Source organism: Nostoc sp. (assembly GCF_036919895.1).
GTDB lineage: Bacteria > Cyanobacteriota > Cyanobacteriia > Cyanobacteriales > Nostocaceae > Nostoc.
Window position 1 is genome coordinate 115,344 of sequence record NZ_JBALBW010000049.1, and the last position, 41,116, is coordinate 156,459.

General features: G+C 41.4%; 39 protein-coding genes (1 of these 39 running past the window's edge). 21 read left to right on the forward strand and 18 right to left on the reverse strand.

The genetic code is table 11. The annotated features are described in order from the left end of the window. From V7K55_RS08890 to V7K55_RS08905, 4 genes are all read right to left on the reverse strand, one after another. Positions 1-2,822, reverse strand: the 5' portion of a protein-coding gene (locus V7K55_RS08890; protein ID WP_334830254.1) for an nSTAND1 domain-containing NTPase. The gene continues 2,311 nt to the left of window position 1, outside the view; 2,822 of the gene's 5,133 nt are visible here — the first part of the coding sequence; the start codon lies at positions 2,820-2,822; its stop codon lies off the left edge, out of view. Then, positions 2,792-4,129 (reverse strand): P-loop NTPase fold protein, encoded by a 1,338-nt coding sequence (locus V7K55_RS08895; RefSeq protein ID WP_334830256.1) that lies wholly within the window; start codon positions 4,127-4,129, stop codon positions 2,792-2,794. The genes V7K55_RS08890 and V7K55_RS08895 overlap by 31 nt, the downstream gene beginning before the upstream one ends. A 520-nt stretch (positions 4,130-4,649) precedes the next feature. Then, positions 4,650-5,507 (reverse strand): SDR family NAD(P)-dependent oxidoreductase, encoded by an 858-nt coding sequence (locus tag V7K55_RS08900; RefSeq protein WP_334830258.1) that lies wholly within the window; start codon positions 5,505-5,507, stop codon positions 4,650-4,652. 71 nt (positions 5,508-5,578) lie between these two features. After that, positions 5,579-5,809, reverse strand: a complete 231-nt coding sequence (locus V7K55_RS08905) for a hypothetical protein (RefSeq protein WP_334830260.1) — start codon at positions 5,807-5,809, stop codon at positions 5,579-5,581. A 496-nt stretch (positions 5,810-6,305) separates the two neighbouring features. Between V7K55_RS08905 and tatC the strand changes: the two genes are divergently transcribed. After that, positions 6,306-7,100, forward strand: coding sequence for a twin-arginine translocase subunit TatC (tatC, locus tag V7K55_RS08910; protein ID WP_334830262.1), 795 nt, complete (start codon positions 6,306-6,308; stop codon positions 7,098-7,100). Positions 7,101-7,152: 52 nt separating this feature from the next. Continuing rightward, the gene (locus V7K55_RS08915; protein ID WP_334830264.1) at positions 7,153-7,485 is read left to right on the forward strand and encodes a tRNA-binding protein; all 333 of its coding nucleotides are present in this window, start codon (positions 7,153-7,155) and stop codon (positions 7,483-7,485) included. 76 nt (positions 7,486-7,561) lie between these two features. Here V7K55_RS08915 and V7K55_RS08920 read toward each other — a convergent pair whose 3' ends face one another. Further along, positions 7,562-7,870 (reverse strand): DUF3067 family protein, encoded by a 309-nt coding sequence (locus V7K55_RS08920; RefSeq protein WP_334830266.1) that lies wholly within the window; start codon positions 7,868-7,870, stop codon positions 7,562-7,564. A gap of 228 nt (positions 7,871-8,098) precedes the next feature. Between V7K55_RS08920 and petC the strand changes: the two genes are divergently transcribed. From petC to V7K55_RS08945, 5 genes are all read left to right on the forward strand, one after another. Next, positions 8,099-8,638, forward strand: a complete 540-nt coding sequence (gene petC / locus V7K55_RS08925; RefSeq protein ID WP_334830268.1) for a cytochrome b6-f complex iron-sulfur subunit — start codon at positions 8,099-8,101, stop codon at positions 8,636-8,638. A 107-nt stretch (positions 8,639-8,745) separates the two neighbouring features. After that, positions 8,746-9,747: a cytochrome f gene (petA, locus tag V7K55_RS08930; protein ID WP_334830270.1), complete on the forward strand. Its 1,002-nt coding sequence runs from the start codon at positions 8,746-8,748 to the stop codon at positions 9,745-9,747. Between the two features lie 292 nt (positions 9,748-10,039). Continuing rightward, positions 10,040-10,360: a hypothetical protein gene (locus V7K55_RS08935; protein ID WP_334830272.1), complete on the forward strand. Its 321-nt coding sequence runs from the start codon at positions 10,040-10,042 to the stop codon at positions 10,358-10,360. Then, complete coding sequence (locus tag V7K55_RS08940; RefSeq protein WP_334830274.1) at positions 10,360-10,815, forward strand: type II toxin-antitoxin system YhaV family toxin; 456 nt, start codon at positions 10,360-10,362, stop codon at positions 10,813-10,815. Before V7K55_RS08935 ends, V7K55_RS08940 begins: the two co-directional genes overlap by 1 nt. Before the next feature lie 209 nt (positions 10,816-11,024). Further along, entirely contained in the window at positions 11,025-11,711 is a 687-nt protein-coding gene (locus tag V7K55_RS08945) for an SAM-dependent methyltransferase (protein ID WP_334830276.1), read from the forward strand. A 348-nt stretch (positions 11,712-12,059) separates the two neighbouring features. Here V7K55_RS08945 and V7K55_RS08950 read toward each other — a convergent pair whose 3' ends face one another. From V7K55_RS08950 to V7K55_RS08960, 3 genes are all read right to left on the reverse strand, one after another. Continuing rightward, on the reverse strand, positions 12,060-13,649 hold the full coding sequence (locus V7K55_RS08950) for a glycoside hydrolase family 57 protein (protein ID WP_334830278.1): 1,590 nt from the start codon (positions 13,647-13,649) through the stop codon (positions 12,060-12,062). 416 nt (positions 13,650-14,065) lie between these two features. After that, on the reverse strand, positions 14,066-15,391 hold the full coding sequence (locus V7K55_RS08955; protein ID WP_334830280.1) for an O-antigen ligase family protein: 1,326 nt from the start codon (positions 15,389-15,391) through the stop codon (positions 14,066-14,068). Further along, the gene (locus tag V7K55_RS08960) at positions 15,373-16,215 is read right to left on the reverse strand and encodes a hypothetical protein (protein WP_334830282.1); all 843 of its coding nucleotides are present in this window, start codon (positions 16,213-16,215) and stop codon (positions 15,373-15,375) included. The genes V7K55_RS08955 and V7K55_RS08960 overlap by 19 nt, the downstream gene beginning before the upstream one ends. A 131-nt stretch (positions 16,216-16,346) precedes the next feature. Between V7K55_RS08960 and V7K55_RS08965 the strand changes: the two genes are divergently transcribed. The 7 genes from V7K55_RS08965 (at position 16,347) to V7K55_RS08995 (ending at position 24,559) form a co-directional block, all read left to right on the forward strand. Further along, positions 16,347-17,435, forward strand: a complete 1,089-nt coding sequence (locus V7K55_RS08965) for an NAD(P)/FAD-dependent oxidoreductase (protein WP_334830284.1) — start codon at positions 16,347-16,349, stop codon at positions 17,433-17,435. Between the two features lie 495 nt (positions 17,436-17,930). Further along, positions 17,931-18,308 (forward strand): hypothetical protein, encoded by a 378-nt coding sequence (locus V7K55_RS08970; protein ID WP_334830286.1) that lies wholly within the window; start codon positions 17,931-17,933, stop codon positions 18,306-18,308. A 136-nt stretch (positions 18,309-18,444) separates the two neighbouring features. Continuing rightward, entirely contained in the window at positions 18,445-19,347 is a 903-nt protein-coding gene (locus V7K55_RS08975) for an SIMPL domain-containing protein (protein WP_334830288.1), read from the forward strand. A gap of 675 nt (positions 19,348-20,022) precedes the next feature. Next, positions 20,023-20,271 carry a hypothetical protein gene (locus V7K55_RS08980; RefSeq protein ID WP_334830290.1) on the forward strand — a complete coding sequence of 83 codons (249 nt, stop codon included), beginning with the start codon at positions 20,023-20,025 and terminating at the stop codon, positions 20,269-20,271. Positions 20,272-20,576: 305 nt separating this feature from the next. Next, the gene (locus V7K55_RS08985; protein ID WP_334830292.1) at positions 20,577-21,497 is read left to right on the forward strand and encodes a bestrophin family protein; all 921 of its coding nucleotides are present in this window, start codon (positions 20,577-20,579) and stop codon (positions 21,495-21,497) included. 121 nt (positions 21,498-21,618) lie between these two features. Then, positions 21,619-22,455, forward strand: a complete 837-nt coding sequence (locus V7K55_RS08990) for an alpha/beta fold hydrolase (protein ID WP_334830344.1) — start codon at positions 21,619-21,621, stop codon at positions 22,453-22,455. Positions 22,456-22,633: 178 nt separating this feature from the next. Continuing rightward, positions 22,634-24,559: a serine/threonine protein kinase gene (locus V7K55_RS08995; protein ID WP_334830295.1), complete on the forward strand. Its 1,926-nt coding sequence runs from the start codon at positions 22,634-22,636 to the stop codon at positions 24,557-24,559. Positions 24,560-24,790: 231 nt separating this feature from the next. Here the strand turns inward: V7K55_RS08995 and V7K55_RS09000 are convergent, their stop codons facing one another. From V7K55_RS09000 to V7K55_RS09020, 5 genes are all read right to left on the reverse strand, one after another. Continuing rightward, the gene (locus V7K55_RS09000) at positions 24,791-25,579 is read right to left on the reverse strand and encodes an ABC transporter permease (protein ID WP_334830297.1); all 789 of its coding nucleotides are present in this window, start codon (positions 25,577-25,579) and stop codon (positions 24,791-24,793) included. A gap of 46 nt (positions 25,580-25,625) precedes the next feature. Then, positions 25,626-26,606, reverse strand: coding sequence for an ABC transporter ATP-binding protein (locus V7K55_RS09005; RefSeq protein ID WP_334830300.1), 981 nt, complete (start codon positions 26,604-26,606; stop codon positions 25,626-25,628). Positions 26,607-26,789: 183 nt separating this feature from the next. Next, a complete protein-coding gene (locus V7K55_RS09010) occupies positions 26,790-28,436 on the reverse strand; it encodes an ABC1 kinase family protein (protein WP_334830301.1) in 1,647 nt (548 codons plus the stop codon). Positions 28,437-28,466: 30 nt separating this feature from the next. Continuing rightward, the gene (yidD, locus tag V7K55_RS09015; RefSeq protein WP_334830303.1) at positions 28,467-28,763 is read right to left on the reverse strand and encodes a membrane protein insertion efficiency factor YidD; all 297 of its coding nucleotides are present in this window, start codon (positions 28,761-28,763) and stop codon (positions 28,467-28,469) included. Positions 28,764-28,841: 78 nt separating this feature from the next. After that, positions 28,842-30,008: a mannose-1-phosphate guanylyltransferase gene (locus tag V7K55_RS09020; protein WP_334830305.1), complete on the reverse strand. Its 1,167-nt coding sequence runs from the start codon at positions 30,006-30,008 to the stop codon at positions 28,842-28,844. A 115-nt stretch (positions 30,009-30,123) separates the two neighbouring features. Between V7K55_RS09020 and V7K55_RS09025 the strand changes: the two genes are divergently transcribed. Both V7K55_RS09025 and V7K55_RS09030 read left to right on the forward strand, forming a co-directional pair. Continuing rightward, the gene (locus V7K55_RS09025) at positions 30,124-31,644 is read left to right on the forward strand and encodes an LCP family protein (RefSeq protein ID WP_334830307.1); all 1,521 of its coding nucleotides are present in this window, start codon (positions 30,124-30,126) and stop codon (positions 31,642-31,644) included. A gap of 78 nt (positions 31,645-31,722) precedes the next feature. Next, positions 31,723-32,229: a pentapeptide repeat-containing protein gene (locus V7K55_RS09030; RefSeq protein WP_012411400.1), complete on the forward strand. Its 507-nt coding sequence runs from the start codon at positions 31,723-31,725 to the stop codon at positions 32,227-32,229. 80 nt (positions 32,230-32,309) lie between these two features. Here V7K55_RS09030 and V7K55_RS09035 read toward each other — a convergent pair whose 3' ends face one another. After that, a complete protein-coding gene (locus V7K55_RS09035) occupies positions 32,310-32,807 on the reverse strand; it encodes a hypothetical protein (RefSeq protein ID WP_334830309.1) in 498 nt (165 codons plus the stop codon). A gap of 217 nt (positions 32,808-33,024) precedes the next feature. Further along, on the reverse strand, positions 33,025-36,042 hold the full coding sequence (locus V7K55_RS09040; RefSeq protein WP_334830311.1) for a GAF domain-containing protein: 3,018 nt from the start codon (positions 36,040-36,042) through the stop codon (positions 33,025-33,027). Positions 36,043-36,447: 405 nt separating this feature from the next. Between V7K55_RS09040 and murJ the strand changes: the two genes are divergently transcribed. The 3 genes from murJ to V7K55_RS09055 all read left to right on the forward strand — a co-directional run bounded on the left by murJ (position 36,448) and on the right by V7K55_RS09055 (position 39,180). Next, on the forward strand, positions 36,448-38,052 hold the full coding sequence (gene murJ, locus V7K55_RS09045) for a murein biosynthesis integral membrane protein MurJ (RefSeq protein WP_334830313.1): 1,605 nt from the start codon (positions 36,448-36,450) through the stop codon (positions 38,050-38,052). A gap of 128 nt (positions 38,053-38,180) precedes the next feature. Beyond that, a complete protein-coding gene (locus V7K55_RS09050; RefSeq protein WP_334830316.1) occupies positions 38,181-38,693 on the forward strand; it encodes an outer membrane beta-barrel protein in 513 nt (170 codons plus the stop codon). A gap of 223 nt (positions 38,694-38,916) precedes the next feature. Further along, positions 38,917-39,180 carry a hypothetical protein gene (locus tag V7K55_RS09055; RefSeq protein WP_334830318.1) on the forward strand — a complete coding sequence of 88 codons (264 nt, stop codon included), beginning with the start codon at positions 38,917-38,919 and terminating at the stop codon, positions 39,178-39,180. Positions 39,181-39,258: 78 nt separating this feature from the next. On the opposite strand, the gene V7K55_RS09060 is transcribed toward V7K55_RS09055, so the two are convergent. The 3 genes from V7K55_RS09060 to V7K55_RS09070 are packed head-to-tail and all read right to left on the reverse strand — an operon-like array spanning position 39,259 to position 39,849. After that, positions 39,259-39,492 carry a hypothetical protein gene (locus tag V7K55_RS09060; RefSeq protein ID WP_334830320.1) on the reverse strand — a complete coding sequence of 78 codons (234 nt, stop codon included), beginning with the start codon at positions 39,490-39,492 and terminating at the stop codon, positions 39,259-39,261. Positions 39,493-39,496: 4 nt separating this feature from the next. Further along, positions 39,497-39,670: a hypothetical protein gene (locus V7K55_RS09065; RefSeq protein ID WP_334830323.1), complete on the reverse strand. Its 174-nt coding sequence runs from the start codon at positions 39,668-39,670 to the stop codon at positions 39,497-39,499. A gap of 53 nt (positions 39,671-39,723) precedes the next feature. Next, complete coding sequence (locus V7K55_RS09070) at positions 39,724-39,849, reverse strand: hypothetical protein (protein ID WP_334830325.1); 126 nt, start codon at positions 39,847-39,849, stop codon at positions 39,724-39,726. Between the two features lie 36 nt (positions 39,850-39,885). On the opposite strand from V7K55_RS09070, the gene V7K55_RS09075 reads away from it, so the two are divergent. Both V7K55_RS09075 and V7K55_RS09080 read left to right on the forward strand, forming a co-directional pair. Beyond that, a complete protein-coding gene (locus V7K55_RS09075; RefSeq protein WP_334830327.1) occupies positions 39,886-40,008 on the forward strand; it encodes a transposase family protein in 123 nt (40 codons plus the stop codon). 209 nt (positions 40,009-40,217) lie between these two features. After that, a complete protein-coding gene (locus V7K55_RS09080; RefSeq protein WP_442949076.1) occupies positions 40,218-41,000 on the forward strand; it encodes an ISAs1 family transposase in 783 nt (260 codons plus the stop codon). The last annotated feature ends 116 nt before the right edge of the window (positions 41,001-41,116 follow it).

Consider the following 41,116-nt stretch of genomic DNA (forward strand, 5'->3'; position numbering starts at 1 on the left):
ATTTCAGCCTTACTTTGTTCTACTTTATAGCGCAACTGATTTAGTTGTACCTGTAAACTCGATTCCTGCTGTTGCAGGTAGCGAATTAAGTCTACTAAATAATCGTGAATCAGTTGATAGCGTTCGGGTACATCAGGGAATAGTACTACCAAACCAGAGCTAACTAAAATATCTAATACTAACTCTAATTTACCAGCATCTTCTAACTCTGCTAACTGTGCCGTCAATTCAGCACGAGTTTTAAACGGTCGGTTGTTACCTTCATCTGTTAATAAATATAAAACGAGTAAGGCGGCTCGTTCATTTTCAGGGCCGCAGTCTTTAATCAGTTCCTTAAGATATCGCTCAATAAGTTTGTTGGGTCTATATGGCTGATATTCTTCTAATGTAGTAATGCGCTCATCTTGAATTTGCGCTCCCACAACTTGCAATTCAATAGGGCGGACTTCGCCAAATTCTGTGGATAAATCTTCGACTAAGGCATCAATTAAAGCAGGTTCTAAATTAAACTGCGATCGCTCGGTCAATTTTCGGATAATTGCTTTGGCATATTCTGGCGAAAAGTTATTCAACTGGTAGCGAATATGCTTGTCGAGAATATTATTATTTATCGCTTCCAGTGCTGAAAGATGTTTAAAGTCTAATAACCGATGTAAATAATCTTCTCGCAAGGAAAGGATAACTTTGACAAAGGGGATATTTAGGCAATCACTAATAAATTTATCAAATTCTTGCTTCTGCTTGCGATCGCTATAACCAAAGAAAAACTCTTCAAACTGGTCAAAAATTAAAACTGTGATCAGATGGTTATCAGCATTTTGTTTGAGTTGTTGTAAAATTGTCCCAATTGCGATGGGTGTGCCAGAGTAAGGCAAAATCTCCGGTTCAATGGCTGCTTCTGGCTTAATATCAGCGTAGATGGCAAGGGATGCGTCACTAGACATCGCCTCACTTAAAGATTTCCCTAATTCCCGCGCCCAATCGGTATAAACTTGCAATACCACAGGTATAGCTATTTGGTCGCCAACGGCTCGATTTTGCAGGGCTGGAACTAAACCCGCCGTCACAGTGGAACTCTTACCCACGCCCGATTGACCGTGAATCACTGTCAGCTTTTGATCGGCGCGGCTAATTCTGCCAATTAAGTTATTAATATCACGTTCCCGACCAGAAGCTGCAATTTCTAAAGCAACGCTACTACTCCCAGAAGGTGCCATCAATGCTGGGTTTGTCGCCTGTCTTTGCGGTTGCAAACGCCCTGCACCAATAAAAGCCCGAAAACCATACTGCTGCTCAACAGAACGCCGTTTTTGGCGAATGTAATAGGCTTCTAAATAGCGACCTTCTTCAAAATATAGCGATCGCAGTTTCCGCAATAAGCGAATATAACGATGGGCATCGTATTGATGAGAACTGTTTTCTAAGGCTGCTGGTAGTTCTTTTGTTGCCTTTTCTAAATATTCACGAGCGATTACTAGTTCACTTAAATTTCGCTGTGCTTTCGCCAACACTAAATAGTAAACTTGCCCCAGCAATAGGGGAAATAAGCAGTTATAAGGGTCATTCTGCTTTTGGGCTTCGGCTAATTTTAGCAGTGATACGTGTGCTAAAATGCTCGCCTGTACCCACCGCGACTGCTGCACAGCGACTTGCGCCAGAAAACCGTAGTCACAAGCTAATTGAATTTGACTACCATAAGTTTGATGCAACTCCAAAGACTTTTGAGCAACTGTCTGCAACTCTTCCCAGTCTTGCAGATATTGCAAAACCTCAGCAAGTTGACCAATAAATCCCGCGACGATATCTAAACGCCCAGCCACCTGCAAGATATTCAAGCATTGCTGAAAATAAGATTTTGCTGTGAGCCAATGGCGACGGCTTTCTGTTTGATTTTGCTCTGCTAAACGGCAATAACACAGCCCAATATAAAACAGCAAAATTCCCTGTCGCAGCAGTAGCGGCGATGGAGGAGATGGAGGTGTAGACGAAGAAAATACTCCCTCATCTCCCTGATCTCCCCCCATTCCCTCATTCTCTTTTTTTGCCAAATTTTGCCAAACTTGAAAGCTTTGCTGAAAATGCCTTAAAGCTGTATTAATGCGATCGCTAATATAATTATCTAGACCAAAAACAAATTCTAAACTAGCGTATAATTCTGGCTCTAAAGTAATACCACGCTCGTGCAACTCTTTGATGGCAAAGTGGAGTTCATAGCTATGTTTCCAGACTTGCTCGACAGTGGAATAATGCTCTATAACTTGAGTGATTTGGTGTTGTCTTGCATCAGTTGCTAACACCGTAGCAAATAAAGAATTAGTTTCCTGTTGCAAAAATTGCAGCAGTGATTGAGTTGTCATCTCAAACCGAATCGGTGTAGCCGCCCAACTAGCAAAATCTGGTGCTAAACGCACTACCTTTTGCAAGACTTCCTCATTTACCCACAAAATCATCGGAAATGGGTGGCGTTTGCGAAATTCATCACGAATATGATTGATTGACCTCAATAAATCATCGATTCCATCTACTGACTCTAAACCCAAAATCATCAACGCCGATGGCGGATTATCCAGAGTTACCAGTTGTAAATGAATACTTGTGTAAAGGCTTCTCGCATTATGTGGCAGAATTACCTTTTGGATTTGGTGTACTCCTGAAGAGAGTTCTTCGAGTCGTTGCAACATAAGCTCTTGCAAAACCCGATAATTGCAGCACACCAAAACTAGGGAAAATTGACCGCTAGAAAGGGCAATTGCTCTCCCCAAACTTCGTAGAGAACGCTCATTAGCTGCTCTTATATCTGCCTGTGGGTGTCGTTCAACCATGATTTAAATTTTTCCGTCTCTGCTAAAACTGGGTTGACGGCAAACCAAGCTCCCTGATGATCGCGGTATTCAAATACAAATAAACTTCGCAATAGGGTGTGGTACTCTATATCACCTCTTACCCGTTGCTGTTGCACCACTTGGAAGATTAGTTCCCACTCATGAGGGTCGATCGCATTAGCTCGGTAATCTCGCTGTCTTTGAATCACCAAATCGACACACTCCCGCTCAAAAGGTGGATCTTGTTCTCGCAGACAGTCAAAGAGTAACCCTAGCAAGTCGCGGACATGACCACCACTAATTAAGCACAAGCGATCTAAGGTTTCCAGACTATCAAATACTTCTGTAATTAAGCCTAACCGATCGCCAGGTAAAATGTCTGGAAAAGCTCTAGCTAGTACCATTTGCCGTAATAATGTTAGCCCTTGAGGAAAAATCTCGCCAGAGCGCAGACGTACAGGGATCATTGGTAAGACTTTTGGTGCGACTCCTCCCCCTAAACGATGTTGAAGTTCGGCGCTATCGTTAGAGAAAGTCAGGGCTAAGGGAATAGTGTAGACTACGTGACAATTTAGTTTGCGTAACTGTTCGCCCCGTTCAATAAATAAATATTCTGGCAGCGATCGCCCCGATGGTAAAGGTCGAATTGCGACTCTATCCAAGTTATCAACAATAACCACCAGACCTTTTTTACCTCTGGTTTTCAGTTGCTTGTTGGCAGGTTCTAGTAATTCTTGATTAATTGACTGTAAAATATTTGCTGTTCGCGGTTCCAGATAATCCCTTAAGCGCCGCCGCAATTGTGGACTTTCTTTTGCTTTAGCTGTAATTTTGCCAATCCCCACAGATAACTCTGCTTCTACCCCAAGTTCAATTGGGGTGTGCAAGAAATCCACAAGTTCTGCAAACAATTTGGTAAAATAACTAGGTTTGAGCCTGATTTTCATGGCTTCTAGGCTTTCACTCACTTGTCCGGCGATCGCCAACAAAATATCAGTCACATCCACATCTGCCATTTCTAAGACATGGGTAGACTCAAAGTAGACTACATGAAATTGCTGTGCTTCTAACTCAGCTTTGAGGCGTAACAACTCCGTTGATTTTCCACAGCCGAGATGTCCTGTAAATAGCTGACAAGTGGGAATATCTGGCGAGATTCGAGCGATCGTCCGCTGCAAAGCTTCGATGATTTTACCACCCCGCACCGCAGCAAAATCGATATAGTACCTGCGATCGCTGGGGTTTCCTATAATTAGAGGTCTGCTCGGATTGCAAGCCTGATAAAATCTTTCTAAATCTAGGAGCATAACTAATCAAGTTCACTCAAGAATGGGGATAGCAAAATTTACTAAATAAATATATTGATTTTAGGGAATTTATGCTTTACTTTCATCTAACTACTAACTAAACTAGCAGCATTTCGGATAATTGTTTATATCCAGGTTAGATGTAGAACATAGTAATGTTGAGATTTTGTTTAAAGTAAGCAGAAATACCCCTATAAGTACAAATAGCCAAAATCTCTAACCTTAAATAAGGTACTCTTATGAATATTAAAAATATCCAACACAAAAAAAGGTACTGTTAGGTACAATTTTGTCGCTCTCTTGAACCCATCATCAGCTTGAGTTATTAACCAGTTTCTGTTAATTTTGTCAAAAAATAATCTACAATCCTTACATAATCAGACTTTTAACAAAAATATTACCTTCAGTTCAGAGTTGATTTTTGACAAAAATCATGATTTTTATCAATAAAATCATGATTTTGTTCACAACAGCCTTTGTATTTAGAGTGACGACCCCTGAAGTATTGACGATCGGGAATCTACAACCCCATTGAGTATAAAATTATCTTGTCATGTAGCCTATCAGGCAAAATATGCTTTAGCACCGCTCCGAGTTTGGCATCTTGTCCAACGAGATAGCGCGTCTTGGGTTGCTTTGCAGTCAGCGCATGAACAACAGTCTGAGCGACAATATCCGCAGAAATTCCCTTAGATGCGAGAACCTGCATTTTCTTGCGGACAATATTCATCGCTTGACCGTAGAGATTTTGTGCCGATTGTGGTAAGTCGTATTGTGCTACTTCAGATTGACTTAAAGACTTTTCCCAAATTGGGGTAGCAATAGAACCAGGTTCAATAATTGAAACCGAGATTCCCCAGGGTCGTAACTCCATCCGCATCACATCAGAGAGTGCTTCCAAGGCAAATTTAGAAGCATTGTAAGCTCCTAGAAACGGTGTAGGACTCCTACCCGCAATGGAACCCATATTGATAATTCGACCCCGACTTTGGCGTAAAAGACCAAGAAATGCTTGTGTCACAGCTAATTGTCCGGTGACATTAACCTGCATCTGGTGTTGAAATTCTGCGATCGCTAATAATTCTAAAGGCCCAGGCACAGCAATTCCCGCATTATTCACCAAACCTAAAATTCCAGTACCACCGACTGCATTTGTTACCCGATCGACTGCAACTGCGATGGATTCAGCGTCAGTAACATCTAAAAAAATCGGAATGAGTCTTGGCGATCCTTTCTGTTTAAGTGTTTGAGCATCAATATCTTGACGCACCCCAGCAAAAACAGAGAAGCCCAACTGGTCTAAAAGCAAAGCACACGCTTGACCAATTCCTGTTGATGCTCCCGTAACCACGACTGTACCTTGATTTGCTACAACCATTAATTTTCTTTTTTTATGATGGGACTGCCGTAATTACATCTACTTATTTCCTACCTGCTACCTCCTTCCGATCAATCTTTGCAAGTACCAAACCGAAGACAATCTTCAGTTTGGTCATCTCTAGCCGATATTTGCCACGGCAATATGCGTGAGTCGGCATTTGGACTGTAAGCAATTAGAGCAGCTATTACGGGAAACTCGTCTTTGACAATTGTCACGTCACTACTATAAGTATTGCCTAACTCAACATTGTATAAATAAACAGGCAATGCCATTAAGGCAATGCAAATTGTCCGGTTCATACCCAACCTCAGCTAAAAATTTCCGATTGCGCTATGTATGTATAGATGCCACCTTGATGAACCGGATTCTTTAAACTGAGTATTATTTATGTTGATGTTGTGTGAATTTACCCAGCGTTACTAGTAGTGTATCAATTTCAAATTGATAGTTAGACAATCTCGCAGTAAGGATTTTAGCCCTTGTTCTTTAAACACCAAAGTGCTTACTACAAACCATCAAAACTAGTTAGACAGACTACTAGCCGCAGAGACGTGATTTATAAATTATCGGTTCCACCCTTTTTTAGGTTAGGCATTGCCTACAAGATGGCTTCCTACTAACTTATGCAGATGCAACCCCAAAAAACAGGACAAAAAACCCACAGCATCCAAAAACATATCTTGGTAGCTGCATTCCCCGGATAAAATAATGAAGAGTGCTGAGTTTAAAATTCTGAGTAAAAAATTTTGCTCATTATTCAGCACTCAGTTACAAATGTTGCCTACTAGCTGACTCATGCCGCCTTCACAAGACGTAGATACTGTAAACGTTCCCAACATCGACCCAGAAGGATATGGCAACTCAGACACAGATCCTCTTGATGAGTTGCCAGGTGAAATCGAAATGTCCCTTTTCGACCACCTAGAAGAGTTGCGACAGCGCATTTTCTATTCGCTGATTGCCGTAGCGGTAGGTATTACTGGCTGTTTCTTTGCCGTTAAGCCAATTGTCCAGCTACTTGAGGTTCCAGCCCAAGGAGTAAAATTTCTCCAACTTGCACCCGGAGAATATTTCTTTGTCTCCATCAAGGTTGCAGCTTACACTGGCTTTGTACTTACTAGTCCTTTCATTCTTTACCAAATTATCCAATTTGTGATTCCAGGATTAACTCGCCGCGAACGCCGTTTACTGGGGCCTGTGGTTTTGGGTTCGAGTGTACTGTTTGGCGCTGGGTTAGTATTTGCCTATTTACTGCTTATCCCCGCAGCTTTGAAGTTTTTCATCAGCTACGGAGCGGATGTAGTCGAACAACTTTGGTCAATTGATAAATATTTTGAATTTGTGCTACTACTGCTATTCAGCACTGGTTTAGCATTTCAAATTCCCATCATCCAATTGTTGCTCGGTAATTTGAATATTGTCTCGTCTGAACAGATGGTTTCTGGTTGGCGTTACGTAATTATGGGAGCAGTGGTTTTAGGAGCCGTTCTGACACCTTCTACTGACCCCCTAACTCAAAGTCTTTTAGCAGGAGCAGTTTTAGGGCTTTATTTCGGCGGTGTTGGACTGGTGAAGCTCACAGGGAAGTAATATAGGTTACAGGGAATAGCTAAAAAGATGTTTATGCTGAGTTTTTGACCAAATGTTTATTAGCTATAGTGATTTTGAAAAAATCGAGATTCATGTTGGCAAAATCATTAAAGTCGAAGAATTTCCTAGAGCAAAAAAACCAGCTTATAAATTGTGGATAGATTTTGGCGATTTGGGCATTAAAAAATCTAGTGCCCAAATAACTAAACTTTATGACCAAGAGAAATTAATCAACAGATTGATATTAGCTGTTACTAACTTTCCACCCCGTCAAATAGCCAATTTCATCTCAGAAGTTTTAGTGTTGGGAGTCGTTTTAGACGATGGAGAAGTTGTATTAATTCAGCCAGATACAGATGTAGCGGTAGGGAAAAGAGTTCTATAGCACATTATGGTATTTTTGGATAAAACTACTGTAAATACTCAGAAATTGAATTTATTAACATTAATTCAAGAGTAGGTCATAATATCCATTCCGAAGAGCGTTCACCCAAATCGAGAGGAATGCTAACAGCTTTACCAAGTCGGGGGCGATCGCGCGTTTGGGTAATAAATGTTTGTACCTGTGTTGACCCACCCAAGGCATGAAGATAATTAGCAATGCCGTCAAGATGCTCTTGGTACTCCACCTCACTCAAGGGAAAAGATGCTTGCTCCAAATATTTCCACATTACTTGCAAAAATATCTTTCCCTGCGCCCGTCGAAGCTGGACATCATAAGAATATCCCCACTTATCAAGCAACATCTGACGTAATTCCTGTCCTGTCATAGCTTTTCTCAATCAGATTTTACATTTAGTTATGATGTTAAGTTCCGTGACTCCAGTATGATAAGGATATAAAGAAATGTAATGCTAACAGAAAAGATGCTTGATATATCTTGGAACAAAGAAGTATGGCATCCTTGTGAGCGCTAGCATTTCGACTTAGACAAGAGTTCCTCAAGTACAGTACTTTTGTCAAAATGCTTAACAAAATACACAAAGAGCGCGTAGATTATGGCTCAATTTTCTGAATCAGCAGACGTGCCCGATATGGGTCGTCGTCAGTTCATGAATCTGCTCACTTTTGGGACTGTCACTGGAGTAGCTCTGGGTGCATTGTATCCCGTTGTCAACTACTTTATTCCACCTGCAACTGGTGGTGCTGGTGGCGGTGTAACAGCAAAAGATGAGCTAGGTAACGATGTTAGCGTTGCAAAATTTCTAGAAAACCGGAATGCAGGCGATCGCAACCTAGTCCAAGGACTTAAGGGAGATCCTACCTATATTGTGGTAGATAGCAAAGAGGCGATCAAAGATTATGGCATTAACGCCATCTGCACCCACTTAGGTTGTGTCGTCCCCTGGAACATTGCTGAGAACAAATTTAAATGTCCTTGTCATGGTTCGCAGTATGACGAAACTGGTAAGGTTGTTCGGGGACCAGCACCGCTATCTTTGGCTTTAGCCCATACCAATGTAAGCGACGACAAAATCGTTTTGACTCCTTGGACTGAAACCGACTTCCGCACCGGTGATGCACCTTGGTGGAGTTAATAATTTTGTCCTTAGTTCTTAGTCATTCGTCCTTTGTTCAGGGCTTAATGACTAATGACTAATGACCAATGACTAATGACTAAATTCAATCGTTGCCCTTACTAGAGATGAGAAATGTTTTCTTAAAAGCGAGGTTAACTCGCAGTGCTAGAGCGATCGTCAAAACATTGCTCATAGCGATCGCTACTGTGACATTTTACTTCACCAGCGATCTAGCCCTTCCCCAATCAGCTGCCGCCTATCCATTTTGGGCACAGCAAACCTATCCCGAAACCCCCCGCGAACCAACCGGGCGGATTGTTTGTGCCAACTGTCACTTAGCAGCCAAGCCAACAGAAGTGGAAGTTCCGCAATCGGTGCTACCTGACACTGTATTTAAAGCTGTAGTGAAAATCCCTTACGATCTGAGCGCCCAGCAAGTTGGCGCTGATGGTTCTAAGGTTGGCTTGAACGTCGGTGCTGTACTGATGCTACCTGAAGGCTTTAAGATTGCTCCCGAAGACCGAATTTCCGAGGAACTTAAAGAAGAAATTGGCGACACAACCTTCCAACCCTACAGCGAAGACAAAGAAAATGTCGTCATCGTCGGTCCTTTACCCGGTGAACAGTATCAGGAAATTATCTTCCCAGTTCTTTCTCCCAACCCCGCAACCGACAAAAACATCCACTTCGGTAAATATTCAGTTCACGTAGGTGCTAATCGGGGACGCGGACAAGTTTATCCTACTGGCGAAAAGAGCAACAACGCTGTTTACAACGCTTCCGCTACTGGCACAATTACCAAGATTGCCAAAGAGGAAGATGGAGATGGTAATGTCAAATATCTAGTTAACATCCAACCTGAATCTGGTGATGTTGTCGTTGATACGGTTCCTGCTGGGCCAGACCTGCTTGTTTCCGAAGGGCAAGCAGTTAAGACTGGTGATGCTTTGACCAGCAACCCCAACGTCGGTGGATTCGGTCAAATAGATGCAGAAATCGTACTGCAAGATTCTTCTAGAGTCAAATGGATGATTGCGTTCACCGCTCTTGTAATGTTGGCTCAAGTTATGCTTGTGCTGAAGAAGAAGCAGGTTGAGAAAGTTCAAGCTGCTGAGATGAATTTCTAAATTCTTTGCTAAATCATTCATTGTAGGACAGGCATCTTGCCTGTCTTTTTTATATACTATGCTTTCAAGTCTGCATATAGGACTCAGAGGTTTATATGCAATTTGCTTTAAAAGTATATCTACTTAATCAAAAATTCTTATATTAACTTCTAGTCTTTTTTTATTGAATCTGTTATAGTTTAGTTGTAAGTTATAACAGTTGTTATAACAAAGCATAACTTCTTAGATCAAATTTGTAGTGTCTAGGTATTCTATTTAAATGCCTAGAATCTTCCTAGTGAGGAATTAGCTCATGGCTGTAAAAAGTTATCCCGTAACTCATGCAAAGGTAGGAAATCAAGATGGGTTTCGCTTACCTCGCGCATTCTCTAAGGATTATCCCCATTTAGCTAATGCTTCAGGTCATATTGAAGTGCTATCTGATAACACGTTCTTAGTTAGATTAGAAACTGATAATGTTGATGAAGCTGATGGAGATGAGGGCATTATGATGAGCCTTTTTCTTGACTTTCTCATGAAGGATGCTATGCAAAACCCTTCTAAACTCGTTCCTTATACTCAAAAAATGAGCGATGAAATGGATGATTTACTGGCTGATGTAGTTATAGATTAATGGCTGCATTTGATTGTAATGGTTGGCAGATTTTTTTCTACCCATTGTTCGTTAAACAATGGGTAGAATTGCGTAATAGGGTTCGTGTTTTAAAAAATGAGTTACCTAAAGAAGAATTTATTACACATTCAGATGTCAAATTCTTAAAAGCATTGAATATTGGCATTAAAGAAAAAATTCCTCAAGACCCTTTTGCTAGTCACTTTGCTTTACAAAAACCTTTGCAAAAGTATAGTCGTCTAAAAAAAATGGGGCTACCTGAACGATATAGATTATTCTTTAGAGCATTTAAAGAACCAAAAATCATTATTATTCTTTGGTTAGGTTATCCTCGGAAAGAAGGCGACAAAAAAGATTGTTATCAAGCTTTTACCAAAAAAATTGAAAATGGCGATTTTCCCGAAAGTATTGATAATTTACTTGCAGAATGTGAGTTAGAAAATGCTGATGATTAAAACTATGCTTGGTAAAACTTGAGTTTTGCTTTCATGAGCAAGGCAATCTCAAAAAAAAATGACATTCAAAATTATTATGTTACGCATGTAGTATTTAATTATATAATTCAGATAATGAGCTACAATTTTTCACTACAAAGTTATGACTTAAATAAGCTCAACTCCATGACTAAATACCCTAGTAGGCTGGCAATTTACGGTAATTATCTGTGAAATTAAATCAGGTTGTCCCTTGGGGTAGAACTCTTGAAGAGTACAAACTGATGTTTGCCTTATCAGATGCAGACCTGAACAAATCAATTCTTGGATGTGGTGATGGGCCTGCCAGTTTCAATGCTGAAATGACAAAACTAGGACATTCAGTTGTGTCTATCGATCCTCTCTATCAGTTTTCTGGTGAACAAATCAAACAAAGAGTTCTAGAAACTTACGAGCCAGTCATAAAGCAGGTTAAACAAAATTCAAACCGCTATATTTGGAAGAACTTTCATGATGCAGATGAACTTGGTTATGCCCGTCTAGCAGCGATGGATAAATTTTTGTTGGACTATGAAGTTGGTAGAACGTCAGGGCGCTACTTACCGCTATCTCTACCAAATCTAGAACTAGCTAACAATCAATTTGGGTTATGTGTGTGTTCCCATTTACTCTTTCTTTACTCTGAGCAGTTATCACTCGATTTTCACATCGCATCTATTCATGAACTTCTGAGAATCTCTCCAGAGGTGAGGATTTTTCCATTGTTAAAACTTGATTGTGAACTATCACCCTATCTTGAGTCAGCGATCCAAACGTTTTCCAGTCAAGGATTTGATGTAAAGGTTCAGCCTGTTACTTACGAATTTCAAAAAGGGGGCAACCAGATGTTGAAGATTATGACGAGGGTTAGCGGATAAATATTAACAGCAGTCAAATCAATCAATGGGCAACAATGCTAGCTAAGATTTGAAGATTATGAACGCCATGCTGCCAAATGTCGCAGTCAGTGAGAAGCTACGGGTCAAATACTTCTAACTCATGAAGAGGAAGCATCTGCACGACTAGCCGCAGAAGAGAAAGCCCAAAGATTAGCTGCGAAACTCCGAGAATTAAATATTGATCCAGATAGCCTTTAAGGTGGGTAAATAACACTCACCCTATTTTTGCTTACTGAAGTTAGACAATAATCTTAAAGCTCTCCGTTAATCTTACGTCTTAGGGTAGGCAATGCCCACCCTACTGCTGTTGATTACTTTTTGTGAAGACTATAGTGGACGGTAGACGCGATAGTTGATTTCGGGGAAGATATTATCCATTAACTCGACTTTTTCTAGCCAACCACTGTCAACTTTGCCGACTTTCACATCTTCGTAGAGCTTATTGAACCTCATCAAGTGCGATCGCGTCCGTCTAATTGCATAGGGTACCATTGTTCCTGTCCGCATAATAAATGCCCAGTCAGAAGATTGTGCTAATAGCAGTTCCCGCGCTGCTTGGTTAAGGGCTTTCCATTGCAATTCATCCTCTGGTTCCAAATCCGAGATTTCAATCATCCGTTCAGCAGCTTTGTGCAAATGCGGATAAATCCATGCATTGGTTTCGTTTAACCAATACTCATGGAAACCCTTGAAACCCCAGCTTGACTGCGAAGGACGACAGACTTGCTGCGTTGGCTGATCTCGCAAATAGTCTGCTAAATGAGTCATTTGATATGTTTTTTGGTCATACCACGACTTGCGGAATAGATAATCGATGAACCAGGGGCCTTCATACCACCAATGTCCAAATAACTCTGCGTCATAAGGCGAAACGATAATTGGCGGACGCTGCATCATACCATAGAGATGCTCAGATTGCCGCTCTCTGTTATACATAAAGTTATCAGCGTGTTCTGCTGCCTTTTCTTTAGCCCAATAAGGATCGTAGAGTGCCTTATCTGATAGACCTAAGCCACGCCCCGTAATTTTATGATACTTAATGCCAGTATTTTTCCGTTGACCATTGGGCATGATGTAGGGCTTAATATACTCATATTCTGCTTCCCAGCCCAAATCTTTATAAAATTCTCGATATTCTGCCGCTCCAGGATAGCCTACCTCAGAAGACCATACCTGTTGGGAAGATTCCTGATCTCGACCAAAGACAGCAACACCAGTTTCTGTATAAATTGGCGCATAAGTGCCAAAGCGCGGACGGGGACGGGCGTAAAGGATGCCATGCCCATCTGTGAGGAAGTAGCGTAACCCAGCATCGGCTAGCATCCGATCTAATCCTTCATAGTAGGCGCATTCCGGCAACCAAATGCCTCTGGGTGCTTGTCCAAAGTTTTGTTCGTAATGCTCACAGGCTACCTGAATTTGCGCCCACACTGCCTCTGGATACATCTTCATCAACGGCAAATAGCCGTGAGTAGCGCCGCAGGTGATGATTTCCAGGTTGTTACTGTCTTGGAACTTCTTAAAAGCTGTCACCAAGTCGCCGTTATAGCTTTCCCATAGCTGACGCGCTTCGCTAAACTCAGTAGCGTAATGTTCGGCTAAATAACGAAGATGTCCGTTATTGACATTATGTTCTGCTTCTAGTTGTATAAGTTGTTCTAGTTGGGCTAAGTGTGCTTCATAGCGTTCTTGAAGCAGAGGATCGCGCAGCATTGACACGAGAGGAGGTGTCATACTCATTGTGATTTTAAAGTCGATACCGTCTCGCTTTAAGCCTTCAAATACTTTCAATAATGGAATGTAGGTTTCTGTGATGGCTTCATAAAGCCATTCTTCCTCCAGCACGTAGTCACTTTCTGGGTGACGAACGAAGGGTAGATGTGCGTGGAGTACAAGCGCGACGTAGCCGATAGACATAGTGATTTTGGGGTGATACTTGTAAGTTGAAGGTTGAGAGGTTTGGCTGAAATTAACAGTATTTTAAGACTTTATGGGGATAGTAAGAAGAGTTTTCAATTGAGTTCAATACAGTGTTTGTAGGGGTACAGCCAATATTGTTATGCCTCCACTACGTGTTTTTGCTGGTAGAGCATGAAAACACTATAGCGGTTCTCAGTTGAGTGAGGTACAAGAACCCCACCCCCAACCCCCTCCCCGCAAGCGATGAGGGGGCTATGATGTACCTGATGTGATTAGGAAACGCTATAACACATTTAACTAGCAAAAGAAATGTGTAAAGCCTAGAAATTCGATGAAAACTTGAGATGAAATAAGAACGAATTAGCTTTTTATGATATTTAGGATTTAAATAGTTGCGATTTTTCATTTCCTAACTAATTTTGATGAGAGGCAAGCTTGTCATATTGGTTATAACGATGTGTTACTCCACAAATGGCGGCAAATATTACCCATGAAAGTGCATTCAAACGAAAATCAAAGAGGGTTACATCTACTGTATTCAATAAAATCCAACCAACAAAAGTCAGAAGATAACTGAAAAATATCAATCTGTCTTCTCTATTTATATGTTTTGACTTTCGTAGTAATTGGACACCTGCGATCAAAATCCAAGCAAGTAAGCCACAAAATAACAAAGTGCTGGGAAAGCCAGTTTCAGCAGATAACATCAAAAAAAAGTTATGGGGATGGCCCAAGGGAATTTGCATTTGGGCTTTGTAGAGTCTACTAAAACTACGTAACCCCCAGCCAGTCAAAGGATGTTCTTGAGCTAAAGACCAGGCAAATCCCCACTGAGTTTTTCGCATTAAAGCGACTGGTCGATCTGGATACATGTCGTCATTTAACCTTGCCCAAAAGAAAGCAGGAACGTACTGACGAAAAAATTGAGCGACTGGCGAGGGAGCAAAAGCTGCCAAAAGCACACTAGAAACGATCGCAGTGACACTACCCACCAGAATACGCCAGCCTTGGTAAAGTGCATAAGCTAAACAGGCAAAAATAGCGATCGCCCAGCCATTACGCGAGTTGGTAAAAATCAAGGCGATGAAATTCATAATCACCGCTACGCTTAGGAAGAGGAAGGGAAGAAATGATTTTTGACTCTTAACTCTTAATTGCTGATAGTTTTCTAGCCACAACCCTACACCAAGGGTGAAAACTATCGCTAGATAAGCAGCGAAGGTATTAGCGTGCAAAAAGAGTGAAGCGATGCGACCTGGCGGATTTCCTCCTGGTCTGATTGTCCAACTCAATACAACCCACACAAACTGGAACTTAAAACTCCAGCCTAAAAATAACTGTCCCAAACCAAGGATTACCACTGGTATGGAACCGATTACTAAAACCCACGCCATTTGCCGCAATTGGGCAAATGTTTGAATTAGAGCGCTATGGGCAACGAAAAGTAAAAAGAATGGTAATAAATTAAATAAGCCGAGGAATGCAGCTGTCTTGTCATCGGCAAACCCAGCACTGACGATTAGTAACACACTCAAAAGGGCAAATCCCCAGTTGATGGGGCGGCGATTAATTTTGTGGGATTGTTTCAGCCAAGTTATTAATGAGACAAAACCGATAGTCACCGCCCCCACCAATGGACTTAATGGGAAGATTAATATTGCCCACAGAGAGTAGTTCCAAGGAGATTGCCAACGAGACTTGAAATAGTCAAAAACTTTGTTCAAGCTGGCTCCCAACATTCCTCACGAGTGAGGCGAATTTGAGCTAAGGCGAAGATAGTAGGGATGATTCGACCATAGTTAGTGGCGATCGCTCTCCACCCTAAATCTGCAAAAAACCAAGTCCACATCATCGGCCCAATCACGGCAAACATCGTGCGGGTTGCCCCATAACGAGCGGCACTAACTGTCATACCCCGTTGCGCCATTTGCATCGCTACATAGCTTTGGAATTGCGTTGTAGCTGCTTCTGTGCCTGTAATTGCCGCTTGTCTAGCTACTTCATAAGTAGCAAAGTGGATGGCAAATTGACGAGCAATTTGCTTAAGTACAAGTGGCTGGAGAAGTGAAGTAACCGCGATCGCACTACCGCCTTTGAAAAGTAACCCCAAGGGGTCAGGCTGCAATAAAAGTGGTAGTGGTTCTTTTAGTTCTGATTGCACAAGGTGACGCTGCACTCGAAGAGTCAATTTTTGTTTTTCCTGTTCAGGTAATTTTTTCCATACCTGTCCTAGCAGATGCAAAAATACTTCTGCTTCTAAATCAATGGTTGGCAGCTGATGAGAATAGCGAATTTTTAGATACTTACATACTTGAACTAAAGCTTGTCGGTAAGTTACCTGGCCTGTACGTCCCCGTAATACCGTTATCCCATCAGCCGCCAAAAAACGAAAGCGTCCTTCTAGTGAATCTAACCAAGCTTTGCGGTCTTGGCTTTGCACTTCGATAGGTTCGGGTGTATGTACATAGTCTAGGGGATTGAACTTACGACTAAATAGAATTGCCGTTAAATCTTGCAATTCTTCTTCGGTCGCTAACTCTAGCGCCGCCCTCATCTCATCCAATTTCCCTTCCTCCCTTCCGTGCAACTTTCTGTACCTTATTCTACTATTAGCTTTCAGCACTCATTAGTAGTAATTTTGTCCTTTGATAATAACCTAATGACTAATAAGCAATGACTAAGGACTATGGACTCATGACTGATATCGTAGTGATTGGTGCCGGAATCGCCGGTTTAGTCTGCGCCCAGCAATTAAGTCAAGCTGGGTATTCGGTGCTAGTGGTGGACAAGTCCCGTGGTTTGGGAGGAAGACTCGCTACCCGCCGCTTGCATGGAACTTGGGCGGATCATGGGGCTTGTTATTTGAAGCCAAAGGGTGAATTATTTAGACATTTTGTGGAGATATTGCGATCGCGCCATATCCTGGAAGTTTGGACAGAGGAGGTTTATGAACTTACCGCAGAGGCTCCTTTATCTGAACCAAAAAACCGCAGTCCGCGATATGTTGCACCTGCGGGAATGAGTGCGATCGCTAAATCCCTCGCCCCAGGTTTAGAAATATTACTGAATCAGCGTGTCATCGCTATTACCCCAACTCCCGAAAATAGTTGGCGCTTGACTCTCGAATCTAGTAACGAAGAATTAACTGCAAAAGCTATTGTCCTTGCCATTCCTGCACCCCAAGCGGTCATGCTGTTAGAACCCTTGGGTGAAAGTGGATTGGATAAAGCCTTTCTTGATAACTTGCGTTCTGTAGAATTTTATCCCTCAATTAGTGCGATCGCTGGATATCCTCCCACATCCCACCCACTCCCTCAGTGGAAGGCGCTAACTTTTGTCGATGATGCTGATTTAGCGTGGATTGGTTTGGACAGTAGCAAGCGTCCTAACCCTCAGCAACCACATTTTGTAGTGCAAAGTAGTGCTGATTTCGCCCAACGTCATCTAGAAATCCAGGATTTACAACCCGTTGCAGAGCTTATGTTGCAACGAGCAGCTGAATCTCTGTCCCTTCCTTGGCTGAATACTCCCGAATGGATGCAAGTACATCGTTGGCGTTATGCCTTTCCTAGCCGTCCTTGGCACGAAGCTTTTTTGTCTGCCAGAACTCCCTTACCTTTAGTTTGCTGTGGTGATTGGTGCGGCGGCAATCTTGCGGAAGGTGCGATGCTTTCTGGATTAGCTGCGGCGGATGAAATTAATCATCAGTTGCATCATCTTCCTTTAGATAATGTGAACTTTCTCAACGTTTTTACCCGATCGTTTCATCAGTCGCTAGACTGATTTTGCACTTTAGCAATTCCTTATTTGTCTGACTTCCTAAATAAACGTGTTTTTAGATGAAACAGCAAAGTTTGCAGCAAACTTAAAATGTGATGAAAATCACCAAAAAAACTTAACTTCATTAAAAACTTGTTCCTAATTCAAGATTTTTATTGCTGTTAATCTTGATCCCCTATATTTTATGCTGCGTTTTATGTAGATTTCTGCCTTCTTAGCAGAAATTTGGAATAATTAGGATTATAAATATATAGTATCGCTAACCTACCAGTACATTGGATGCTGTTTTAATAAGTCATACTGTGAATCAGTATAAACCTTAACTAAAATCAGTAAAACCAAATGTCTGATATTCAATCAAGATAAAAGGCTAGTTTCACTGGATTTTACATTTATCAGTTGAACTACTTTTAACTGATTGTTATGACAACATTGCCATCTAGAAAAGTTGTTTTTTCCACCAATCATTTACTAGATTAAAAAAGGAGTTTAAAAATTATGAATACGGTAGTCAATTTAACACAGCAATCAGTAGTAGGAGAGATTGAAAGCGTTTTGGATACATATCCATATCATCCGTATCAAAAAGCTTTTGCAATTCCTGACTTACGCCAAGAGCTAATTGCTTTTGTCCTCACCCGCATTCCCTCTTTTTATGGCGCTATATCTGATGGAAATACTTCCTTAGCGGAGGCTGAACGAGAAAGTTTGGCTTATTACAAATTGCCTCGCAAACCCTTAGAACAGCAACTGCACCTACAGAATTTGATTCACCAAGGCATTTGTTTAATCGTTCAAGAAAAGTCAGATTGGATTAACCATAATGTTTGTGATACAGTTCAGCCAACTTGTGAAGCCTCTCACTGGTTTGGTTAATAGTTCGCAGTGAATTTTTATTTTTGAGCTAATTCCACAGCGTTTAGTCGTGGGATTAGCTCAATATTTTTGTAAGTATCCTGCTCTTGAGGTGTAAACTTTGACAATTACTAGGTTCAAAGGACATTCCCAGGACATGAGAAACATAACTGCTCTAATATTGGTAAGCTTTACCGTCACTGTCGGGATCGGAGCATTAACGCCCAAAGCCACTAATGCCCAATTATTTTATCCACCAGCAAGCGATCGCCACTCATTAATGGTAATCGGTCAAGGGGTAGTGAGAGTGCGAGCAGATACAGCCGATATTGAATTGGTATTCAGTAGCGAAGATAGTAATGATGATTTAGAAACGAAACCTTCATCTCTACCGCAAACCCGCAACATATCCCCACCCTCCAGGTATGCCTCCGGCACGCCAAGGGCGAACGGCAGTCCCTCTTTGTTGGAACAACAACACCGGGCTGCCTCACCGACTCTACTTTTAAATTACAAAAAAGCAGCAGAATCTTTACCAAGCAAAAAATCCCTAACTAAAGCAACTCTCCAGCCTGTAGTTAATAGCCTAGTTGCCAAAGGGATTCGTGCTGATAAAATTCAAGTGCAAATTAGCCCTAATTCCAGCGAAAACAGCGCCAAAATATTGGTGAGGCTGGAAAAACCCACACGCGATCGCGTCCAGGAAATTGTTGCTACAGCGAACAAGTCTACGAGCCAACTTGAAAATCTTTCCGTTAAGAGTGTGGGCGTTGAGTACGCAGTAAATGACTGTCAAGCATTGCAGAGTTCAGTTTATCAATCAGCTATGAAAGACGCTCAAAGCCGCGCTCAAGCTTTAGCAACTGCTATGGGCGTTAAACTTGATATTCCTTCTGTAGCTGAACCCTTTTACACATTATTTTATTCTTCATGTAGTTCTAAAACTGGAGTTCCTTTACCTTCATTTGCTAGTCTTTTATTATCACCAACTTATAATCCAGATGCCCCAGCAGAAGTAGAAATGAGAAAGGATATTTTTGTGACATATACAACTAAATAAGCATTTATATTAAGTGTGTCGCACTTTGATTTAGTCAAGATTCAGAAGTGCGATCGCTTAACTTCCACACGCTATAGTGTGCGTGTTCATAATTCTTTTATTCATGAGCGATCGCTCCTCTGTAATTAAAAAACTCCAGAACTGTTTGTGACAACTCTGGAGTCAGGAAAGATACGCATTTACCTATACCCAAATTTTCACCTTCAGAGCATCTTACGTCATCAGGGTATACACTCAAATAGAATTAAGGATGTCTGAGGATTAACTGCTTTGTTTACACAACTTTTCTGTTTGAATAGTGCTTACGCACGAATTACGGAATCAGAAAGAGCAGAGGCGCAGAGAAATGAGAGTTTGAAAGATATTTGGTTTAAGTACTATCGAAGTAACGCAAAACAGCCCCAGTAAATCTGAGGCTGCTTCGCGAGAGTTGTTTGGTAGGAGGGGTTACATCAACAAGTGATGCCCTATGTTAAATATAGATAATTCAGTATGCATCCCTATTCAGCCATATTTTAGTAGATCGGGATGATTTGGAAAATTACGATTGCTTTTTCCAAAAAGAAACTCCAGATGCACTTAAGGCATTCTGGAGTAGTAACAGGTTTCTAACATCAATCAATTTTCACCCATGCGATCGCCAGATGTCGTTGGGGTATATACTCAAATGTATTTATGTGTACTCATCCGCAAATTGAACAGCAAATTACCTTCTTTTATACCCATAATCTTCATATATCTACTGAATTCTCCGAACAAATGCTGGGTTTGAAGTTATGGCTTGACCAAGGAACTTGTCGAATTTATACTGTTAGTGGTTCTGGATACTTGGAATTTTGCTGTATGACCATTATCAAGAGCCATGTACCTTTTCTTCTATCGATTTATCAGAGTGAGGCGCGGGATTTATGCAACCACCAATAAATATTTACATTTATTGACAATTCGCTGCGTAGCCGTAGGCATCGCTTTTCACTTTTATATAATTGTTGCTTAATTGCTGACAAAAAACTCTTTGCATTAACCTAATGATAGGTATTTAAACGGACTCGATATTGTATAACAGGATCTAAAATGCAATCATTGTCGCTAGCAGATCGTGTTCTTTACCAAGATTAGTTTTTAAAGTATCCTATTTGCCAATTGTGCTATTTATATAGTTATTATTTTTAAAGTATCGATATTTCATCTATCGATTTATTAAATAAATATTCTATTAGGGTGACTGCATGACAGCCGAAAAAAACACATGGCTACTTACAAAATTGCAATTTAAAGGTTCGGTTATGAAAGCAATCTACAAGCATATTTTATGGTGCGGAGCTTTCGGATTTTTGATTTCTGTCCTTTACCATTTTGAACAGCCTGTATCCCAACCGATTTTAGCAAATGTTATTCCTAGTATTGTTTTAGGTTTATTACTTGTATTTCGGACAAATACTGCTTATGAGAGATTTTGGGAAGGGAGAAAATGCTGGGGATCTTTAGTAAATAATACCCGAAATCTGGCCAGGCAAATTTGGGTATCTATTGACGAAATTTCACCAGAAGATAAAGACAATAAAATTACAGCATTAAATTTATTGGTAGCTTTTGCTGTCACAACTAAATTACATTTGCGGGGAGAAGCAGTCAATAGGGAGTTAGAAGATTTAATGCCATCTAGCAAGTATAGAAAACTGAAGATTATGAATAATCCTCCCATAGAGGTTGCCTTTTGGATCGGAGATTATTTACAGGAGCAGTATCATCGCAATTGTCTTAATAGTCACCAGTTAACATCAATGCAAGAATTATTAAACAATCTTGTAGATAATTTAGGTGCTTGTGAACGGATTTTAAAAACACCTATGCCCTTAGCTTATGCCATTCATCTGAAGCAATTACTGTTACTATATTGTTTCCTGCTACCATTTCAAATAGTGGAAAGTCTGGGTTGGTGGACAGGTTTAATTTCGGCGTTAGTTGGTTTTACAGTATTTGGTATTGAAGCAATCGGCTTGGAGATAGAAAACCCCTTTGGTTATGACCCTAACGACTTACCTCTAGATGCGATTTGCGCCACAATGAAACGCAATATAGACGATTTGACGACTCTGACTCCAAATGCGCGATCGCACCCAGGTAAATTGACTTATGAAAAAAGTTGAGATTGGAAATAATTTACAAGGCTTGGTTATAGCTGTCAAGTCCCATCTCCTGCCGCCCTCCATCTTGTTTCGCAGTACTATATAAGCGCGAAACTATCTCTTCATTGGTGGATGTGCAATGATGCCTGTACGTCAAACTTTATCAAAGCCTGATATCCAACTTTCTTACTTAGAGTGGAATCAAGGTCAAGAACCCTTATTGCTGTTACATGGTTTAGGCGACCATGCTCTAGTGTGGTCTAGTTTAGGAGATTACTTGGCGACAGACTACCACATAATCGCACCAGATATGCGCGGACATGGCGAAAGTACTAAGCCTGAGAGAGATTATACTTTTGAAAGTGCGATCGCAGACCTGGAAACACTTATGGATCGTCTGGGATGGACTTCTGCCCACATTGTAAGTCATTCCTGGACAGGCAAATTAGCCGCTATCTGGGCAAGACAAAACCCAAAGCGTTTGCAGAGTATAATTCTCGTCGATCCAATTTTCATCTGGAAAATGCCCAGCCTTCTCAGGCTAACTTTTCCCATGTTGTATCGCTTCTTACCTTTTCTCAAAAGCATGGGCCCCTTTGCCAGTCATGAAGAAGCCGAACAACAAGCACGCAAGCTAAAACAATATCAAGGATGGAGTTCTTTGCAACAGCAAGTTTTCCAAGCAGGAATAGAACAAAAACCCGATGGTAGTTGGGGCAGCAAATTTACCATCGCCGCCCGCGACGGGATTTTTGAAGCAGTTATGCAAGTCCCTGGTTTTACAATCCCCCTTGATACCCATGCTCTCTTTGTCCAGCCAGAACAAGGACTTAACCGCCAAGATTGGCAAATACAACCCTACAAAACCTATCTCAAAAAACTACGCATCTGCCAAGTTCCTGGAAATCACTGGCCGTTTTTGACACAACCAGAGGCATTTAACCAAACTGTAGCAGCTTTCTTGGCAGAACATAGATAGAAAATCTCATTATTATTAGACGGGATTATCATCCGGCAACAGAAGAATTAATAGGAAAGATGTCTAGCAATAAGCGGCTACGCGTCTGCACTCCCCTTAAATCAGTTATTAGTTATCAGTAACCCGGAAACACTGATAACTAATAACTGATAACTGTTAAAGTACGGATAAGCAAGTCATGAGCCTTTGTATCAATCCCGTTTGTGCTACACCAAATCACCCGAATAATGAACAAAACCGCTTTTGTCAAAGTTGTGGTTCCCATTTGGAATTGCTAGGGCGTTATCGGGTGACGTGCCTATTGAGTGACAAAACAGGGTTTAGTAAAGTTTATGAAGCTTATGAACAAAATACCCCTAAAATCCTCAAAATACTTAAAGAGGAGCTATCAGGTAACGCCAAAGCAGTAGAACTATTTCAGCAAGAAGTAACTGTGCTGCAACAACTCAAGCATCCCGGCATTCCCAAAGAAGATAGTTATTTCCAGTATCAAACCCGAAATGGTTTAGTATTGCATTGCATTGCAATGGAAAAAATCGACGGGTACAACTTAGAACAGTGGCGACAGCAGCAGAATCGCCCCATTTCCGAAGAACAAGCCATAGCTTGGTTAAAACAATTACTAAAAATTTTGGATTTAGTGCATAGTAAACACTACCTACATCGAGATATTAAACCATCTAATATCATGATTCGATCCCCCATTGAGAAAGGTTGGGGGAATTTGGTACTGATTGATTTTGGCACTGCCACTGAAATCGGCAGAACCGACTCAAACCAACTCAGCAACAACGACGGCATGACAGCACTTATGTCATCTGGCTACAGCGCTCCAGAACAAATGAATGCTCAAGCAGTACCGCAATCAGATTTCTTTGCCTTGGGACGCACCTTTATATTTTTGCTAACAGGACAGCATCCCTTAGATATGTATGATGTCCAGCAAAATTTATTGCATTGGCAAAATCATGCCATCGATATCTCACCTTTACTATTAAATTTAATTGATTGGCTAATAGCAACAGATATAGAAAGTCGTCCTGTTAATACCCAAGAAATTTTACAGCGCCTAGAACAAATTGAAGAAAGCAAAAAGTTCTGCTTAGATGAGGATTCAATCCCCCCTATTGCGCCAGTTTCCCCCAGGGTAGGGGAGCCACTTGAAGAATTAGAAAATTCAGAGCCAAGCCCACTCCGCTCGGAGCAGGAAACAGATAGCGCAGCGTTATCGAATCCACGAGCGGCGGATAGTATTCCTCCTGCCTCTATTGTTGAAACTCAGCTAACAGAAACTACTCCTGAAAACATTAATTTAGCACTTGATTGGAACGCAGAGCAGTTGTCCCCACCAATTAGTAAAACTTGGTCATCTCAACATAAACAGCCTGAAGAAGTACCACTCCTGAAATTTTTTGCAGTGCTACTAGTGATATTAGGATTACTTAGTATAGTGGCTTTGGCAACGCGAAACTCACAATTTTCTGTGAGGTCAAATTACGGACAATCCCCAGAAAAAAAAGGTAATATTGATTATTTTTCTTATCAGGAAGGTAGGGATAGTCAGGGAAATAAAGCCGAATTTAATATAGCTGTTTTATCACTGGAATATAAATGGCTTTCAGGTAGCAATTTTCAGATTAAGCATAATGATGAAATTATTAGTCTAGACCTTTTAAAGTTGAACTTAGAACAAGAAGGTCTACAGAATATAATGAGAGACCCCAGTGAGATTATATCTGTCGGCACAGTTTCCTGTAAAAGTAATATAGCAGCAGTCCAAGAGCGAATGGCTCTAGAACGTTCTAAACAAATCCAATATTTAGTTCAAAAGTTATTTATTAATACACCAAGCGTCAAAAATTATCGGATATTAAATTTGGGACAATTTCAACGGACTAATTGTCATGCAAATCAGGATTTAACTACATATCAGAGAAGTATTATAATAATTGGTGTAAAAAAACAATCAGCAGGTGTAATTCTCGATGAAGCATTAAGGGATAGGTTAGAGAAGAAGCCTTTTGCTGATTTTAAATTAGAAGATTATTCTTTGGGAACAATAGAAAAGTTTAAGACAATGCCGAGTAATTTAGAAAATCTCTAGCAAAGTACAACAGTGCATAGACTTAGCCCATCGTATATATCACCACTTTAGCCATAAACATACTCTAGATGAATTACAGCAAATCATTTGAAGTAATGGAACTTCCTTGAGTTTGGCAAATCGTGAGATGGAATATGTCAGTATTCGAGAAAACTTTCTTTTATCAAGAAAGTTTTAAATTACCCCAAATTAGCCAAACTCTGGGATGGCACAGATCCTAATTTTGAATGTTCATGCTCCCATGCCAGAATACCGCTTCAAACCCACACGCCACAATAAGCGATTCGCACCCAAAAACACTAATAGCCAACCGAATATTGACCAAAATCCCCGCCCTATATCTACGGGTAGCCCTACCAAAAGACTTGCAGGAAAATTAATCAAATAGGGAAAAGGCGTAAACATCACTATTTTTTGCACAGGTTCTGGAAAAACTTCTAAAGGTGCTATCAAACCAGATAAAAATAGATAAAATAACAACCAAAAATTTTCTAAAGCAGTAGCCCGTTCTGTCCAAAAGGCGAACATGGCAAAGGTGTACTGAATCGTAAACCGCAGAGTAAAAGCTAGCACCACCGCCAATGTAAACAGCAAAATTCTACTCAAGCTTGGTATCCAAAAAGCTTGGGGATAAAGAATAAAAAATAATGCCACTAATAAAAAAGTAAACATTAGCCGAGCAAATCTTTCAGAAACATGTCCTGCAACATGATGCCATACTGGGTCGAGTGGTTGTAGTAACTTGGGGGAAAGCTTACCTTCCACAACCTCTCTTTCAAAATCCCAAATTACCCAAACAGTTGTTAATTGTCTAACTACAAAAACCGCTATAAAATAGCGGGCAAAATCCACAGGTGATAGGCCAAACTGACCACCTTGTGCTGCCTGTATCCAGATACCCATGAGGATAATCGGCAAAGACCCAGCCAAAACCCATAAGATTAGTTCTGCTCGATACTCAACCATATAGGCGTAGTATACTGACAGCAAAGTTAGAGCTTTTCTAATCATTTTTTTCATTTATGGTGCATTCTCCTCTTGGCAACTATATTTCTGGCAGCGATCGCTACACAACACCCGCCTGAAAAACTCGTCCAATCACTTCTTCTACAGGCGGTTCGGCGACAGTTAAATCAATTACCTCCAAATCTGTCAAAATCTTTGATACTGTGCGGGTGAGCGCCTCTCTAGATACCATGAAATGCACCGATCGCCCTTCTAGGAGTTGCACATCCCCATAGGTCATAAGTTTTTCTATCGGCAGAGGTTGGGCTAACTCTATATAAACTTCCCGGTAAGGGGCAAAACGTTCTAGTAATCCATCTAAACTGCCGTCATACATCAGGCTTCCCTGGTGAATCAACAGCACGCGTTGACACAAAGCTGTGATATCAGCCATATAATGACTCGTCAACAGCACTGTAGCCTGATAACGCTGATTGTAGTCGCGCAAAAAATCGCGTACCGCTATCTGAGCATTTACATCTAGTCCCAGAGTCGGTTCATCTAGGAATAATACGTGGGGACGGTGCAAAAGTGCTGCTAGCAATTCTGCCTTCATTCGTTCACCCAAAGATAGCTTCCTTACTGGTTGGGTAAGTTTGCCTTCTAGGGAAAGCATCTCTGTTAATTCTCCTACCCGCCGTTGAAACTCTTTATCAGAGATGTTGTATACAGCAGCATTAATTTTCAAAGAATCCAGTGCTGGTAAATCCCAAATAAGCTGCTGCTTTTGCCCCATCACCAAGGTAATTTTTTGCAAAAATGCTTCTTTGCGATGAAACGGAATTTGTCCAGCTACTGTGACTTTACCGCTTGAAGGATGAATCAGGCCCGTAAGCATTTTTAGTGTGGTGGTTTTACCAGCACCATTTGGCCCCAAAAACCCCACTACTTCACCAGGGGCAATTTCAAAGGAGACATCCTGAACTGCTTTAATTGAGCGGTATGTGCGGCGGAAAAGGTGGGTGATTGTACCTTTAATACCCGGACTTTTAACTGCTACTGGATAAGATTTACTCAGATTTTCAGCAACAATAATTGACATATTTTTTATCATGACTTACGCAAACAATAAGCAAAAATAAAGATTTTCAGGTAGGGGCAATTCATGAATTGCCCCTACAGAATATAGTTTTGCGTAAGCTTGGTTCCAAATACGAAAGCAGGGATTTTCGCCAGTGACATATCATGATTTCCTGTGGTGGACATGACGCACAACACATAGACTTTACCGTAAACGTCCCGATCGCAGTGTACTGATAATTAACCACAAACCCAATAAACTAGCAACGGCAAAGAGGATGGTGCTTAAAAAAGATAGCTGGCTTGTCTGCGCTCTGGTGGAAATAATTGCTGCACCCATAATCAGCGAACCCACTAGTATACTAAAAGAGAGTCGGTTGGCGGCATCGTCCATCGTGCGCCGCACACCATCTAAACCCCGCAGTGAGAGATTCCACTGTAAGGTTTCTGAGGTAACTCGGTCTAATAGCAGTTCTATTTGGCGAGGAGACTGGAGAGAGAGACTTTTTATATCTAAGGCTGTGCGTAATAGCGATCGCACTGGATTATCGCCCAATAATTGCCGCCGAAACAAGTCTGTAATTAATGGTTTAACTTCATCGAAAAAATTAAGCTCTGGGTTGAATGTCCGCGCTACACCCTCTAAATTGGCTAGGGTTTTGGCATACAAACCCATGTTGCTAGGTAATCTAATTTTATTGTTGCGGGCAACTTGTAAAACTTCATAGATTATCTGACTGAAGTTTATTTGCGTCAGACTGACATTGTGATACTTTCGCAACATGCGATCGTAATCACTTTCTAACCGTGATAGAATTACTGGTTGAGCAGAATCTGATAGCTGTAAAGTTAACTGAGCGCACCTTTGAGCATCTAAATCAACGATCGCTAACAACATCTCTGTTAATATCTGCTGTGTGCGGGGATCAAGTCTTCCCACCATGCCACAGTCTAAGAGGGCGACACGACTATCTTTGAGATAAAACAAGTTTCCTGGGTGGGGATCGGCGTGAAAAAAGCCATCAATATATAGTTGCTGGAAAAATACCCGAAATAATAAAGTAGTTATTTCTTTACGCTTTTCGGCAGGATCTTTAACGTTGGGGTCATTATCCAAATCCGCCGCCAGGAACGGCACTCCATCCAGCCATTCCATCACCAGTAATTTTTCTGTGGTCAATTCCCAGTTAATCTCCGCAACCACTATTTGCGTAGGATCAAACCAGCGACTTTTAGATAAGTTTCGCCGCAGTTGGTCTGTAAAACCCGCTTCCCGTGTAAAATCTAACTCGGCTTCTAAGGCTTTGGTAAATTCTTCGGCGATGGATTTGATTTCGTAGGTTTGCCCAAATTCAGTCCGCGCTACTAAATCGGCAATACCTTGAATTAAAGCAATATCTTGACCAATAGTTAGATCGATTCCCGGACGTTGCACTTTCAAAGCGACTTCTCGACCATCTGCTAATGTAGCGCGATGTGTCTGGGCAATTGATCCCGCCGCGACTGGAATCGGGTTAACTGTCTTGAAGGTTTCTGCTAGTGGACGTTTTAATTCTTTGCGAAGGATTATTTCTATTTCTGACCAAGGAACTGGCGGTACTGCGTCTTGTAAAGTTGATAGTTCCTCAATGTAGGAGGCGTTCAGTAAATCTGGACGCGTAGACATTAGCTGACCAAGTTTGACGTAAACCGGCCCCAAGTCTACCAAGATATTTTTTAAAACCGCAGGTGTCGGTAGCTGGGGTTCATCAGCTTTGCCACCAGTGAGCAACCTTCGCATATAGTCCCAGCCATTGCGAAGGAATACTTCCAGAATTTCTCGTTGACGGGGAACAGTTTGGGTGAGGAACATTTTTATAAATAACTGCAAAGACGCAGGGAGTTAAAGAGGTAAGCAGCAGGGGATGACAATACAACCGAAGTTGGCTCTAGCTTTGCTACTGATTAAAGTTCTGCTAGCTGCGCCGCAATCTTGGAATCTTTTTATGGATGATTGTAAGGCTTCGTGGAGTTTCTGTTCGCTCAACATTCGTTTAACGTGATTAGAGCAAGAATCTCCACCATGTAATAAACGATGGGAGCAACTAAATCCTTTGGACGGAGAAATATATTTTTGATAAGCGGTAATAGACTCGATTGCCATTGTCTTGGCGAGAGGCTCAAAGCTAATAATGTCCATAACTGTCAGAAAAAATAACAGACAGTCAAGTTATAATAGGAAAATAGACTTTTTCGCCTCTGCCAAGGGTTTTAACTTTTATAGCAGGTCGGTAAATCGGGGATCGCTTTGGAGAATTTTAAGGATCTGCTTAATTTCCTGGGTACGTTCTTTATTGACAACGAGGGTGACATTGCGATCGCGCACAATCACCACGTCCTCTAAACCAATAGTAACAACTACATCCTCTGGATTGGAGGCGTAAATAATCGCCCCCTGCGTATCTAGCCCTATGTGGGTAGCGAGTTCTACATTGGGATTCTCTTCTGTTTTGAGTAAGCGCTCGATCGCATTCCAATCTCCCAAATCATCCCAACCAAAATCAACTGGCAAAACGTATGCTAGAGTTGTCTTTTCCATTAGGGCATAGTCTATACTCTTCTTAGGCAACTGGGGATAAATATCAGCACCCTGTTGTTCTAAAGGTTCGATAATTTCTGGAGCATGGGTGTGTAGTTCCTTGAGAACAACCCCTGCCCGAAAAACGAACATTCCACTATTCCAGCTAAAGCGCCCCGTAGATAAAAAAGTCTCTGCCGTTTCGCGGTTGGGCTTTTCAGTAAAGCGGTTGACGTGATAAGCTGGCAACTCATTAAAGCTACCTATCTTTTCACCTTGTTCAATGTAGCCGTAACCGGTTGATGGAAAAGTAGGTTTGATCCCCAGTGTCACGATCGCTGCTGTGCTTGCTGCCAGCTGCGTAGCCGCGCTTAATGTGTGTGCAAACGCTTCTTCGTCAGCAATCCAGTGGTCAGCAGGGAAAAAGCCAATAACAGCGTCTTCTCCATAGCGCCGTTTGATTTCTAAACTTGCCCAAGCAACGGCTGCGGCTGTGTCTCTGCCTTCCGATTCAATTAGTAAGTTTTCAACTGGTAGTTCAGGTAATTGTTGTCTTACCCCTTCAGCTATCTGACTAGAAGTGATAACCCACAAGGAATCCCACCCCGTTCGGGTTCCCCAGTCGCCTGCGGAGGAGCCAGCGCGGTCTTGGGGGTTTCCCCCATGAGCGACTGGCGTTGGAAACCCTCCCGCAGCGCTGGACTCACCGCCACCGAGTTTTATCAATCGATCGGCGGTTGCTTGTAATAAACTTCTAGAGCTACCATCAAGACTTAAAAATTGCTTAGGTCGGTCTTTGCGGCTCAGGGGCCAAAAACGTTCACCTTTACCACCAGCTAGGATTACGGGGAACAATAAAGTATTCATGTTGTCATACACGCCTACCGAAGAACATTATAAGTTTACAGTGAGCCTTTCCACTGGCAATATCTGTAGCTTGGATTAACATACTTTTAGGGAGTGGTTGAGTGGGGAAATAATTGTGATAAAACAAGTCGAATGGTCGGAAAATCCGGTTACATCTCAGCAAGTAGTAGAATTTGAAACTGAGGTGCGATCGTCGCAACTTCAACGGACAGAAAATCAGGTAACGCCAGTACCGGTAGTCGACTCAGAGGAGGAGGATGTCGAACTAAACCAGCCAGCAAATCCGAACCGTAGCGTCGTCGAATCTGTGGGCGCGATCCCAAATCAGCTTTACGAGAGACTGGGCTTAACCATGCCTCGATGGCTGTTGTGGATTATGACGATTGTCATCGGCATCATCTTATCTGGGCTGCTAGTCTCGACATTAGCACTGTGGACTCCTTTATGGAGCAATCTCGATCGAACAGATGAAGATTTAGGAAATACTCCAAAAGACGAGGTAAAAATCCCACTACCAGGAGAGTTGTGGAGCAAACTCTCCCAGTACCAGCTTTCACGACCCATGAATATCTTAATTATGGGAATTGAACCAGTTAATGGTACTGTTGATGGTTCACCAGAAAGCTTTGCTGGCAAAAGCGACTCCATGCTTATGGTACGCCTTAACCCTAGTGAAAAATCTGTACGGGTGCTTTCGATTCCCAAAGATACGATGATTGCCATCCCCGAAAAGGGAGAAAAGGGTTTAACTAAGGTATCTGATGCCAATGCCAAAGGCGGCCCAGTCTTGGCAGCACGGGTAGTTAGCCGGACATTAAATAATGCTCCAATCGATCGCTACATCCGTATTTCTACTAGCGGTTTACGGCAGTTAGTCGATCAGTTAGGCGGGGTCGAGGTCTTTGTTCCCCAATCGATGACATATAAAGACTCTAGCAGTCGGCTGTCGATTAATTTAGTCAGTGGCTGGCAAACCCTCAACGGCGAACAAGCAGAACAGTTTGTCCGGTTCCGCGAACCAGGTTTGGGAGATTTGCCGAGAGTGCAGCGTCAGCAAGCACTAACAGCAGCATTGCTGCAACGCTTAAATAGTCCTACCATTTTACCCCGGTTGCCTCAATTAACTCGCTTAATGCGAAAATACTTTGATACCAACCTAAAGATGGAAGAAATGATGGCGTTGGTCAACTTTGGCCTCAATCTAGATCGAGATAATTTCCAAATGACGGTACTACCTGGTACGTTTAGCCGTTTTAGCAAAGACCCTGATAGCTATTGGCTAAATATGACTGGACAACAGAGCCTGTTGAATGATTATGTTGGGGTAAATGTACCTGGTCTGAAACCAGATATGCGTCAGGTTCCTAACCTCAAAATTGCTATTCAAAATGCCTCCAATCAACCTCAGCTAACTGAAAAAGTTATTGCTTATCTTAAACAGAAAGGCTTTACTAAAATTTACAAAGTGCCTGATTGGCCAGATACCCAACGTCAAACTCAGATTATTGTCCAAAAAGGCAATCGGCGAGTTGGTGTTGATTTGCAAAAAGTCTTAGGCTTGGGTCAAATTGAGGTGTCAGCGATTGGTGATTTAGAATCTGACCTCACAATTCGGATTGGTAAGGATTGGAAATAGTCATTGGTCATTAGTCATTAGTCATCGATCGAATGACAAAGGACTAATGACAAAGGACTAATGAAAAGTAATGAAGTTATGAAAAAGATTTTGCTGCGATTTTTGGGTTTGATTGTAATTTTGATACTAGCATTTTGCTGGATAATACTTAATCCTAAACCTGCTTTTGCTCAACTCAACACAATTAACTACAACAATATAAATTTAGAAAATCGTGATTTCTCTAATGCTGATTTGGCAGGTGTGACTTTTGTAGCAGCAGAAATGCGGGGGACGAATTTTCAAGGAGCGAATTTAACCAACGCAATTCTCACTAAAGGAGTTTTGTTAAAAGCAAATTTGGAAGGCGCGAATTTAAGCGGTGCTTTAGTCGATCGCGTCACTATGGATGGTGCTAACCTAAAAAATGCCATCTTTACTGAAGCCACTTTGACCCGTAGCCGCTTTTTTGATGCCGAAATTACAGGCGCTGATTTTACCGACGCTTTGATTGACCGTTATCAAGTGTCGCTAATGTGTGAAAGGGCGGATGGGGTAAATCCGGTTACTGGTATGTCAACGCGAGATAGTTTAGGTTGTCGATAGTAGGGTGTGTTAGCGCGGAGAGTACGGCATCAACACTTTAGAATCGTTACGCTAGGTTTGCTGTAACGCACTCTACTAAACTAATTTGGCAGATAATACTTTATTTTCTCTTTTAGAAAATCCGTGCTTCCAGAGTCAATGTTAGTATTTTTGGACTTAGCAATGTAATTTGCTATATCGGTCATACGATCGTGCAATTTAGCTTTAAAATTACCATTAGCAATAGAACATAAAACTTTATTGATTGCAAAAGGTATTTCTTCAATAAAATCAATATCTTCAACACATACTATAAGTTCATCTGTAAGTTCTCTGTCCGCACCAGTCCAATAAACAACAATCCTTACTTCTGACAAACTTATGATAGGGTTGTCTTGAATATGTAATTCATAATTACCGGTGCTATTAATTTCATTATCATCAATTGAATAAAACTTTACCGGAACATAAAAACTTAGTGTTCCATCTTTATCTACAAAATTTACACTATCTCCAGTTTCATCCTCAAACCAAGCATATTCAAAACCATAAAGGTTTAAATGTTCAATAAGCTTTTGCTTAATTAATTCCTTAGACATGATTTAATTCTCCTTTGTTCACTACAAAATTCTCAACGATTTTTGATATAAAATTTTCCATAGACACATTATACCCCCGATATTTGTATAACAAACGTCATATTCAATTAATGATTGCAAGACATACTTGGATAAAGACGCGATGAATCGCGTCTCTACAAATGGTCTATTTGTCGCATTCTTTTTTCCAATTGGTATAATTATCGAAAATTCGCCTCTAATTACTGCTGGGAATTTCAATTAAAAACTCTGTTCCTTCTCCTGGTTTAGACGAGCATTTAATCTGACCATGATGTTTTTCAACTACTATTTGATAACTAATAGACAATCCTAAGCCTGTACCTTTACCAGGTGCTTTGGTAGTGAAGAAGGGATCAAACATGTGCGATCGCACTTCTTCTGGAATCCCTAGACCATTATCAGCTATTCTAATTACAACCTGGTTATTAGTGGCTTGCGTACTAATCCAGATACTCAAAGGTATTATAGGACACCTTTGGGATAACTTCAAATACCTTTGCTGGATAGTTTTAAATTTTTCCTCTAATGCATCAATACTATTACTAAGAAGATTCATAAACACTTGATTTAATTGCGCGGGATAGCATTCGAGCAAAGGGAAAATAGCATATTCTTTAATAATCTCAATAGCTGGGCGTTCATGATTATTTTTGAGCCGATGCCCTAAAATCAGCAAAGTACTATCCAATCCTTCATGAATATCTACTGCCTTCAATCCAGCCTCATCTGTACGAGAGAAGTTTCTCAGTGATAGCACAATATCACAAATTCGCTCTGCTCCTACTTTCATTGATTCAAGAGTTTGGGGTAAATCTTCGATGATAAAGTCCAAATCAGCCTTATCAATTTGAGCTTGGACAGATGGTAACAGAGAGGAATTTTGACGGTAGAGTTTCACTACATTTAGTAGTTCTTCAGTATATTTATTTAAATGTATTAGATTACCAGAAATAAAACTCACAGGATTGTTGATTTCATGAGCAACTCCCGCAAGTAGTTGTCCTAAACCTGCCATTTTTTCACCCTGGATTAACCTGGTTTGAGTTTGTTTTAATTCTTGCAAGGCTTGAGTCAATTCTGAGGTTTGACGTTTGGTTTGTTCGAGTAATTCCGCTTGCTGAATCGCAATGCCAAATTGCACAGCTACTTGAGCTAGTAAATTAATTTCTTCCTCTTTCCAATAACGTGGTTGCGAATTTTGATAAGCAACTAATAATCCCCATAATTTTTCACCTTGTCGAATGGGAACAAAAGTTTCGTTGCGTGGCAGTTCGTTATCATCTTCTGTGTCTTCAAAGCTTTCTATAATCATTGGTTGGACTTGTGCAACAGCTTTCCAACCATCTTTAAAGGAATCTGCCACAAATTTACCGCTCCAATCTGCGTTGAAGCGGTAGATTGCAACTCGCTCGACTTCAAGCAACTCTCGCACAGCTTGAGTAGTAGTTCTAAAAATAGTTTTAATATCGAGTGACTGGCGAATTTTATCAATGGTTGCAGCTAGCAATTCTTGCCGTTCCATTGCTTTCTCTCGTTCGTTGGCTTCTGCTAACTGGATAACCTGCATTTGAACTTGCTTTAAATAAGAATCCTGTTTTAATGCGACTCCCAATTGCTCGGCTATTTGACTGGTAAATTCAATTTCAGAAGGTTGCCAATAACGAGGAGCGGTGCATTGGTGAATACACAATAATCCCCAAAGTTCACCTTTTTTCAATAGAGGTGCGACCATATTTGCCCGCACCTGAAATTTTTCTAGGATTTGGACATAGCAACTTGCAAACTTGGCTTGATAAATATCAGCGATCGCATTGACTCGACCTTGAGCGTAAAGGGTTGCAAAGTTTTCACCGAAGCAATAATCATAAACTTTTTCTGCTATTACCGAGCTACACTCAGGGACAAAATCCTCAGAAATAAATTCTCCTTCCCAATCTTTTTGAGGGTCAAACCGAAAGACTGCTACTCTATCGGCTTGCAGCATTTTCCGTGCCTCGGTGACAGTTGTTTGGAAGATTGTATCTAAATCTAGGGACTCCCGAATTCGAGTAATCACGCTAGTTAATGTCTTTTGTTGCTCTGCTTGGTACTGAGCGTATGTCAGTAACTTATGGTGTCGCACTGCCACACCAATTTGTGTGCCGATTTTGGTTAGTGATTCGACTTCATAAGATTGCCACTCTCTGGGTGAGGCATTTTGGTAGGCAGCAATGACTCCCCAAAGTTGATCTCCTTGGAGAATGGGGGCAGTTGCAAAGGCTTTTGCTTGGAATTGCTCCAGTAGGGTTACATGACAGTTTGTTAATCCGGCTTGGTAAATGTCATTAACTGTAAATGTCTCATTGTTAACGTAACGTCCGCCTTGCGTCTGTTGTAAATAAGTATCCGCGATCGCAGGCTGAATACCAACTAGGGGAGTCCAATCTTCAGCAAATGATTCAGCGACGAAGTTACCACTCCAATCGTCATTGAAGCTAAAGATGGCAACTCGGTCGGCTTGCAGCAGCTGACGTATTTCTTGAGTTGTGGTTTTAAAGATGGTTTCAATATCAAGGGGTGAGCGAATTTTATCGACAATCCGAGCTATTACTTGGTCGCGCTGAACTGCTTGAGCCAATTTTGCAGCTTGCAATTGGACTTGCTTGAGATGCTTCGCTTGTTGAATCGCAACGGCAAGATGGTCAGCAATTTGACGAACAAACTCAATTTCCGATTCTTTCCAATCACGAGTCTCACTGCACTGATGAATGCAAAGCAGTCCCCACAGTTCCTTCTGGGGCGATAAAGGGACAACAAGATTAGCTAGTACCTGAAATTTACTCAAAATTTCCACATAACACTCACTCAGTCCTGCCTTGTAAATATCTCCTACTGCTTGTACTTTTCCTTCTTGATAACTAGAAGCAAATTCTTCTCCAAAACAGCGATCGTAAACCTTTACTTCTAATGCCGAATTCCAACCAGGCGCAACATCTTCATAAACAAATTCTCCTTTCCAATCTTTCTCTAAGTCAAACTGGAAAACTGCTACACGGTCAGCATTTAGGAACTGACGTACTTGTGTAACAGTAGTTTTAAAAATTCTTTCTAAATCAAGAGACTCCCGAATTCGCACAATTACACTCGCCAGAGCCTTTTGTTGCTCTAGTTGCTCTTGAAGTTGAACGCTTGACAATAGAGGTTGATCTTCTGTGAAATTTGAATTTGGTTCCATTGCGCTGGATTATGTCGTTTTTATACAAGAGTTCTTCATACCAAACTTCATGAGTCCAAAATATGACAAACTGCAAATTTTGACAGCGTTCAACTATTTCCCAGAAGATGGTTATTCTTATAGTTCCCCTTTGTTGATCTATTTTCTTTAATGGGTTAAAAATAATTTTGATTTGTATACAAAAGAAGACATGAATAATTCAAGGTTTGTAGTAAACGGCTCTAGCCCTTACTAAGAGACGATTTAATTAACTTCACATTGCGATCGCAGTAATTTTGCTTTGCTCCCCGCAGGCATCAGACTATAAACTAATGACTGATTTGCCAAAATTTACCTGACAGACTAAGGTATTTCAGGTTAAATGTTTTAAAGTATGCACTCTGTAAGAGTTGTCGGGTATTATTCGTGACACAACAAGACCAAAAACCCTCTCGTTCTTTCGCTGGAATTGCTGGCATTGTTGCCGCAGCCACATTAATTAGTAAAGTCTTCGGTTTAGTGCGGCAGCAAGCGATCGCTGCGGCTTTTGGTGTTGGTGCTGCTGCTACCGCCTATAGCTACGCCTATATTATCCCTGGTTTTCTATTGATATTACTCGGTGGTGTCAATGGGCCATTACACAGTGCAGTTGTCAGCGTTTTAGCCAAGCGGCGGCGAGAAGAAGCGGCTCCCCTAGTGGAAACTGTGACAACACTGGTGGCTGGAGTACTTTTGCTGGTGACAGTGGCTCAAATTTTATTTGCGGATGCGATCGTTGATTTAGTCGGTCATGGTTTGGAAGAGACAACCAGAGCGATCGCAATTCAACAACTCCGCATTATGGCACCGATGGCTTTATTTGCTGGTTTAATTGGCATTGGTTTCGGTACTCTCAACGCAGCCAATCAATATTGGCTACTCTCTATTAGTCCTTTATTATCCAGTATTACTGTTGTTGGCGGTCTTGGTTTCTTAGCGATGCAACTGGGTAAGGATATTATTAAACCGGAATACGCTTTAATCGGTGGAATGGTCTTGGCTTGGGGAACTTTGGCAGGAGCAATTCTCCAGTGGTTGGTGCAGCTAATTGTGCAGTGGCGGTTAGGATTAGGCACATTACGCCTACGGTTTGATTTTAAATCCCCAGGCGTTCAAGAAGTCATTAGAATCATGACTCCGGCAACAGTTTCTTCGGGAATGATGCCAATTAATGTTGCTACTGACCTTTATTTTGCTAGTCCTATCCCTGGGGCTGCGGCAGGATTTAACTATGCGAATCTATTAGTCCAAACTCCGTTAGGGATTATTTCTAATATCATTTTACTGCCTCTGTTACCGATATTTGCCAAACTGTCTAGCCCAGAAAATTGGCCAGAGTTAAAATCACGCATTCGCCAAGGACTGCTGCTGACTGCCTTCACCATGCTACCGCTAGGGGCGCTGATGGTGGCATTATCTGTACCTATTGTGCAGGTGGTATATGAACGCGGTGCTTTCAAGCCAGAAGCTACAAAGCTAGTTTCATCCTTGCTAGTAGCTTACGGAATTGGGATGTTTGTCTATTTGGGACGTGATGTTTTGGTGCGCGTATTCTACGCTTTAGGCGATGGACAGACACCTTTTCGCATCAGTATTTATAACATCTTGCTCAATGCTGTACTAGATTGGTTTTTCGTTAAACCTTTTGGCGCTCCCGGCTTGGTGTTGGCAACAGTGGGTGTAAACTGTAGCTCGATGTTGATGCTGTTGTGGTTGCTCGATCGCAAACTCAATGGTTTACCTTGGCGTGAGTGGGGTTTGCCGATTTTGGGTTTGGCTGCTGGTAGCGTCGTAGCTGGGGTAGCCAGCTATGGGACATTGGTTGGTTCTCAGCAATTGCTAGGTAAAACGGGTTTACTGATTCTGGTGTTGCAATTGTGCGTATCTGGTTTTGTCGGGATTGCGGTGTTTGCTGCGATCGCCTCCTGGCTGAAAATACCAGAGGTGAATATTTTTATATCTCGTCTACGTCAGCGTTTTTTGAAGAAGTAACTAACCAAGTGGGTGAGAAATAATTCAGCCACTTGGGTGAACCAGATGTGCGAGGTTACATTTTGTAAAAAAAGAGATTCTAGTACTAGAGAACATTGATTTTACCTAACTCTAGTGAGAAGAATTCTATGAAACTTACAAAATTAGCTGCCTCTGCGATCGCTATTGCTTCCATTGTCCTCTCAGCAGGAATTGCTTCTGCTCAAACAGCCGGTACAAACGGCAATTACATCGGTGCTGGGATTGCAGTTGGTGCAACCAGTGGCGGACAAGGAAACGATGAATCACAAATTGGTGGCAATATCCAAGGACGTTACGCCGTTCCGAAGACACCTGTTTCACTGCGCGGTTCTGTGCTGTATGGTGGTGATGCTGCTGCAATTATGCCCATCGTGACTTACGATGCGGCGATCGCCAAAAATACTAACGTTTACTTCGGTGGTGGTTATTCTTTTGTAACTGACGAAGGTCAAAAAACCCCACTGGGCAATCAGAATTCACCTGTAGTCACCCTTGGTATTGAATCAGAAGTTAGCAACAATGTCATTGCTTATGGTGATACTAAATGGGGTATTGATGCCTACAGAAATAGTGATGCTGATGCCGTTAGCTTTCAAGCTGGATTAGGCTATCGGTTCTAGTTATTACGAGCCAGGAAACAGCTTATTCGTAACCTTAAGTAATGATGTTTACCAGCCGTAATAGGAATTATTTCTGTCATGTCTGAGTATTGATACTCAGACATGACCCATTTTTTTAATCATTTTTATTTATGATTATGATAACCAATTATATTTGGCTATCATCAATAGTTTCTCTTAAAGTTAAATAACCAATTTTAAATATGCATAAAAGATATTACTCATGGAAAAGATTAATCCCATTCCAGAAATACTGGGTGAAACAACTGATGTAGAATCTTGGCTAATTCGGTCTGGGCTAAGATTTTCAGACTTAGATAACGATGCCGCCAGTATAGCAATCCGTAAGCAATGGCGAGAATATCAAGCCGCAGTTCAAAGATGCTGTGCAGTCTTACACCAGCCACCATCACGTGTTCAACTAAGCGGCGACTATGCCAACCTGAGAATACCTGGTGGTGCATCAACCATAAAACTTACTCATTGACAGTAAAGAATAAATATAAATGTTTTGAAAAACCACATCTATCGTAGGGATAATATCCTGCGAGAAGTTGGTTTGCGTTTACATAAATTGCCCTGACCACACACTAATCAAAAATAGCTTCTCGCGCTTGGTCATCAGTTCAAATGTACTGCCATACCGCTCCTGGAGGGAATCTAAGAGGGAGCCGTCATTTATGGTGTAACTGGTGAAATATCCCACGGGCTTACTCATTGATACAATCTCCATAGAATTATTTGTTGTTTGGCGATCGCTTTCCAATCGACAGGGACGGTAGGCGATCGCATGAATCAATTACTTATTCCTCTGACTCTGGCTCCTCCTTTTCGCCAATGACGATTTCCAAGGTGTTGATCACAGACTGGTAATCAACGATCGGAAATTCCACATTGTCAACGTCTCTTATGACTACCACCGTGTTATCGGGGTAGTGTTTCAGGTTTGTAATCAGTTCTAAAACTGTGGTTGTCATTTGGGTTCCTGGGTTAAGTGTGCAGACATGAGACATCAAACATCACCGCGCGGTTAACTCGTAACCGCACTCAGTTCTTGGTGATAAAGGGTGGTTCCGTGCAAGGTGGCGCGGGTGCTTGCTCCATAAACAGTAAACCAAAAAGTTTTTCTGCAAAGAGCGATCGCTGAAATACTCATATTTTTTGATACACTGATATCATCACCATAGCTATTTTGGCAGTAATAGCAGGAGCGCAAGGTTGGGAAGACATCGAGGAGTATGGACTCAATAAACAAGAATGGTTGGAAACGTTTCTAGAACTACCATTCGGAATACCCAGTCCAGATACTTCTTAGTTGAGTATTTGAGAAAATTAACCCCAAAGAATTTGAGCAATGTTTTCGGCAGTGGGTTCAATCATTGATTGAGAAATTGGGAGTAGAAGTAGTAGCCATAGATGGTAAAACTCATAGAGGCTCCTATGACCGAGAATCAAGGTTAAAAGCATTACACACTGTCAGTGCAAGGTCTACGTGAACACCGTTTAGTCTTGGGACAAACAAAGGTGAGTGAAAAATCCAATGAAATCACCGCAATTCCAGCACTGTTAGAAATGCTAGACATATCTGGCTGCATCATCACAATTGATGCGATGGGTACACAGAAATCGATTGCTCAGAAAATCATTGCGGCTGGTTCTGATTACATTTTAAGCCTGAAAGATAATCACCCTACGCTGCACCAACAAGTAAAAAATTGGTTTGAAATAGCACAATCTCTTGGGTTTAAAGATGTTGATGTGAATATTAGTCAACGGGTAGAAAAAGCGAAAAGTTTGTGGGGAAGGTTTCCTTCCACAAAACTTTTCAAGACAGGGCATCACCGAATCGAAAATCGTCAGGTTTACACCGTGCCAGTGTCAAAACTTCCTGGACTTCATGAACAAAATTTGTGGGCTGGTCTGACAACAGTAGTTATGGTAATACGTTCGATTCAGCATTGGAATCAGACTACTCAGGAGGTGCAATTTTACATTACTAGTCTCGGCAGCCATGCTCACAAGATTGGTAGTGCCATTCGACAACACTGGGGTATTGAAAATTCTGTTCATTGGACATTAGATGTCACTTTCAATGAGGATGGATCTCGAATTCGTTCTCTGCACAGTCCACAGAATTTTGCTTTACTACGTCGTATTGCCCTCAATGCCTTAGAGCGAGAATCATCTTTCCACCGCAGTATTCGCCAAAAGTCACGCCGAGCCGCGATGAATGATCGCTATATGGTTTCTGTTTTGGCGGCGGCTCTTCCAAACTCAACACGGGAGCTAGAATCCACCTGTCAATAGGATTTGAGATGCGCTAACCCTGCGCTAGTTACCACCGTTCTAAAGAAGTTCGAGGTTTTTTGTCCGAGGTAAATCTTGGGTTGTCATCTGAACAATGGAAAATACATTGTGTTCGC

What these genes read in the sequence shown, in the direction of transcription:
- V7K55_RS09000 (WP_334830297.1), bottom strand. Translation starts at nt 25,579, where the DNA reads ATGAAAAAAATGATTAGAAAAGCTCTAACTTTGCTGTCAGTATACTAC.
- V7K55_RS09065 (WP_334830323.1), bottom strand. Translation starts at nt 39,670, where the DNA reads ATGACAACCACAGTTTTAGAACTGATTACAAACCTGAAACACTACCCC.
- V7K55_RS08950 (WP_334830278.1), bottom strand. Translation starts at nt 13,649, where the DNA reads ATGTCTATCGGCTACGTCGCGCTTGTACTCCACGCACATCTACCCTTC.
- V7K55_RS08975 (WP_334830288.1), top strand. Translation starts at nt 18,445, where the DNA reads ATGAGAAACATAACTGCTCTAATATTGGTAAGCTTTACCGTCACTGTC.
- tatC (WP_334830262.1), top strand. Translation starts at nt 6,306, where the DNA reads ATGCCGCCTTCACAAGACGTAGATACTGTAAACGTTCCCAACATCGAC.
- V7K55_RS08895 (WP_334830256.1), bottom strand. Translation starts at nt 4,129, where the DNA reads ATGCTCCTAGATTTAGAAAGATTTTATCAGGCTTGCAATCCGAGCAGA.
- petA (WP_334830270.1), top strand. Translation starts at nt 8,746, where the DNA reads ATGAGAAATGTTTTCTTAAAAGCGAGGTTAACTCGCAGTGCTAGAGCG.
- V7K55_RS08980 (WP_334830290.1), top strand. Translation starts at nt 20,023, where the DNA reads ATGTGTACTCATCCGCAAATTGAACAGCAAATTACCTTCTTTTATACC.
- V7K55_RS08970 (WP_334830286.1), top strand. Translation starts at nt 17,931, where the DNA reads ATGAATACGGTAGTCAATTTAACACAGCAATCAGTAGTAGGAGAGATT.
- V7K55_RS09050 (WP_334830316.1), top strand. Translation starts at nt 38,181, where the DNA reads ATGAAACTTACAAAATTAGCTGCCTCTGCGATCGCTATTGCTTCCATT.
- V7K55_RS09055 (WP_334830318.1), top strand. Translation starts at nt 38,917, where the DNA reads ATGGAAAAGATTAATCCCATTCCAGAAATACTGGGTGAAACAACTGAT.
- V7K55_RS09020 (WP_334830305.1), bottom strand. Translation starts at nt 30,008, where the DNA reads ATGAATACTTTATTGTTCCCCGTAATCCTAGCTGGTGGTAAAGGTGAA.
- V7K55_RS09005 (WP_334830300.1), bottom strand. Translation starts at nt 26,606, where the DNA reads ATGTCAATTATTGTTGCTGAAAATCTGAGTAAATCTTATCCAGTAGCA.
- V7K55_RS09035 (WP_334830309.1), bottom strand. Translation starts at nt 32,807, where the DNA reads ATGTCTAAGGAATTAATTAAGCAAAAGCTTATTGAACATTTAAACCTT.
- V7K55_RS08985 (WP_334830292.1), top strand. Translation starts at nt 20,577, where the DNA reads ATGACAGCCGAAAAAAACACATGGCTACTTACAAAATTGCAATTTAAA.
- V7K55_RS08965 (WP_334830284.1), top strand. Translation starts at nt 16,347, where the DNA reads ATGACTGATATCGTAGTGATTGGTGCCGGAATCGCCGGTTTAGTCTGC.
- petC (WP_334830268.1), top strand. Translation starts at nt 8,099, where the DNA reads ATGGCTCAATTTTCTGAATCAGCAGACGTGCCCGATATGGGTCGTCGT.
- V7K55_RS08915 (WP_334830264.1), top strand. Translation starts at nt 7,153, where the DNA reads ATGTTTATTAGCTATAGTGATTTTGAAAAAATCGAGATTCATGTTGGC.
- V7K55_RS09010 (WP_334830301.1), bottom strand. Translation starts at nt 28,436, where the DNA reads ATGTTCCTCACCCAAACTGTTCCCCGTCAACGAGAAATTCTGGAAGTA.
- V7K55_RS08900 (WP_334830258.1), bottom strand. Translation starts at nt 5,507, where the DNA reads ATGGTTGTAGCAAATCAAGGTACAGTCGTGGTTACGGGAGCATCAACA.
- V7K55_RS08905 (WP_334830260.1), bottom strand. Translation starts at nt 5,809, where the DNA reads ATGAACCGGACAATTTGCATTGCCTTAATGGCATTGCCTGTTTATTTA.
- V7K55_RS08935 (WP_334830272.1), top strand. Translation starts at nt 10,040, where the DNA reads ATGGCTGTAAAAAGTTATCCCGTAACTCATGCAAAGGTAGGAAATCAA.
- V7K55_RS09030 (WP_012411400.1), top strand. Translation starts at nt 31,723, where the DNA reads ATGAAAAAGATTTTGCTGCGATTTTTGGGTTTGATTGTAATTTTGATA.
- yidD (WP_334830303.1), bottom strand. Translation starts at nt 28,763, where the DNA reads ATGGACATTATTAGCTTTGAGCCTCTCGCCAAGACAATGGCAATCGAG.
- V7K55_RS08920 (WP_334830266.1), bottom strand. Translation starts at nt 7,870, where the DNA reads ATGACAGGACAGGAATTACGTCAGATGTTGCTTGATAAGTGGGGATAT.
- V7K55_RS08955 (WP_334830280.1), bottom strand. Translation starts at nt 15,391, where the DNA reads ATGTTGGGAGCCAGCTTGAACAAAGTTTTTGACTATTTCAAGTCTCGT.
- V7K55_RS09040 (WP_334830311.1), bottom strand. Translation starts at nt 36,042, where the DNA reads ATGGAACCAAATTCAAATTTCACAGAAGATCAACCTCTATTGTCAAGC.
- V7K55_RS09070 (WP_334830325.1), bottom strand. Translation starts at nt 39,849, where the DNA reads ATGAGTATTTCAGCGATCGCTCTTTGCAGAAAAACTTTTTGGTTTACT.
- V7K55_RS08995 (WP_334830295.1), top strand. Translation starts at nt 22,634, where the DNA reads ATGAGCCTTTGTATCAATCCCGTTTGTGCTACACCAAATCACCCGAAT.
- V7K55_RS08940 (WP_334830274.1), top strand. Translation starts at nt 10,360, where the DNA reads ATGGCTGCATTTGATTGTAATGGTTGGCAGATTTTTTTCTACCCATTG.
- V7K55_RS08990 (WP_334830344.1), top strand. Translation starts at nt 21,619, where the DNA reads ATGCCTGTACGTCAAACTTTATCAAAGCCTGATATCCAACTTTCTTAC.